The following is a 57,240-nucleotide window of genomic DNA, read 5'->3' as shown; positions in this document are numbered from 1 at the left end:
ATGCCGAAGAACAGGATCAGCGTCAGCGGATTGAAGCCCTTGTCGAGATTTGGCCGCGACGCCTGCTGGACGGGCGCGCGATCTGTTACGGCGCGGTCGAATGCTACATCGGTCATCTCTGGACGCCCCTTAACCTTCAGGTAAGGGTATTGTCCGCGATGGATTTGAAGGCTGGATGACAACCAAGGCGTGAAAGCCGCCTTCCTGCCAGTATTTAAGCAGCCCGTGCAGCCTTCTTCTGCAAGCCGGCCGCGATCTTCAAATCTTCGACAAAGCGCTGATATTCCAGCACCTTGGCCTCGGGATCGGGCAGCCGCAGCAGATAAGACGGATGCACCGTCACCAAAGCCTTGCGCCCGTCGGGAAGGTCGATCAACCGGCCTCGGTTTTTGCCGATGGGCGTGATCTTGCCGAACACGCTTTGCGCGGCGGTGGCGCCCATCGCGACGACGAGATCGGGCTGAACGGCCGCCAGCTCCCGCTCATACCATTGCCGGCACGCCCGGATCTCCGGCGTATTCGGCTTCTGGTGCAGGCGGATCTTGCCGCGCGGCACGAATTTGAAGTGCTTGACGGCATTGGTGACATAGACCTTCTTGCGATCGACGCCGGCTTCCTCGAGCGCGCGATCGAGCATCTGGCCGGCCGGGCCGACAAAGGGATGGCCGGCGAGGTCTTCCTTGTCGCCGGGCTGCTCGCCGACCAGCATGATGTTGGCGGACTTCGGGCCCTCGCCGAACACCGTCTGGGTCGCGTCCTTGTAGAGATGGCAGGCGCGGCAATGCGCGGCCTCCTCGCGAAGCGCGTCGAGATCGTCGGTTGTGGTTTTGCGTTTCATCGGAGCCTCCGGCCGCTTCTGAGGCTTGTGCGGATCGGTTGCGGCATTGGCGATCATGGCGCCGGTCATGCGCTCGGCGTCCTCGATCAAGGGCTTAATGATCGAAGCCTCGGGCAGGTTCCTCCAGTATTTTTTCGGCATCTCGGCCTGCATCGGCTTCACCTTGAGCCGGGCCGGATTGAAGATGCTGGCATAATAGCGCCGCCAGGTTTCCTCCAGACGGTCTTCGCCGGGCGCCTCGCTCTTGCTGACGCCCGGCGTGAACGAGAGTGCGTGGCCATCCCAATGCGCGCAGAGGTCGGGCGTCAGGATCGACCAGGGCATGTCGGCAAAGCGCTTGGCGAAAAATGGCGCGGCGAGCTCGACGATGTGATGTTCCGGCTCGAACCAGGCGACGTAATGCGCCTGGCGTTCCCTGCCGATTTCGCGGAAGCGCACGAAGGCATGCATCTTGTGCTCGTCGCGGTAGACTGCCTTCGCCATGGCCGTGACTTGCGCGACATCGGGATCGGTTGCGACCTCGATGAGATCGTGATTGTCCTTCAGCCGAAATAGCAGGCGATAGAGGATCGCAAAGCGTTCGCGGTCGCGGTGCAGGATTGCCGCTTTGGCGAGCTCGACGAATTTCGCGGAGACGTTGAAGGTGCTATCGCTGCCCTCCGGCAGCAGAGACGGCGAGGGCGGCGCGAACAGCTCCGCTTCGCCTCCCTGCACGGCCCAGGTGACATCGGCTGGCCTGACGCGGTGAAGCACGAGGCTACGTGCGGCTTTGCGCCAGCCTTCGAAATCGGTTTCATGATCGAGAGTGATGAATTGCATCAGAAGCCAAATCCCAGTTGCGTCGCCTTTGGCTTGAACCGCTCGATCAGCCGCGCCTCGTCGAGACAATGCGGTGAGGGGCGGTGATCGCTGAGGACGATGAACGGCAGCGCCTTGTGCCGGGGCACGTGCAGCCGCGCGAGATCGGCGAGGCGGATCATTGTCGTGCGCCGCGTCGCGATGATGCGTTCGACTGCTTTGGTGCCGAAGCCCGGCACGCGCAGCAATTCCTCGCGGCTGGCGCGGTTGACATCGAGCGGAAAGCGGTCGCGGTGGCGCAGTGCCCAGGCGAGCTTTGGATCGATGTCGAGCGGCAGCATCGCGCTGTCGTCGACGATCTCGCCGACGTCGAAGCCGTAGAACCGCATCAGCCAGTCGGCCTGATAGAGGCGGTGCTCGCGCAGCAAGGGCGGCGCGCGCAAGGGCAGGGCGCGGCTGGCGTCGGGGATCGGGCTGAACGCGGAATAATAGACGCGGCGCAGGCGGTAGGCGCCGTAGAGATTGGCGCTGGTGTGGAGAATGGTGTGATCGGAGGCCGTGTCGGCGCCGACGATCATCTGCGTGCTTTGCCCAGCCGGCGCAAAGCGCTGCGGCTTGGCCTTCGTTTTCGCGCTGCGGCCTTCCTCGGCTTCATCGAGCTTGAGCCGCAGCCGGCCCATGGTGCGGCGGATCGCGCGCACGTCCTTCTCCGGCGCGAATTGCTTGAGGCTCGTCTCCTGCGGCATCTCGATGTTGATGGAGAGACGGTCGGCATATTGGCCGGCTGCTGCGATCAGCGCATCGTCGGCTTCGGGAATCGTCTTGAGGTGGATGTAGCCGCGGAAGTGATGCTCCTCGCGCAGTTTTCGCGCGACGCTGACCACTTGCTCCATGGTGTAATCGGGACTGCGGATGATGCCGGAGGAGAGAAACAGGCCCTCGATGTAATTGCGCCGGTAGAAGTCGAGCGTCAGCTTGACGACCTCGTCGATGGTGAAGCGGGCGCGCGGCACGTTGGAGGAGGCGCGGTTGACGCAATAGAGGCAATCGTAATTGCAGGCATTGGTCAGCAGCACCTTGAGCAGGGAGATGCAGCGTCCATCCGGCGCGTAAGAATGGCAGATGCCCATGCCCGGCGCGGTCGAGCCCATGCCCTTGCCGTCGCTGGAATCCCGCTTCTCGGTGCCGCTGGAGGCGCAGGATGCGTCGTACTTGGCAGCATCCGCCAGGATTTCCAGCTTGCGTTGTACGTCCATGTTTGAATCTCTTTGATTCCACTCATGAATCCTAAAGCGCGCCAATTCGATTGACTCCCAGGGCGGCGTTAGCTTTATATTAGAACATATCATGAACAAATGAGCCAGCCGCTGGTTCTCTTTTTGAGAGCCACCGGCAATCACCCCTGAAGGAGCGGCGAGCATGAGCGGCGCACGCAGAAGCGCGCTTGCGACCTTGCGCAGCCAGATCGAGCGCATCGAGACGGCGGAGGTCGTGCATCAGCGCGATCGCGTCGCGCTCGGCCACAGCGAGGCGGACAGCGCGCTGAAGGGCGGGCTCGCACGTGCGGCGATCCATGAGGTGTTTTGTGAGGGCCGGCAGGGGACGGCCGCAACGGGCTTTGTCATGGGGCTTGCGGGCCGCGTTTCGGCGCGCCGGCCGCTGCTGTGGGTGCGGCAGGATTTTTCGGAAATCGAAACCGGCGCGCTGTCGATGAGCGGGCTCGCCGAGTTCGGTCTCGATCCGCGCCGCGTGGTGATGGTGCGCGCCGCTGATGTCGAGAGCGCACTGCGCAGCTCAGCCGACGCGCTTGCCTGCGATGCGCTGGGGGCCTTGGTGCTCGAGCTCTGGGGCGAGACCAGGCAGTTCGATCTCGTGGCGAGCCGCAAGCTGACGCTGGCCGCGCAAGCTTCCGGTGTCACCGGGCTCTTGCTGCGCATGGCGGCGCAGCCGCTGCCCTCGACCGCGGAAACACGATGGATGCTGCGCGCAGCGCATTCACCGCCGGGCCCGGTGTCGAGTGCCTGGGGCGCGCCGCGCTTCGATGCCGAGCTCTTGCGCAATCGTCATGGCCCATGTGGCCGGTGGACCATGGAATGGAAATGTGATGAGTGCCAGTTCAGTGAGCCGTCGACGTATTCTCAGCCTGTGGCTGCCACGCCTGCCCATCGACCGGATTCAGCGGTTCTTTGGGAACGTCGGACTGCATAAGAGCAATGATCCAAGCATCGTCGTCATCAAGGACAACAATGCGCTGGTGATCCATGCGCTCGACGAGGCCGCCGAGCGCCTCGGCCTGTATATAGGTCAGCCCTTGGCCAATGCGCGGGCGATGTGTCCGGACCTGAAAGTGTTCGACGCCGATATTGTGGCCGATGCGAAGACGCTGAGCGATGTCGCGGACTGGTGCGACCGCTTCACGCCGCTGGTGGCGCTCGATCCGCCGCACGGCCTGTTTCTGGACATCACCGGCTGCGCGCATCTATTCGGTGGTGAGGCCGCGTTGTTACGGACGTTGGTTCGCGCATTGGCCCGGCAGGGGTTTGCCATCAGCGCGGCGATCGCCGGCACCTCGATCTGCGCACGCACGCTGACGCGGCAGGCCACGGGCACCATCGTGGCCGATGGCGAGGAGGCGGAGGCGATCAGCCGATTTCCGATTTCCGCGCTCGGTGCAGGTGAAGTCATCACCACAGGCTTGCGTCGCGCCGGTTTGAAGACCATCGGCGACGTCGCCTCGCGCTCGCCGAGCGAGATCACGGCGCGGTTCGGCGCCCGGTTCTCCACGCTGCTGGCGCATGCGCTGGGGCAGGGCGATGCGCCGATCAACCCGCGAAAACCGCTGCCCGACTACATCGTGGAAAAACGTTTCGCCGAGCCGATCGCGACCGACACCATGATCGCGATGACGCTGTCGCGGCTTGCCGACACGTTGATCGCATCCATGGAGAAGCAGGGCAAGGGCGCGCGACGCCTGGAAGCCGCGTTCTTCCGCACCGACGGCGTGGTGCGCGCGATTACGGTCGAGACCGGGCGTCCGGTGACGCGCAGCGCGGTCATCGACCGGCTGTTTCGCGAGCGTCTCGATGCGCTCGCCGATCCGCTCGATCCTGGCTTCGGCTTCGACATGGTGCGGCTGTCGGCGAACCGTACAGAAATCGTGGTGCAGGAGCAGCGCGATCTCGATGCCCATGCCCACGACAATGACGAAATCGCCGCACTGATCGACCGCATTGCCGCGCGCATCGGCGGCAAGCGTGTCGTCGTGCACCTGCCGCAGGACACCCATATCCCTGAATGCGCGGTTGTAGCCGCGCCGGCGCAGCATCATCTCGCCGCCGCCATGCAGGCGGAATGGCCTGCGCGGGCCGAGAACGAGCCGCCGCTGCGTCCCTTGCGGCTGTTCGACAAGCCGGAGCCGATCAAGGTGCCATTTGCGACCGTGCCGGACGGCCCGCCGCATCAATTCACCTGGCGCCGCGCGCTGCATGCGGTGGTGCGGGTGGAAGGGCCCGAGCGCATCGCGATGGAATGGTGGCGGCAGGACGGCAAGCAGCTCACGCGGGACTATTTCCGCATCGAGGATGCCGAAGGCCTGCGCTTCTGGATCTTTCGCGACGGTCTTTATGAGGGGGAGGTGTTCGACGACGACGGCAAACCCGCTTCTCCCGGCTGGTATGTGCACGGTCTCTTCGCATGAATACGCCTGCCTATGCCGAGATCGGCATCACCACCAATTTTTCCTTCCTGCGCGGCGGCTCGGATCCGCGCGCCTATGTGCATCAGGCCAGCATCCTCGGCATTCCCGCGATCGGCATCGCCGATCACAACACGCTGGCCGGCGTGGTGCGCGCCTACAAGGAGCTCGACAATGCCGAGGTGCTGCACAAGCCGAAACTCCTGATCGGTGCGCGCATCGTCTTCATCGACGGCACGCCGGACATTCTGGTCTATCCGCGTGACCGCGGGGCCTATGGTCGGCTGTGCCAGCTTCTCACCAAGGGCAAGCGCGGCGACGACATCACGCGGATCGAGAAGGGCGAGTGTCGTCTCACCTTCGCCGACCTCATCGAGTTTTCAGAAGGCCAGCTCCTGGTCCTGACGCTGCCGCATCGTTTCGAACCCGCACAGGCGCTGGATGTTCTTGCAAAACTCAAGGACAGCCGCGCCGAGGGCGTGTGGCTGGCGGCGAGCCTGATCTATCGCGGCGACGACCGGCGCCGGCTGGCGCGGCTCGATGATCTCGCGGCAAAAGCAAGAGTGCCGTTGCTCGCGACCAACGAGGTGCTCTATCATCATCCCGCGCGCCGTCCTCTCCAGGACGTGCTGACCTGCATCCGGGAAAAGACCACGATCGAAGCGGTCGGACGGAAGCTGGAAGCCAATGCCGAGCGGTTCTTGAAGGCGCCGCAGGAGATGTCGCGGCTGTTCCGCGATTTCCCCGAGGCGATCGCGGAGACCATGCGCTTTGCCGATGCAATCGACTTCTCGCTCGATCAGCTCAAATACCAATATCCGGACGAGCCGGTGCCGCCGGGCAAGACCGCGCAAGGTCATCTTGAGGATCTGACCTGGGCCGGTGTCGACAAATATTTCGGCGGCATCACCAAAATCGACGAGAAACTGTACGCTACGCTGAAGAAAGAGCTCACGCTGATTGCCGAGCTGAGATACGCGCATTACTTCCTCACCGTGCACGACATCGTGCGCTACGCGCGCAGCCAGAATATCCTGTGCCAGGGGCGGGGATCGGCGGCGAACTCGGCCGTGTGCTACGTGCTTGGCATCACCTCGGTCGATCCGACCAAGGTCGATCTGTTGTTCGAGCGCTTCATCTCCAAGGAGCGGCTGGAGCCGCCCGATATCGATGTCGATTTCGAGCATTCGCGGCGCGAGGAGGTGATGCAATATGTCTATCGTCGCTACGGCCGCCACCGCGCCGCGATCATCGCCACCGTCATCCATTATCGCCCGCGCAGTGCCATTCGCGACGTGGGCAAGGCGCTGGGCCTGACCGAAGATGTCACTGCCGCGCTCGCCGACACCGTCTGGGGAAGCTGGGGCAAGGGTCTTAACGACATGCAAGTCAGGCAGGCCGGGCTCGATCCCAACAATCCCATGATCAACCTCGCGGTCGAGCTCGCAACCGAACTGATCGAATTCCCGCGCCATCTCTCCCAGCATGTGGGCGGTTATGTGCTGACGCAGGACCGGCTCGACACCTATGTGCCGATCGGCAACGCCGCGATGGACGATCGCACCTTCATCGAATGGGACAAGGACGACGTCGACGCGCTCAGCATGATGAAGGTCGACGTGCTGGCGCTGGGCATGCTGACCTGTATCCGCAAGTGTTTTGATTTGATCGCGGAGCATAAGGGCGAGCGCTGGGTGCTGGCGAGCGTCCCGCAGGACGACCCCAAAGTCTATGACATGCTTTGCGACGGGGAATCGCTCGGCGTGTTCCAGGTCGAAAGCCGCGCACAGATGAACATGCTGCCGCGGTTGAAGCCGCGGACGTTCTATGATCTCGTCATCGAAGTCGCGATCGTACGTCCGGGCCCGATCCAGGGCGATATGGTGCATCCTTACTTACGGCGGCGGAACGGCCTGGAAAAAGTGAGCTATCCCTCGCCATCGCCCGAGCATGGTCCCGCGGACGAGCTCTACAAGGTTCTGCATAAGACCAAGGGCGTCCCGCTGTTCCAAGAACAGGCGATGCGCATCGCGATCGAGGCGGCAAAATTCACCTCCGAGGAGGCCAATGGCCTGCGCCGCTCGATGGCGACCTTCCGCAATATCGGCACCATCGGCAAATACGAGGACAAGCTGATCGGCAACATGGTCGCGCGCGGCTACGATCCCGACTTTGCCCGAAGCTGCTTTGATCAGATCAAGGGTTTTGGCTCTTACGGCTTTCCGGAGAGCCATGCCGCGAGCTTTGCGCAGCTCGTCTACATTTCTTCATGGCTGAAGCATTACCACCCCGACGCCTTCTGCTGCGGCCTCTTGAACTCGCAGCCGATGGGCTTTTATGCCCCGGCGCAGATCGTCGGGGATGCTCGCAAGAACGGCGTCGAGGTGCGCGACATCGACGTGTCCTACAGTTTTGCGCAGAACACGTTGGAGCAGGGGAGAGGCAAATACTGCGCCGTGCGCCTCGGCTTCCGCCAGATCGACGGCTTTCACTGGTTGGACGAGGATGAGGAGAGGCTAAAGTGCTCTCAGTCGTCATTCCCCATTGCGCAATTGCGCAATGGGGACGCGCCACTTGGCGCGAGCCCGGAAGCCGTCGGGCCGCATACGCCTGACGTAATGGATTCCGGGCTCGACGCCGCCGCATCGCGCCGGAATGACAGGAGAGAGGACTGGGCCGACCGCATCGTCGCCGCCCGCAACCGCCGTCCCTTCACCTCGCTCGAAGATTTTGCGCGCGACACCGGCCTGCCCAAGCGCGCGCTGATCCTGCTGGCGGATGCCGATGCGTTCCGCTCGCTCGGGCTCGACCGCCGCGAGGCGCTATGGCAGGTGCGGCGGCTGCCCGACGACGTGCCGCTGCCGCTGTTCGAGGCGGCCACCGCGCGCGAGCAGCCGGACGAGCACGCAAGGCCGCTGCCAGTGATGCCGCGCGCCGAGCAAGTGGTCGCCGACTATCAGACCATCCGCCTGTCGCTGAAGGGCCACCCGATGGAATTCCTCCGCGAGATGTTCTCGCGCGAGCGCGTCATCGCCTGCAAGGATGTCAGCCATGAGAACGAGCGGCGCCGCGTCCGCTGCGCCGGCGTGGTCTTGGTGCGGCAGCGGCCGGGCAGCGCCAGCGGCGTCGTGTTCATGACGCTAGAGGACGAAACCGGCATCGCCAATGTCGTGGTGTGGCCCAAGATCATGGAGCAATACCGCAAGGAGGTGATGGGCGCGCGCCTCATCCTGGTTGAAGGCTACATCCAGAGCAGCCCTGAAAAGGTGACGCATCTCATCGCTCAGCGCATGATCGACCGCTCGCACGATCTGATAGGTCTCGCCAACGATGCCTTAAGCCGCAAGCATCCGGTGCCGGCAGGCACCGCCCTGGTCGAGCCGCTCAACGACGATCCCCGTGCTCACGCGGATAGCCCGGCGCAGAAAATCCGCCACCCCCGCAACGTCCGCACCCTGCCGCCATCGCGGGATTTTCATTGAGATGTGACGCGAGATGCCGCCACACGCTTACTGCCGTCGGGTGGCAAAGGCGCGTAAGCGCCGTGCCCACCTTCCAGCGGCTGTCGCGAAAGCGGTGGGCACGCTTCGCTTTGCCCTCCCTACGAGTTCTTCGATGATGATGCCGTGCCCTAAAAATTCACTCGGTTCGAAATCGCGCCGTCCACGACGAGATTGGACCCAGTGGTGAACCCTGACACCGGGCTTGCCAGAAACACCGCGGCGCTCGCGATCTCCTGCGGCGTCGCCATGCGGCCGGTCGGGTTGCGGCTCATCGCATCCTTGTAGCGCTCCGGCATGTTCTGCTCGATCATCTCCCAGACGCCGCCCTTGAAATAGACCGTGCCGGGCGAGACCACGTTGACCCGGATCTTCTTCTTGGCATATTGCCGCGCTAGTCCCTTGGCCATGTGGATCAGCGCCGCCTTGATCGGGCCGTAGGAGCTGGCGGTGTCCGCTTGCGCCGCGGAGATCGACGAGATGATGACGAAGGCGGCGTCGCCACTGCTGGCGCCGCCTGTCTCCAGGAACGGTCGCGCGGCATCGAAGGCATGCACCGCACCGAGCACGTCGAGCCGGAAATTCTGCTCCCAGGACGCGGGGTCGTGCCCTTGCGCCATCGCGCCGGCATTGGAGAACAGCATGTCGATGCCGCCGAGCTCCTTTGCGGCATTCTCGATCCAGGCTTTCAGCGCCGCGCCGTCGGTGACATCGACTGGACTGCCGGTCGCACGGATTCCGCTCGCCTTCAGCTCGGCCACGGTGGCCGCAACCTGATCGGCGTTGCGCGCGCAGATAGCGACATTGGCGCCTTCACCGGCAAGTGTCGCCGCGATCGCCCGCCCGATGCCGCGCGTGCCGCCGAGCACGATGGAGTTCTTTCCTTTGAGACCGAGATCCATTGTCTGGTTTTCCTTGTTGTTGGTGCCGGGAGTGTAGCTCTTTTGGGAGATATGCTGAACTCTCCAATTCGTCACTGCGAGCGCAGCGAAGCAATCCAAAAATGCATCCGCGGAAGCACTCTGGATTGCTTCGTCGCAAGGGCTCCTCGCAATGACGCGGAGAGAGGCGGGGCCCATTCACTCCAGCGCCGCTCCCACCGGCGGGCCGCCGGGCGGGCGGTGCAGGAAGGTCAGCGAGACGTAGGCGCCGACCCAGGAGCCGATCGCGGCGAACGCGACGTAGAAGGCGTTCTCGGTGTAGCTGATCACGGCGTAAGACGAGAGCAGGTACCAGATCGCGCTCCAGGTCGCGGCGGGCACGCGCTTGCGCGCGACCACGGCCGAGGTGAACATCACGTAGACCGCGTCCGTCGCCGCCGTCGCGACGAACACGGCACCCGCGGTGAGGGGATCGACGGCGGCCATTGCAATCCTTTCTGTGATCATGACATGGTCGCGAAAAGTACAGCAAACGAGCAGGGAGAGAAGCGGCCATGCAAAGCCCGGCCGATATTCTCAAGAGCATCTGGACCTCCGCAGGCGGCGAGGCCGCCGCGCTCGACCGCGTGCAGCTGACCGGTGAGGAGCCGCAGATCCCATCCTCCTTTCGCGTCGCCGTCGCCGGCCAGACGACGATCGCCGCCGCCGGCCTCGCCGCCGCGGAGATCTGGCGACTGCGCAGCGGTGAGGCGCAGGACGTCTCCGTCGACATGCGTCATGCGGTCGTCGAATGCCGATCCGAGCGCTATTTGCGCGTGGACGACAAGCCGCCGCCCCCGGCCTGGGACGCCATCGCCGGCGTCTACAGAACCGGCGACGGCCGCTTCGTCCGCTGCCACACCAATTTCCCGCATCACCGCGAGGCCGTCTGCAAGGTACTCGGCTGCGTGCCCGAGCGCGAGAAGGTGCAGGCGGCGCTCATGCAATGGAAAGGCGAGGATTTCGAGGCTGCGGCTTACGCCGCGGGCGGCGTCGTTGCCCTGATGCGCAGCTACGACGAATGGTCGGCGCTGCCGCAAGCGTGGGCGCTCGCCGAACTACCGCTGGTCTCGATCGAGAAGATCGGCGAGGCCCCGGCGAAACCGTGGCCCCTGGGATTGTCGAACAGCGATCGTCCGCTCGCGGGCCTGCGCGTGCTCGATCTCTCCCGCGTCATCGCGGGCCCTGTCGCAGGCCGCACGCTCGCTGCGCACGGCGCGGACGTGCTGCTCGTCTCAGGGCCCGAACTACCCGCCATCCCCTGGCTCACCATCGACACCGGCCGCGGCAAGCTTACCACCTTCATCGAACTGAAAAGCGAGGCGGGCAGGGCGCAATTGCGCGCCCTGTTGCAAGACACCGACGTCTTCTCGCAAGGCTACCGCCCGCGCGCGCTCGCCGCCCTCGGCTTCGCGCCGGAGGACGCAGCGCAAACCAATCCCGGCATCGTCTATGTCACGCTGTCGGCCTATGGCCATGCCGGTCCGTGGGCAGAGCGGCGCGGCTTCGATTCACTGGTGCAGACCGCGACCGGCTTCAACCAGGCGGAGGGACAGGCCGCCGGCATCGACGGTCCCAAGGAATTGCCGGCTCAGATGCTCGACCACGCCACCGGTTATCTGATGGCGTTCGGCGCCATGATGGCCAAAGTGCGCCAGGCTCGCGAAGGTGGCAGCTGGCACGTCCGCGTGTCGCTGGCGCAGACCGGACGCTGGCTGTGGAATCTCGGCCGGCTTGACGGCGGACTGGACACCCCGGATCTTACGGGGGAGGCCATACATGCTGCGTTCATCGAGAGCATGCCATCTGGCTTCGGCATGTTGAAGGCGGTGCGCCATTCGGCGGTGCTATCGACGACGCCGGCACAATGGAGTCGTCCGGCGATGCCGCTCGGCAGTCATCCGGCACAGTGGCCGGCGCGAAGCTGACATGAAGCTGACACATCGCGAAATTTTAACGTCGACCAAGAGGCGCCCAGCGTTTTTTAGGTTGTTTGAAATCGGAATTCAGCACTATTAGCGCGACCGATAAGGCAGTCATTTGCCGAGATCGTCGCAAACACGACCGGGCTCAATGGTGGTTGAAAATACCAAGCGATTGCAGGTGCTTACAAAACAACGGATGATCACCTCCGTAGTTTTACTAGCGCTCGCCGGTGCCGGGGCCTACGGCTTCCTGTATTCGGGATCTAAGGAAAAGAAACACTCCGAAATCTCGAGCCAATCGCGCAGGAATGCGCAGACCTTCACACCGACGCCGTCCGAATGGGCGACGCTGACGATCGAGCCGGTCAAGGCCAAGAGCTTCCGGGCCGAGTATGTCACCGAGGGCAAAGTCGCGGTCGACGAGGACCGTTCGACGCCGGTGTTCTCGCCCTATGCGGGCCGGGTCACCAAGCTGCTCGCCAAACCGGGTGAGATGCTGAAGCAAGGCCAACCGCTGTTCACGATCGAGGCCGCCGACACTGTGCAGGCTCAGAACGATTTCGTCGCGGCCATGACCTCGCAGAACAAGGCAAGGTCGGCGCTTGAGCTCTCCGACATCCAGTTCAAGCGCGCTAAGGACCTCTATGAGGGCCATGCCATTCCGCTGAAGGACTATCAGCAGGCGGAGGCGACCCAGGTTCAGGCGCAGAACGACACGCGCTCCTCGATGACGGCGCTAGAAGCGGCGCGCAACAAGCTGCGCATCCTCGGCTTCACCGACGAGACCATCAAGGCGTTCCAGGAAAAGGGCGTCATTAATCCGGAAATCACGATCTATTCGCCGATCGCGGGCACGGTCGTGCAGCGCAAGATCGGCCCTGGCCAGTACGTCAGTTCCGGTGCCAGCGATCCGGTCTTCGTGATCGGCGACCTCTCCACGGTCTGGCTCACCGCCTTCGTGCGCGAGAGTGATGCGGCCGCGGTGTGCATCGGTCAGGACATCACCGTCAACGTGATGGCGCTGCCCGGGCGGCCGCTGACCGCCAGGATCAACTACGTCGCCGCCGCGATCGATCCCAACACCCGCCGCCTCCTGGTCCGAGCCACCATCGACAACAAGGACGGCTTGCTCAAGCCGGAGATGTTCGCCAACGTCACGATCTACTCGGCCGGCGACCGTGCCGCGCCGGCGGTGCCGAAGCAGGCTTTGATCTATGAAGCCGACAAGGTCCGCATCTGGGTCGCGCGCGAGGACAAATCGGTCGAGCTGCGCCAGATCAAGATCGGCCTCATCAACGGCAACCTCGTCGAGGTCACTAGCAATCTGAAACCTGGCGAGCAGATCGTCACCAGGGGCAGCCTGTTCATCGACCGCGCGGCGTCCGGCAGCTGATCGACGACCCAAGAAAACTGAAGACCTGATGGATCGTCTCGTTGCCCTTGCCGTCAATCGGCGCTTTCTGATGGTCGGCATGTTCGTCGCCGTCATGATCGGCGGTCTGATCGCGTTCAACCAGCTCAACATCGAAGCCTATCCCGATCCGACCCCGCCGATGGTCGACATCGTGACGCAGAGTCCGGGCCTCTCGGCAGAGGAGATCGAGCGCTACATCACGATTCCGATCGAGACACAGGTCGCGGGCCTGAAGAACCTCACGATTATCCGCACAATCTCGCTCTACGGCCTCTCCGACGTCAAACTCCAGTTCTCCTTCGCCTATACCTATGACGAGGCGCTGCAGCAGGTGCTGAACCGGCTGGCGCAACTCGCGCCGCTGCCCGGCAACGTGCAGCCGCAGATATCGCCACTCAGTCCGGTCGGCGAAATCTTCAGGTATCGTCTCGTCGGACCGCCGAACTACAGCGTGCTTGACCTAAAGACCATCCAGGACTGGATCCTGCAGCGCCGCTTCCGCGCCGTGCCGGGCGTCATCGACGTCACCGGCTGGGGCGGCAGGAGCAAGACCTACGAGCTCCAGGTCGATTTCAACAAGCTGGTCGCCAACGGCTTGACGCTGCCGCAATTGCTCCAAGCGGTCGGCAATTCCAACGTCAATGTCGGCGGCAACACCGTCAATATCGGCCAGCAATCGGCGGTGGTGCGCGGCGTCGGCCTGATCCGCTCGATCGATGATCTCGCCAACACCATGGTGGCGCAGTCCGGCGGCAATCCGGTGCTGGTCAAGGACGTCGCCACCGTAACCGTTGGCCAGAAGCCACGTCTGGGCATTGCCGGCATCGACGATTCCGATGACATCGTGCAGGGCATCGTCCTGATGCGCCGCGGCGAGCAGAGCTCGCCGACCATCAAGCGCGTCCACCAACTCGTTCAAACCATCAACAACTCCAGCATCCTGCCGCCAGGCGTGCGCATCGAGCGGATCTACGACCGCGGAGACCTGATTGAGCTCACCACCCACACCGTGCTGCACAACATGGTGGTCGGCATTCTGCTCATCGTGCTGTTGCAGTGGATGTTCCTCGGTGACTTGCGCAGCGCGCTGATCGTCGGCGCCACCATTCCGTTCGCGCTTTTCTTCGCCGTTATCATCCTGGTGCTCCGCGGAGAATCGGCGAACCTGCTGTCCGTCGGCGCCATTGATTTTGGCTTGATTGTCGATGCTACCGTCATCATGGTGGAGGCGATCTTTCGACGCCTGACCCAGACCACGCCGATGTCGGAAGCCGAGCAGATGTCGCATGAGACGCTGTTCGGCATGAAGAGCCATGCCATCCTCAGCGCTGCGGCCGACGTTTCGCGCTCGATCTTCTTTGCAGCGGCCATCATCATCGCGGCCTTCCTGCCGCTGTTCACGCTGTCAGGCGTCGAGGGCAATATCTTCGGGCCGATGGCGCGCACCTACGCATATGCGCTTGCGGGCGGGCTGCTTGCGACGTTCACCGTCACCCCGGCGCTATCGGCGATCATCCTGCCCGCCCATGTCGAGGAAACCGAGACCAGGATCATGCAGATCCTGCACAGGCTTTACTCGCCGCTGCTGCATTGGGCGGTCGCCAATCGAAACATCGTGCTCGGCGGCGCCGTCGGCCTCGTGCTGATGACGGTTGCGCTCGGCCGGCTGCTGGGTCTCGAATTTTTGCCCAAACTGGAAGAGGGCAATCTCTGGATCCGCGCCACGCTGCCGCCGACCATCTCGCTCCAGGAAGGCAATTCTTACGTCAACGAGATGCGCAAGGTGATCCGCGCCCGGCCCGAGGTCGAGTCCGTGGTGTCGCAGCACGGCCGTCCCGACGACGGCACCGACGCCGCCGGCTTCTTCAACGCCGAGTTCTTCGCGCCGCTCAAGCCCGCGAGCCAGTGGCCCGGCACGCGCGACAAGGAAGAGCTGACCGCGCAACTGTTCAAGCAGCTCGACGACCGCTTCCCCGGCGTCGAGTTCAACTTCTCGCAATATCTCCAGGACAATGTCTCCGAAGCCGTTTCCGGCGTGAAGGGCGAGAACTCGATCAAGCTGTTCGGCAGCGACCTCCAGGCGCTGACCGACACCGCCAACAAGATCAAGTCGGTGCTGGCCACCGTGCAGGGCGTCACCGATCTTGCGGTGTTCACCTCGCTCGGGCAGCCGACTATCCAGATCGACATCGATCGTGCCAAGGCTGCGCGCTATGGTCTCGCCCCCGGCGACATCAACGCCACGATCAAGGTCGCAATCGGCGGCGACACTGCGGGCGATCTCTATGAGCCTGGCAGCGACCGCCACTTCCCGATCATCGTGCGCCTCGCGCCGGAATACCGCAGAAGCGCGGAGGCGATCCAGAATTTGCGGATCGGCGCGCCGGGACCGAACGGCACCGTCACGCAGATCCCCCTGAGCGAGGTCGCCAACATCAGCCTCGTCTCCGGCGCCGCCTACATCTATCGCGAGCAGCAGGAGCGCTATCTGCCGATCAAGTTCTCGGTACGCGAACGCGACCTCGGCAGCGCGATCCGCGAGGCGCAGCAAAAGATCGCCGAGCAGGTGCAGCTGCCCCCCGGCTCGCGCATGGAGTGGGTCGGCGAGTTCGGCAACCTCCAGGATGCGATCCGGCGGCTGTCGATCGTGGTGCCGATCTCGCTGGCGCTGATCGGCGTCCTGCTCTGGTTCAATTTTGGCTCGATGACCGACACGCTGCTCGCGATGAGCGTGATCCCGATGGCGATCTTCGGCGGCGTGCTGGGCCTTTTGATTTCCGGCACGGCCTTCAGCGTCTCCGCGGCGATCGGCTTCATCGCGCTGTTCGGCATCGCCGTCATGGACGGCATCATCATCCTGTCGCAGTTCAACCAGCTCATCGAGGAAGGCATGGACCGCATGAGCGCGGTGGTGCGTACCGGCGAATTGCAGCTTCGGCCGGTGCTGATGACCTGCGTCGTCGCCGGCGTCGGCCTGTTGCCGGCGGCGCTGTCGGACGGCATCGGCTCGCAGGTGCAGAAGCCGCTCGCGGTCGTGGTCGTCACCGGCATGATGCTGGCGCCGGTCGTGATCCTCGTGACCTTGCCGGTCCTGATCTCCTTTTTCTCCCGCCCGCGCGCTGATCGTCAGAACCCGTAGAGACGCGCCGGATTGTCGACCAGGATCTTCTTGCGCACGTCCGCATCTGGCGCCCATACTGGCAGCTGATTGAGCAGACGTCCGTCGTCGATCTGATAGAGCGGCGCGATGTCGGTGGGCTTGCGTCCCTCGACGCGGCTGGAATCGGGATGCGGCCAGTCGGTGCCCCAGACGATGCGATCCGCGTTCGCCGCGATCAGCGCCTTCGCGAAGGGCACCATGTCCTGATAGTCGGGTGCGAGCTTTGATGACCGGTAGGCGGCCGAAATCTTGACATAGGCCTTGCCGGATTTCACCAGCGCGACGAGATCGGAAAAGCCCGGCTGCTCCAGGCCCCGCGAGGCTTCGAGACCGCCAAAATGGTCGAACACGACGGGCACCGGCGCCGTCTCGACGAGGTCCTTGATCGCCGAGATCATGGCGAGCGTGGTGTAGAGTTGCACGTGCCAGCCGCGCGCCTTCATCCGTTCGACGGCGGCAGTGAAGCGCGGTCGGCCGACATTGGGGTCATTGACGCCGCCGGTCGCAAGATTGAGGCGGATGCCGCGGAATCCGTCCTGATGCATCGTGTCGAGTTGGGCCTCGGTGGTCTTGTCGTCGATCACGGCCACTCCGCGCGCGGTCGCGCCGCGTGCTTTCATGCCGAACAAGGTCGATGAATTATCGGTGCCGTAGACGCTTGGTGTCACGATCACCACTCGCTCGATATGCAGCGCCTTGTGCAGCGCGGCCATTTCTTCGGGGCTCGCCGGCTCCGGCGTGTAGACGCGCCCTGCGAAGAACGGAAACTTTTCGACATCGCCATGGATGTGGGTGTGGCAGTCGCAGGCATGCGCCGGGACATCGAAATTGATCGGCGTCTCAGGCTGCGCCGCACGGGCGTTGGCTCTGTTGGTCATGGCTACTCCGGCGGCAAGCGAGGCGAACAGGACGCCGCGTCGGCTGAGCATGGTTTCTCTCCCTGTAATACGATCTTTGGCAATAGGGCTGGGACAGTATCACATCAGCCCGGAAGCCGCTCCACTTCGCTGCATAGCTGCTCAACAAGGTCCGCAAGCGGGCGTGAGCCGTCAACACGCACGACCGGGTACGTCAAGACGGGCGAGCAGGGCAGCGCGCTGGAGATCCTGCGTCGCCGGCTGCTACTGCCCCGACGGCGTGCGCAAGCCGTGCCAGGCGTCGCGGACCTGGTGGTAGTGCACCTCGGGCAGGTAATCCGGCGTGTTCAGGTTCAACGTCTTGACATCGAGATGGCCGACCGCGCTGAGCAGCGTGTAGGAGGCGATGACGCGGTCGCGGTTGGCGCTGATGAGGCGCGCCTTGGCCTGGATCAAGTCGGCTTGCGAGTTCAGCACGTCGACCGTCGTACGTTGTCCGCCGGCGGCCTCACGCTGCACGCCCTGGAGCGCGACGGTAGCCGCCTTCACTTCGGACTCCGAGGCCGAGACCGTGATCTTGGCGCCTTCATTGGCAACCCAGGCGCTGACTGCGGCCGTACGCGCCTGGTTGCGCACCTGGTCGAGCACGAGCCGGCTCTGCGCCGTGATCTCCTTGGCCTGCCGGGTCTGCGCCGCGGCCTGGCCGCCGTCGTAGATCGGGGCGGTGACGTTGGCGACAATCGAGGCCTGATCCTCGGCGAAGGTGCCGAGCGTCGGGTCGTTGTTGCGGCTCTTGCTGGCGCTGCCCTGGATGCTGGCGCTCGGCAGCAGCGTGCCTTCGGCGATGCGGATGTTGGTGGAGGCGACGTCGACGTCGAAGCTTGCGGCCGTCACCGCCGGATGCTGCCGGATCGCCATCGTCATGGCATCCTCGCGGCTCTTCGGCAGATAGCGGTCGACGGCTTCGGCGGGCCGAAGCTGCGACGGCGCGTTGCCGATCACTTGCGTATAGGTTGCCTGGCTCACGGCGAGCGCGACTTCCGCCGCGTTGAGATCGGCAAGGCCGCGGTTGAGGCGCGCCTCGGCCTGGGCGGTGTCGGTCGGTGTGACATCACCGGCATTGAGGCGGCGCTGGGTCACGGCGAGTGTTTCGCGCAGGAAGGCGACGTTGGAGCGCTGCGCTTCGACCAGCGACTGGTTGGCGAGCACGTTGGTGTAGGCGGTGACCGCGTCGAGCAGCACGCCCTGGCCGACATTACGCAGCGCCTCGCGGCCCGACTGCACCTGGAGTTCGGCGGCGCGCACGCTGTTGGCGGTGCGGAAGCCGTTGAACAGGGTCTGCGTCACGGTGACGCCGATGATCCAGGGTTTTAGATTGGCGGTCTGGATGGTGTTGTCGGGCAGCAGATTGCGCACCGATTGCAGGCCGGCGCTGAGGCTGGCCACGATCTGCGGTCGATAGCCGGCAAGTGCCTGCGGCACGTTCTCGTCGGTCGCACGCTGCCGTGCGCGCTCGGCATTGAGCTGGGGGTTGGTCTGGTAGGCCTTGGCGAGCGCCTCTGGCAGGGCCTCGGCCCACGCTGGGGAGGAAAGGACGCACGAGAGCGCCAGCATGGTCCATGTCGCAAGCACGGGAGCCACGCCCGATCGATGCCGCGTCATCACGCGACCAGCTCTGGCGGTACGCCCAATCATGTAATCCCGCAAAATCCTGGCTGTCCGCCCCCGCCGACGGGGCCCTCTTAACTGTTTAACCAGCGCAGGTCCCGCAGGCAAACTGCCGCGGGGAAAACCCCCATGAAATCCGTGCTTGTTGCAGCTTCGTCACAGGGTTTCGGCGAGAACGCGGCAGAGCCTTACACCAGCCTGATGGACTTGTCCCTCACCGGTTCTTGTTCACCGGCTTGCGCTTCTCGATGAACGCGGCCATGCCCTCGGAGCGGTCTTCCAGCGCGAAAGTCGCGTGGAACAGGTTGCGTTCGACGCTCATACCCTCGGCGAGCGTGGTCTCGAAGGCGCGGTTCACCGCTTCCTTGGCCATCGCGGCGGCAGGGCGCGACATGGCCACGATCTTCTCGGCTGCCGCCATCACCTCGTCCATCAGCTTGTCGGCCGGCACGATGCGGCTGACGAGGCCTCCGCGCTCAGCCTCCGCCGCATCCATCATGCGGCCGGTGAGGCAGAGGTCCATCGCCTTCGATTTGCCGATTGCGCGCGTCAGGCGCTGGGTGCCGCCGATGCCTGGAATGGTGCCGAGCGTGATCTCGGGCTGGCCGAACTTGGCGGTATCGGCGGCGATGATGAAGTCGCACATCATGGCGAGCTCGCAGCCGCCGCCGAGCGCATAACCCGCGACTGCCGCAATGGTCGGCTTGCGGCAGCGCGCGACGCGGTCGCCGCCGATCGCGGCAAAATCCTCGGAGAACATGTCGATGAAGCCTTTCGGCTGCATCTCCTTGATGTCTGCGCCGGCGGCAAAGGCCTTCTCGCTGCCGGTCACGACGATGCAGCCGATGGCCTCATCGGCCTCGAGATCGTCGACGGCGGCCGCAATCTCGCGGAAGACGCCGAAAGAGAGCGCGTTGAGCATCTTCGGCCGATTCAGCTTGATGATGCCGACCGCGCCTTTGCTTTCGACGATGATGTGTTCGAACGTGCTCATGGTCCACCCACGCTTCTGATTGGGTGGGCAATGTGCCCGCTGGCGCGGTGGGCTTCAAGGGGCCGGACGCAGGACTCGCGGGGCCGTGCGTCCTGGCGGAACTGACGGTCAGGCCATGAACATGCGCGCAGCTGAGGCCAGCGTCAGAAACGTGCCGACACCGATGAAGATCTTGCCGATCAGGGAGCTCTGGTCCCAGGCCGAGCTCTGCTGGCTGCTTGCCATCACCGGCGTGGGGCGCGGCTGCGCTTCGGTTGCAGCGACCACGGCCTTCTGCGCCGGCGGGTTGTCCTGTTGCACGGCGCGGTCGATGTCGTTGAGCTGATCGGGGGCCACCACCTGGGTCTCGGCCGCGGTGTTATTGGCGGTGTCATCGGCCGCCGCCGCCTGGACGTTGTCGTTGGCACGGCCCGTCATCGCAGTGGCCGCAGCAGCGGTCGGCATATCGGTGGCGGTGAGCTGCGCATGCGCGTTGGCGACTTCCGGCGGCATCTGGCTTGAGGCCCTCCCGTCGATGCCGGCCTTGGCCTCGGAGGTATTTGCCGCAGCGTCCTTCTTGTCGGTCTTTTGCGCCGTCTTGCTGCTGGCGCGGCGCGACTCATGGTGCCGCTGCTTGCTCGGCTTGGCCGCGTCGGCCTGATTGCCTGCGCTGTCGGATTTGCTGCTTTCGGCTGAGTTCGGCGCCGCCTGTGCAACGCCGCCAAACACCAAGAAAAGCCCGGCCACAAGGATCAGGGCCGCGCGCCCGCTGGCTTTGATCATGTTGACGATCTCCCCAATTCCGCCCGTCCCAAGAACGAACAGAGACCCTGGGGCGTGACGACAGCGGGGCAGAAAATGGGATTCTTCGGGCTCCACAGGGCGAAAACGGGGCAAACCGCCCCTCGCCGCCGGCCGCCGGATGCGGGCCGGATTGATAGGTGTTATGAGGCGTCGCGGGCTCTTACGGCCGCAGCGGAGAGGAGGCTCGGCGTCGATCACGAGTTCGTGATCACGCGGGCGCAGGGGTAACAAATTGAAAGAGCGGCCGAATTGCATGGTGAGGGGCGCGCGTGCGCGGACGTGAGGATGAATGGACCGGCCTGATGCGGTCGGCCATGGCGGGCGATAATGCGGCGTATCATCGCCTGTTGAAGGCGGTTACGCCGGTGCTGCGCGCTGCTGCAAGACGTGGGCTGGCGCGGGCAGGCCAGTCTCCCGACCAAGCCGAGGATATCGTGCAGGAGATTTTGTTGGCGGTGCATCTGAAGCGGCACACCTGGGATAGCGAAGCCCCCTTCGCGCCTTGGCTGTTCGCGATCGCCCGCAACAAGCTGATCGATACGCTGCGGCGGCGCGGCAGGCGCGTCTTCGTCAACATCGACGATTTCGCCGAGACGCTGCCGGGCGCGGCGCCGCAGGAGACGGCTTCGGTGGGCGAGGTCGCCGCCCAGCTGAGCACCCTGCCGCAGCGCCAGCGCGACGTTTTGCAGTCGATCGCGGTCGAGGCCGCCTCGATCAAGGATACGGCGGCAAAGTTTGCGATGAGCGAAGGTGCGGTGCGGGTTGCGCTGCATCGTGGACTTGCTGCACTGACTGCCAAACTGCGGGACCACTAGGCATGGATACCGATCAACTCATTCGCTCGCTCGCGGCCGACAACGTTCATCGCGCGCCGCGCGTCGGCACCGTCCTGACCATGGCACTGCTGGTGGCCGCGCCGCTGTCGATCCTGATCTTCGCGACGTTCCTCGGTGTGCGTCCGGACATGATGAGTGCGATGCGCAACCCGTTCTTCGACATGAAGTTCGCGGTGACGCTGTCGCTCGCGATTCCCGCCATCATCGTCAGCCTGCATCTGTCGCGTCCCGAAGCCCTGCTGCGCGGCTGGGGCTGGCTCTTGCTGCTTCCCGTCGGACTGCTTGCTGTGGCGATCGGCAGTGAGGCGATGATGGCGCCGGCCATGCCGATGACGATGCGCTTGATGGGCAAGAACTCCAGGGTGTGCCTGTTTGCGATCCCCGCGATGGCGCTGCCGCTGCTTGCGGGAGCGCTGTTCGGCCTGCGCCACGGTGCGCCGTCGCGCCCGGCGCTCGCCGGCGCGCTCGCCGGGCTGTTGTCTGCCGGGCTGGCCGCGACGCTCTACGCTTCGCACTGCACCGACGATTCTCCGCTGTTCGTCGCGACCTGGTACACGCTCGCGACCGCGGTGGTGACCGCGATCGGCGCGGCAGTGGGCTCGAAAGTCCTGCGGTACTAGCGCGCCGGGCTTCACGACGCCGGCGTCGTGCTCTGCTGCATGCGGTAAAACCGCAGTACCTGCTGCGCGGTCGATGAGCGCAGGGCCTCGTAGGTGTCGCGCCGCGTCAGCGTGTCAGTCTGCGAGCCGCCGGAGAGCTTCTCGCGCATGGCGATGATGGCGCGCACGCTCGACCATGACATGCCCGCGATCTTGGCGAGGATCATCACGCCCTCGGTCCGGCTGTCGATCATTATGGTCTCGGCGGTCTCGATCGCGACGCCCGCGAGTGCTGCGAGTCCCGCATTGGTCTCGTCGAACTTGCCCTGCTCGGCGAAAGTGCTGACCTGAAATTCGTTGAGGCGACCGTCCTCGTGCAGCGACTTCACCAGCGCGCGCGCCGTCTCGGTCTGCCTGGTCGTGGCGGCGGCGCGGACCCGCTGGGCGGCTTCCTGGACGACGCTCGACACTTCCTCCGCGAGCCCGGGGTGTGCGGCCTCTAACTTCTTGCGCACGCTCAAGGAAGCCTTTGCAATCAGCTTCAAATAGTGATGACGCGGCAGGTCGGGTCGCAGACCGATGCAGGTGGCGAGGTCATCGTCGCGTTCGGCGCGGTTGACGAGGTCGGTGAGACTTCCCTCCGACAGGCGCGCGCCCGGATTGCTGACGGTCGACTGCACCACGTCCTCGTTGCCGCGCGTCACCAACACGTCGGTCAACGCCTCCGATAGCACCCGCCGCAGCGAGATCGCCTTGAGATGCGCCTGGCCTCTGCTTCGCGCGATCTCGATCAGTGTCGCTTCGTCCAGCCGTTCCGATTTCGACAGCACGGGGCCGGAGACTTCGATCACCTCGTCGAGCGCGAGCGTACGGATGATCTTGGGCGGCGCGGACGCGATCGGTGCGAGGCGGTCAGCGAGCAGCGCCCTGGCCGAAACCTCGATCTGCTCGATCAGGCACTGGAACACGTCGTCGAACACGCGGACGTGGTCGTCGGAATAATCCACCGCGTTGCCCACGAAGAGATCGGTGACGCGGCGCAGCGTCTCGACCCGGCGCGCAACGGTGCCGTGGGAGAGCGCCGCCTGCAATTCCTCGAGCAGGTTCTCGGATGACGTTGCGGATTTCGATCTCATGGCCCTGTCCTGGAGCGTTCGGTCCGGCGCCGTCTTCTCACGCGTCGGAAAAAAATGAATTGGTCAGTCCGTTATAACGCGGTTGCGCCCTTGCGCCTTGGCGGAATAGAGCGCGCGGTCGGCGCGCACGAGAAACGTGTCGGCAGTATCGTTGTCGCGCAGCGTCACGACGCCCGCGGAAATGGTCACGCGCATGCCCGGAGAAAATGCATTCCAGTCGAGATCGGCGACGATTTGGCGCAAGCGGTCGAGCATGCGCGATGCCGCCCCGCCATCCGCTCCGGGCAGCAGCAGCAGAAATTCCTCGCCGCCGTAGCGGCCGAAGCAGTCGGCCGGGCCGATGTTGGCAAAAATGGTGATGGCGAAGGTGCGCAGCACCTCGTCGCCGATGGGATGGCCGTGGGCATCGTTGATGCGCTTGAACCAGTCGAGATCGATCAGCGCGATCGCGCAAGGCGTTGATGCCTGCCGTGACTCTTCGATCGCGGTGTCGAGAAGCCGCATGATGCAGCGGCGATTGTAGGAGCCAGTGAGTTCGTCGAGCTCGGCCAGCTCCTCGATGCGCTGATAGGCGGCCTTCAGCTCGATGCTGCGCCGGTACAGGATCTTGCGCAGCGTTGCGCCAAACAGGCCGAGGGTGGCGCACTGGCCGATCACCAGCACGAAGCACAGCATCGAGGCGGTCCGCTGCAACCGGGTCGTAACCGGCAGGCCGATCGGCAGGTCCGAGCCCAGAAAGACCACGACGAGCCCGCAGGTGGTAAGACCCCAGGTGACCATCGCCTGGCTCGACGTCATCCGCAGCGTACCAAACGCGAAGATCAGAAACAGCACGGCAAGGAAGGCGACCCCGACCGTCGGTACCGCGAGCAGGAACACCACTTGCAGCGCCGTATGCGCAGATATCTGGAAGACGGTGAGGTAATGATCTTCGAACCGATCACCGAAGCCGGCTTCCGACAGCACGGTGAACGTACCGATGATCAGGAGGCCGCCGAGCCAAAACAGCGACGGCACGCCCATGGAGATCGCGCCGTCATAGGCGTACAGCAGCAGGACCGAGGCCCCGAGCGAGTAGCTCGCGACCTGGCCGATATACATCTGGCGGCGCTGCCGGGCCCGGCGCGCCACGACTTCCGGAGCCGCCGCTTCGCGCGCGAAGACGAGATCCGCGACTTCAGCGGCATTCCTCTCCGGAAAGGACGTCGCGGCCGTGTTCATTATCCTGCCGATGGTGGATGTCAGCCCAAAAATCTACGTGGCAAGCCTTTAGGTTTGGTATCCTTCGGAACCGAATCCGTGTGGGGCGTTCCGGTCATGGAACATCGGTGGCAGGGACATCTGCCGGCGATGAGGCAGGGCGATGCGGTCGAGCCAAAACGGGGGGTCGTGAGACATATGGCGTGCAGAACTGCTATGGATCCAGACTTGGCCGCGCTGGCTGTGCTGGACCGGCTTTCTGCTGAGGACATATTTCAGTACTATGCTACCGATCTGGACCGAAATGGCCGACCGCCACGGGCGAATATGAAGAATGCACGTATGTGGGGTAGATCACACAGGCTCGCGTATGACTGCGGTAAGTTGAAGAATTTCGCCTTTTCGGTCGAACCGTCCGCCGCATCGACCCGACCAATCTTGCGAGACGGCCTTTGAGCGTGACACAGGCGGCTTCGGACGAGGTCCTCATCGCCAGGATCGCTCAAGGCGACCGGCTCGCCATGCAGGTGCTGTACGGGCGGCACCATGTCAGGGTTTACAGGTTCGGGCTCAGGCTCGTGCGGAACGAGCAGGCGGCGGAAGACCTCATCAGCGAGGTGTTTCTCGACGTCTGGCGTCAAGCCGGCAAGTTCGAGGGTCGATCCGCCGTTTCCACCTGGCTGCTGGCAATCACCCGATTCAAGGCCCTGTCTGCGCTTCGGCGCAGGAAGGATTTTGAGTTGGACGAAGAGGCCGCCAACGCGATCGAGGATACGTCCGACGATCCAGAAACGCTGGTGCAGAAGAAGGATACCAGTGAGGCGTTGCGGGAGTGTCTGACGGGTCTCTCGCCGGAACACCGGGAAATCGTCGATCTCGTCTACTACCACGAGAAGTCCGTGGAAGAAGTGGCCGAGATCGTCGGGATACCGGAGAACACTGTGAAGACGCGCTTGTTCTATGCGCGCAAGAAATTGGCCGAACTGCTGAAGGCAGCCGGCGTTGAGCGAGGCTGGCCATGATGGCGTTGAGCAAGAAGATGCTGGAGCAAGAGCCCAGTGAAATTGAACTGCTGCTGCCCTGGCACGCCGCCGGCACGCTGAACGCGCGCGATGCCCGCCGCGTCGAGGAAGCCCTGGCGCGCGATCCGGAGCTCGCGAAGCAATATGCCGCGATCCGCGGCGAGTACGAAGAGACCATCCATCTGAACGAGAGCCTGGGGGCTCCGTCCGCGCGCGCGCTGCAGAAGCTGTTCGCCGCGATCGATGCCGAGCCGGCGCGGGCGACCGGTTCGCTGCCGCTGTCGGCGCGCATTTCGACCTTCTTCGCGAGCTTGTCGCCGCGGACGCTGGCCTGGTCGGCGAGCCTCGGCGCCGTCGCGCTCGTGCTGCAAGCCGGAATCATCGGCGCCGTGCTGATCAAGAACCAGCCGGCGACCTTCCAGACGGCTTCGCTCTCGACCAGCGCGCCGATCACACGCGAGCTTGGAAGCACGGCCGCGCCGGCGCGTGCGCTGGTGCGCTTCACTCCCGAGGCGCGCATCGCCGACATCACCGCGCTGCTCGACAGCTATCAGGCGTCGATCATCGACGGAGCCAAGGGCGGCATGTTCCGCCTCCAATTCAACAAGGCGATGAGCCAGGACGAGCTCGCCTCGCTGCTCGGCAAGATGCAGCGCGAGAAGTTCGTCAATCTGGCCGTCGCGACCCCCTGACCGCGCCGCTGAACCGATGACGCGCCAGTCGGAGAGCAGGGTACACGCCGGGGCCTACGTTTCGTCGGTCGGAGCCGCGCTGCTGCTCACAGCCTGTCTCGGCGTCGAGGTTGCGCAGGCGCAGGCGATCATGCGTACGCCCACGATCAGCGTTCCCTCGCGCACGCCGACCATCTCTCCGAGCATTGCCCCGCGTGTAAGCCCCGGTGTCGCGGCGCGCGCGGTCAGCGTCGGCCGCGGCCCGCGGACGATCGCGGCCATCCCCCACACCACGTCGTCCCGCATACGGCCGACGCCGGTAATGCCCTATGCGCGCTATTCGCCGAACCTCTATCCGGCCTGCACCGCACCCTATCGCGATGCCGGGGGCGAATGCCTGGCGCAGCCGAACGCAGGCGGCGAGGGCGGTGGAAAATCAGTCAAGAAGAGCGCCGGCAAGGGGCGTGGCAACAGCACGCCGGCCGCGGTCACCTCGCGCAGCTTCGCCAAGGAGCTCATCGCCGAGATCGACGGTGCGCTCTCGCCGGCCGAGGCCGACGAACTCGCCCGTCGCCACGGCTTGACGCGCGTTGCCTCCGAGAATTTCCCGCTGATCGGCGCCACTTTCGGCCTGTTCCGCATCACCGATGGCCGGGCATACGAGACGGTGCGGCGCGAACTCGCGGCCGAGGGCAGTGTGCGCTCGCTTCAGCCGAACTTCCGTTATGTGCTCCAGGACCAGAAACCGTCGGGGCCGACCGAAGGCGATCCTGCGCAATATGCACTGACAAAGCTCCGCCTGCCGCAGGCGCATACGCTGGCGCACGGCGCCAACGTCACGGTTGCCGTGATCGATTCCGGGATCGACGCCAGCCATCCCGAACTCGCTGATTCCATCGCCGACAATTTCGATGCGCTCGGCACCACCGAGGGACCGCATGTTCACGGCACTGGCATCGCGGGTGCCATCGTCGCGCATGGCCGGCTGATGGGCAGCGCGCCCGAGGCGCGCATCATCGCGATCCGCGCCTTCGGCGGCCCTGCGGGCGGGGCCGAGAGCTCGTCCTACATCATCCTGCGCTCGCTGAACTATGCTGCCGAGCACGGCGCGCAGATCGTCAATATGAGCTTTGCGGGCCCCAAGGACGCCCTGATCGAGCGGGCCATCGCCGCGAGCGCCGCGCGTGGCCTCGTGCTGATCGCGGCCGCCGGCAATGCCGGGGCCAAATCGCCGCCGCTCTATCCCGCCGCCAATCCCAACGTGATCGCGGTCAGTGCGACCGACCAGCAGGACCGGCTGTTCACCGCCTCCAATCGCGGCAACTACATCGCGGTCGCAGCTCCCGGCGTCGACATCTTCCTGCCGGCGCCTGACGGCAAATACCAGATGACGTCCGGAACCTCCTTCTCCGCCGCCTATGTCTCCGGCGTCGCGGCGCTGCTGCTCGAGCGCAACCATGCCTTGAAGCCGGAAGCGCTGCGCACGACGCTGGCGAAGACCGCGCGCGACCTCGGTTCACCCGGCCGTGATGATCTGTTCGGCGACGGCGAGGCCGATGCGTTTGCCGCGGTCATGGCCGTTCCGGCCGACAGTGCGACGCCGGTTGCGGCGGCATCCGGTACAACAAAACGTGAAGATGCCGGGAAGCGTCCCGACGAGCCCGGCATCCGCGCCATCGAGCAACCCTCGTTGTCGAGCGCAGACGAAAAATCCGCGATTTCTCAGGCGGATAGGCCGGCGCCGCGGTAGCGGCTGCGACAAGACGCGCGCGCCCGCCGAAGGTCAAAAAAGCGAATGCCGCGTTGAACGTTCAGCCAGCTGCCACGACCAAATTATGTGGGAGCGGTCATCCCTCCCCATCGGTCATATCAGGCGCGAGCGCCCATCCACCCCAAGCGCCCATATGGCTCGACCCGTCCGGTTGTCCCCCCGGACGGGTCTTTTCTTTGTGGGCATCCATTTTAAAGCCTCGCGATCGTTCAGCTTCCGGTTGAAGGACCGCACCCGCGTCCGCCGCGTCGCTCGCGCGGCACGCCGCAAGCCGGTCATGCTTGTGCGAAGCTTGACTCGAAAACATAGCAAATCTCCGCACGATTACGGTGCTCGATGGCGGACGCGGTGTCGTTGCTGGACAAGTCAAAACTTTTCCACAAAATAATCATGTCGCGTCTAAATTGATTCGTGTGCGTTGCGTCCCCGCGTCCGTGTTTTCTCCTGACGGGCTGGTTCATGACACATCGCCAAGAAGTCGTTCGCGACGTGGCCGTTAGCCGCGACATTGCGGCACGCTGGTGCGCTCTCGCGGAGCAGCGGCTGCAACATCTCTCCGAAATGTTCGAGACCGGACGCTGGCGCCGCTACCACTCCGAGATCGCATTTCTCGAAAATATCCAGGAGGCCAAGCGTGCGGTCCAGACCTGGCGCGCCCTTGCAACGGGCGCGGACGTCGCTGCGGCAGCCGCCAGCGTGACGCCCGCCTTCGGCTGGTCGCCGGCAACGATGCCGCGCGTATTTCCGCGCGACCAACAGGCGCAGACCGTGCAGCCGAAGGCCGTCCACATCGCGCCCGAGACCGCGGTGCCGGTCAGGCTCGATCCCACGCCGGACGTTCTCGCCGACGTTACCGAAGCCCCGATCGCACCGCTCTCCGCGCCACCCGCGATGGCATCGCGCACGGCACCTGCCGTTATGGCGCCGGCCACGGCGGCAACGCTACTGCCGCAATTCTCCCCACCTCCCGCCGAAATCGTCGCCGCCCCCGAGCGCGTCGTCGAATTCACCTTCAGCCTCGATGGCCTGGAGGCCAAATACCCGCTGCTGCGCAACGCGTTCTAACGCCGCACCGCATTCCCGCCGACCACCACCTGCGCGAACCGCTGCGCACCGTCGGCTGACAGGTCGGACGTCACGGCGCGCGCGTGGTCCAGCCCGACCACGGCGCCGCGCGGGGTCTCCGAGATCATGTTGTTGTTGACGAGCGCGGTGCCGGCACCGGGCATCACGGAGACGCCGATGCCTGCCAGCGCCTTGCGGATCACGTTGCCGGTGATGGCGACGTCGCGCAGATACTTGCCCCAGCCCGCGACGATGCCGTAGGACGGCGCGTTCTCGATCACGTTGCCGGTCACCGAGGAATCCGCCTCGATATAAATGCCGACGCCGGCATCGTCGTCCGGCGCGGTGCCGATCGGCCGTTTCGGGATCAGGTTGCGGATGATGTTGCCCTGGACCACGGCGATGCGGCCACCCTCGTTGAAATTGCAGACGGAGACACCGACGGCGGCGCCATCGACAATGTTGTTGGCAATCACCGCGGCCTCGAACGCGAACTCCGAATAGAGCGCGACCTCGCGCACGTCGCTGACGCTGTTGCCGGTGATATGGATGTTCGAGGCGGAGTTGCCACGCACGGCGGAGTAATCGCAATTCCTGATGCGGTTGCCGCGCACGATCACGTTGCCGGCGCGAAAGGCATTGATGGCGTTGCCGTACTGGCCGGAGCCGCCGGGGCCGGCCTTGATGTCCTCGATGCGGTTGTCAGCGACCAGCGTGCCGTCGTCGCCGATCGCGGTGCGCAGGATCTCGATGCCGTTATCGTTGGTGCCGGTGATGGTGTTGCGGGAGACGCTGAGGCCCCGGGCATCGAACGAGACGACCGCCGTCACTGCGACATTGGAGAAGATGTTACCGGAGATGTCGCCTGAGACCTGCTCGAGCCAAATGCCGCTGCCGCCGGAGCCGATCATCATGCAATCGGTGATGCGGACGTCGCGGCCGCCGAGGACGTGGATCAGGCCGCGCCGCGTCGGCAGCGGAATGTTGCCACCATCGAACGTGATGCCGGTGAGGCCGATGGAGTCAGCGCCGTCGCTCTGGATCGCCGACGCGCCCCCAGTGAAGACGAATTTCGTCGCACCGCGCACGCCGATCAGCTGCGCGCCGCTCGGTAGCCGTAATAGTCCAGTGCGGTAGATGCCGGGCGGCAAGGCGAGCGGCATCTGCGTCCGCGCGCTCTCATCGATCGCACGTTGGAGCGCGCGGGTCTGGTCCTCGCTGGCGCCGGGCCGCACACCGTATTGCGTGGCGTCGCGGCCGAGCAGGGACGTCAGCGGCGCCGCGCGCGCAGCATCGGCCGGCACGGCGAGCGCGCCGGCGATGCCCGCGGTCGAGGCTCCGATGAGGTGACGGCGATTGAGGTCCATGACGCGTCCTCCGGCGGACGCGGGACGTGTCCGCGGGGACTAGGTAGCTCAGGACGGCCGGTGGCGTGAGGATTGTTCGCGGTAGGGTTAAATGTTTACGTAAGCAAGGTGCGGTAGGGGTTACGGCCCCAGCGTGTTCCGTTCCTTCCGCGCCAATCGCACCATCTCCATCAGCATCGCTTCGCCCGCATCCACCAGTTCCTCCAGCGTGATCCGGGGTGCGCCCTTGCGGCGCACCGCGCCGCTGCGCGCGAGCAGCGGGATGTGGATGAACGCCGCAAGCCTGGGCCCGCCCGCTCTCACATTCTCGATCGCGCGCCAGCTCAGATAGTTGCAGAGGTAGGCGCCGGCATCGCGCGAGGCGCGCGCATCGATGCCGGTGAGGCGTGCGGCGCGCAGCAGCCTTGCGGTGTGCGGACCGAACGTCATCGCGTCCGCATCGCCGGCGATGCCGCGCTTGCTCGAGCGGGTGTTGGCGGCATCCGGCCAGAGCATGGTGACCGCATTGCGGGCGCGGGTCTCGATGCGCAAGTAAGGCGTGCGTGCGGCGAGGCCGAACATCAGAAGTGCATCCGGCTTCACCTTCGCGAGCACGTCAGGCAATTGCCGGTCGACCGCAGCATAGGTGACCGGGAAGATGTGGCTTGCGATCGCAACATTATCGAGCGCCGGGCGGCGCAGCTGCGCCAGCCGCGCTATCAGCGGCTGGGTCGGGTTAAACGGCGCGCCGGGAAACGGCCCGAAGCCGGTGAGGAGAATGCGGAGCCTTTCGCTCATTGCAGCAACTCCAGCATCTGCTCCGCGGCGAGGGCCGGCGTGAGATGGCCGTCGGCGACCTCGGCCTCGATCTTCCGGACCTTGGTCCGCACCGACGCCTCGCTGCGCAGCCGCGCCAGCATGCGCTGCTCCAGCATCGACCACATCCATTTCACCTGCTGATCGCGCCGCCGCGCGGCAAACTCGCCGGATGCGCTCATCGCCTTGCGGTGATCAAGGATCCTCTGCCAAATTCTCGCGATTCCGTCGCCGGTGAGCGCCGAATAGGTCTCGACCGGTGGGTGCCAATGCTCGGACCGCGGCGCGAGGATGTGCAGCGCGCCGCGGTAGTCAGCGGCCGTGATCTTGGCGCGCTTGAGGTTGTCGCCGTCGGCCTTGTTGATGGCGATCATGTCGGCGAGCTCGACCAGGCCCTTCTTGATCCCTTGCAGTTCGTCGCCGCCGCCCGGCAGCATAAGTGCGAGGAAGAAATCGGTCATGTCGCAGACCGCCGTCTCGGATTGGCCGATGCCGACGGTCTCGACCAGCACGACGCCGAAGCCTGCGGCTTCGCAAATCAGCATTGCCTCGCGTGTCTTGGCCGCGACGCCCCCGAGCGTGCCCGAAGACGGCGAGGGGCGGATGAAGGCATCGGTGGAGGCCGACAGCCGCGCCATCCGGGTCTTGTCGCCGAGGATCGAGCCGCCGCTGCGCGCTGAGGACGGATCGACCGCGAGCACTGCGACCTTGTGGCCTTGTTCGATCAGATACGTGCCGAGCGCGTCGATCGTGGTGGACTTGCCGACGCCCGGAGAGCCGGTGATGCCGACGCGCACCGCCTTGCCGGTGTCGGGCAGCAGCATCTGCACCAGTTCGCGCGCCAGCGCCTGATGGTCGGAGCGCCGGCTCTCCACCAGCGTGATAGCCCGCGCCAGCGCCGCGCGGCTGCCGGCGCGCACGTCGCGGGCGAGGGATTGGGTGTCCGGCGAGGCCTTCTTCTCAGTCATGCCCTGCTTTACAACGGCCCGGCTGGGCAGGCGAGGGCGCTCGCCTGCAAATCACCGGGATGTTGCCGCCGCCGCCTGGGGCGGTTTCATCTTGCGCCACACCCACACCATTACCGGCCACAGCAGGGCGCCGATTGCCATCGCGGCGAGGATCGCCGCGACTGGGCGCTCGAAGAACGGCAGGATGCTTCCGTCCGACTTGATCAACGAGGTGACGAAAGCCTGCTCGACCATGGTGCCCATGACGATGCCGAGCACCATGGCTGCCACGGGATAGCCGTTCGCTTCCATGATATAGCCGATCACGCCGAAGGCGGCGACGGTGACGACGCCAAACATGTTGTTGCCGATCGCGAACGAGCCGACCGCGCAGCACAGCATGATGATCGGCATCACGGTGGAGCGTGGCGCCAGCAGGATGTAGGCCGCGACCCGGATCATGGCGATGCCGAGCGGGATCATCATGATGTTCGCGATGATGAACATCAGATAGATCGCGTACATGCTCGACGCCTTCTCGGTGAACAGCGTCGGGCCGGGATTGAGTCCCTTCATGTAGAGCACGCCGATCGCGATCGCGGCGATGGTGTCGCCGGGGATGCCGAACAGCAGCGATGGCACCCAGCCGGAGGCGATGCTGGCGTTGTTGCTGGCTCCGGCCTCGACCAGGCCTTCGACGTGACCGGTGCCGAACTTTTCAGGCTCCTTCGAGAAGCGCTTCGACATCGCGTAGGAGACCCAGGCGGCCATGTCGGCGCCGGCGCCGGGCAGCACGCCGATGATGATGCCGACGATATTCCCGCGCGTCATCTGCCAATGATACTTCTTGGTCAGCTTCCACTGGCCGGCCATGATGCTTCCGAATTTTCGTCGCGGCAGCGGTGGCGGCTCGGGCGTCAGCATCGCGCGCATCACCTGCGCCACCGCGAACACGCCGACCAGCGCCGGGATCGGTTCGATGCCGCCGAACAGATCGGTGAGGCCGAAGGTGAAGCGCGGGACGCCGCCGGGATTCTCGATGCCGATGCAGGAGACCAGCAGGCCGATGAACATGCCGGCGATCGCCTTCACGGGCGAGGAGCGCGCGACCAAAGTGGCACACATCAGGCCGAGCAGCGCCAGCCAGAAATATTCGAACGTCGAGAACGACAGCGCGATCTCGGCGAGCGGCGGCGCCAGGATCATCAGCGACAGCACGCCGGCGATGCCGCCGACCGCGGAGAACCAGACGCCGGCCCCGAGCGCGAGCTCGGCCTGGCCCTTGCGGGTCATGGCATAGGCTTCGTCGGCATAGGCGGCGGAAGCCGGCGTGCCGGGAATGCGCAGCAGCGCGCCGGGAATGTCGCCGGAGAAGATCGCCATCGAGGACGCCGCGACGATGGTCGCAATCGCCGCGATCGGCGACAGGTAAAAGGTGACGGGGACGAGCAGGGCGGTCGCCATCGTCGCCGACAGGCCCGGCAGCGAGCCGATCACGAGCCCGTACACGGAGGCCGCGAACATCGCGATGATGACCTCCCAGGTCGAGATCAGTGCGAACGCATCAATCAGGGTTTTCAGCATGGGATTACCAGGGCGTCGGCAGCAGGCCGGCAGGCAGCGGCACGCGCAACAGCTTGCCGAAAATGAGGTGAATGGCGAATGGCGAGAGCGCCGCGAGCGGCAGCGCCAGCTTCCACTTCGCCCCCAACGCGGTCGAGGTCACGTAGACCATGATCGCGGCAGCGAGGATGAAGCCGAGCCGGTCGGCGGCAAAGACGTAGAACAGCAGCAGCGCCGGCGGCAGCAAGGCGCGAAGGCCGTAGAGCTTGCCCTGCGGCGGCGGGCTGGCGGCCTGACCGTTCTCGAGCGGGACCAGCTCTTCCTCCTCCTCGAAGGAATGGCCGATGCCGAACACGATCGCGAGCCCGCACAGGGCGAGCCCGGTGCCGATCACCAGCGGAAACACGTTGGGGCCGACCGGCTGGCCCGGCACCGGCGGCAAGATCCAACCGCCATAGGCGGCGGCCGCGCCGAGTGCGACGAGAAACGATCCCGTGACGGAGTCGGGAAGACGCATGGGAGAGTCCTATGAGAAGTGCACTCCCTCTCCCCGCGTGGGTTGGGCTAGCGCATATGATGAAGCTGCTCGGCCTGCATGGTTCGAGACGCCCGCTTTCGCGGGCTCTTCACCATGAGGGTTTGATATCTCGCCGCAAAACGCGACCTCATCCTGAGGGCCCGCCGTAGGCAGGCGTCTCGAAGGATGGGCTGCAAGCGAGCTACTCGCCACGTTCTTCATATGCGACAGCCCTGCCGCTCGCGCGGAGAGGTGAAAATCACGCCTTGCTCAGGCCCGCCGCCTTCATCGCCTCGCCCATCTGGGCGTCGCCCTTGTCCATGAAGGCGGCGAAATGGGCGGCATCGCCCCACACGGTGCCGAAGCCGCGATTGCTCATGAAGTCCTTGAACTCGGCTGAGTCGTAGACCTTCTTCAGCGCTGCGGTCAGCTTCGTTGCGATCTCCGGCGGCAGGTTCTTCGGGGCGCCGATGCCGCGCCAGGCACCGGTCGCGTAGTCGATGCCCATCGCCTCCTTCAATGTCGGCACGTCCTTGAAGATCGGGTTGCGCGCCGGCGCCATGATGGCAAGGCTCCTGGCCTTGCCAGCCTCGATGATGGCGCGCGCTTCCGGCACCGAGCAGGTGGTCAGGTCGAGGCCACCGGCGGCGAGATCCTGCATCGCGGGCGCTGCGCCATTTGACGGCACCCAGGCGACCTGGTTGGCAGGCAGGCCCATCGCCTGCATCCAGCCGACCAGCGCCAGATGCCAGATGCCGCCCTGGCCGGTGCCCGAAGCCTTGAACTTGCCCGGAGGCGCCGCCTTGATCGCGTCGGCGAGCTCCTTGACCGTCTTGTAGGGCGAGGAGGAGGAGACCTGGATGCCGGGCGGATCCTCGTTCATCAGCGCCAGCGGCGTGTAGCTCTTTGGCGTCAGCTCGGTGAGGCCTTGCCAGTGCATCATCGAGATTTCGACCGTGAGCATGCCGATCGTGTAGCCGTCGGGCTGCGCGCTCGCGATCGCGCTATGGCCGACGACGCCGGAGCCGCCGGTGCGGTTGACCACGTTGAAGGGTTGGCCGAGATCCTTCTCCAGCAGCGCCGCGACGATGCGCGCGGTCGCATCGGTGCCGCCGCCCGCGCCCCAAGGCACGATCACGGTGACCGGACGCGCCGGATAGGCTTGTGCGAGTGCCGGCTTGAACCCGAAAGCGGCGGATGCCGCGACCGCGGCAGACGAGGCCGCAAAGGCGCGGCGGGTGATCTTGGACATTGAATGCCTCCCAGCGGCGCCCGCGACGTCGAGCGCTCTTGTCAACGGCGGCATTCTAGTCGGCTTTGCGGCGGCGCCGCAAGGTAGCGCTACCAGCGAGATCGCCGTTTGTGTGAAACCATCGGACGGGCAGTCGGAAATCGGGTGGGTTTTGCCGGCGCAAGTCGCCAACCTCAGCGCGCAACAAGTGCCAAAGGCAAGCCATGACCCAAGCCTATTACAGCACGGTGCTGGATCACCCGCTGGACGAAGTCTGGTCGCTAATTCGCGACTTCAACAACTATCCCGTTTATATCGACGATAATCGTCGCGGACGTGCGAGCTGAAGATGGAGAGCTTCGATACGCCCTTGCCTTTGATGGCATCCGCGTTCTTGCGTATTGCAGCAATGATTTCGTCAGGTGTCATGGACACAACCTGGCCGGGCGCACGACCAGTCCATCACTACTCCGCCGCCTCGCTATGCCCAAGCCGGACGTTCAGCTTGCGGATCAGTTCCTCCGCCGCATCGGCGATCACGGTGCCCGGCGGGAAGATGGCTTCGGCGCCGGCCGCGTACAGCGCGTCGTAATCCTGCGGCGGCACTACGCCGCCGACGATGATCATGATGTCGTCGCGGCCCTGCTTCTTCAGCGCGGCCTTCAGTTCCGGCACCGCCGTGAGGTGGGCGGCGGCGAGCGAGGAGACGCCGAGGATGTGCACGTCGTTCTCGACCGCCTGCCGCGCAGCTTCGTCGGCGGTCGCGAACAGCGGCCCGATGTCGACGTCGAAGCCGATGTCGGCGAAGGCTGACGCGATCACCTTCTGGCCGCGGTCATGGCCGTCCTGGCCGATCTTGGCCACCAGGATGCGCGGGCGGCGGCCTTCCGCCTCCTCGAAGGCGTCGATCAGCGCCTGAACCTTCTCGACCTGGTTTCCCATGCTGGAGGCCTCCCGCTTGTAGACGCCGGTGATGGACTTGATCTCGGCGCGATGCCGGCCGAACACCTTCTCCATCGCCTCCGAAATCTCGCCGACGGTCGCCTTGGCGCGCGCCGCGTCGATGGCGAGCGCGAGCAGATTGCCGTTGCCTTCTCTGGCCGAGCGCGTCAGCGCGGCGAGGGCGGCATCGACGTCCTTCTGATTGCGCTCGGATTTCAGCCGCGTCAGCTTGTCGATCTGCAAGCGGCGGACATTGCTGTTGTCGACTTTGAGGATCTCGATCGGCGCCTCATCGGTCGGCTTGTACTTGTTAACGCCGATCACGGCCTGCTTGCCGGCATCGATGCGGGCCTGTGTCTTGGCCGAGGCTTCCTCGATGCGCAGTTTCGGCACGCCCGCCTCGATCGCCTTGGCCATGCCGCCGAGCTCCTCGACCTCCTGGATGTGGCTCCAGGCCTTGGCGGCGAGGTCGCGCGTGAGCCGCTCGACATAATACGAGCCGCCCCAGGGATCGATGATGCGCGTGGTGCCGCTCTCCTGTTGGAGGAAGAGCTGGGTGTTGCGAGCGATGCGCGCCGAGAAATCGGTCGGCAGCGCCAGCGCTTCGTCGAGCGCGTTGGTGTGCAGCGACTGGGTATGGCCTTGGGTGGCCGCCATCGCCTCCACCGTGGTACGCATGACGTTGTTGAAGACGTCCTGAGCGGTCAGCGACCAGCCTGAGGTCTGGCTATGCGTGCGCAGCGACAGCGAGCGCGGGTCTTTCGGATTGAATGGCTTCAGCAGCTTCGCCCAGAGCAGGCGCGCGGCGCGCAGCTTGGCGACCTCCATGAAGAAGTTCATGCCGATCGCCCAGAAGAACGACAGGCGCGGCGCGAAGCGGTCGACGTCGAGGCCTGCAGCGAGTCCGGCACGCAGATATTCGACGCCATCGGCGAGCGTGTAGGCGAGCTCGAGGTCCTGCGTCGCACCGGCCTCCTGCATGTGATAGCCGGAGATCGAGATCGAGTTGTATTTCGGCATCCTCGTGGAGGTGTAGGCGAAGATGTCCGAAATGATCCGCATCGATGGCGCGGGCGGATAGATATAGGTGTTACGCACCATGAATTCTTTCAGAATGTCGTTCTGAATGGTGCCCGAGAGTTTTTCCGGCGGCACGCCCTGTTCCTCGGCGGCCGCGACATAGAGCGCCAGGATCGGCAGTACCGCGCCGTTCATGGTCATGGACACGCTCATCTGATCGAGCGGAATCCCTGCGAACAGCGTGCGCATGTCGTAGATGGAATCGATCGCGACGCCGGCCATGCCGACGTCGCCGCCGACGCGCGGATGATCGCTGTCATAGCCGCGATGCGTGGCGAGATCGAAGGCGACCGAGAGGCCCTTCTGTCCAGCGGCGAGATTACGGCGATAGAACGCGTTGGAATCCTCTGCCGTGGAGAAGCCGGCATATTGCCTGATGGTCCAGGGCTGGTTGACATACATGGTCGGGTAGGGACCGCGCAGAAAGGGCGCGATGCCGGGATAGGTCTCGAGGAAATCGAGGCCGGCAAGATCGGCCTCGCCATAAGCGGGTTTTACGAGAATGCCCTCGGGCGTCAGCCACGGCTCGGCGCTGCCTAATGGCGCTGTGGTTGCGGTCCGCTCGAAGGCGACATCGGCGAAATTGGGAATGCGGCTCATCTCTTGGAATCCTCAAAGCTGCGATGATGCTCGATCAGCCTTTGCACATTCTTCTTGTAGACCGGATCATCCAGCCGGCTCTCAGTCATCGCTCAAGTCCCGCTCCGCGGCAAGCGCGCGAAAAGCTCGACAAACTTCCATTCTGCGAGACCTAGCAAGCTTTGTCCGAGCAGCTGAAACACCGGACGGCCTCAATCATGATCCGGATGCTGATAGCTGACGATGGTCGCCATCTTCTCCGGTCCGTAATTCTGCTGGGTGGTCTGGCTCGGCAAATTGGAGATGCCGACTACCCAGCCGAGGCGAGATTCGGTGCCGAACTGCCGCGTTGGGACAACGTGGTCGGGGCGGTCGAACGTGCCTGTCATGATCTCGATCCGGTCGCCGTCGATGCGGCCAAAGCTCAGCGGCGTGCCGCAGGCGGCGCAAAAGCCGCGCTCGGCGATGGAGGAGGAGCGGAAGAACGACGGCCGTCCCTTGGTCCAGGCAAAGTCCGTCTTGTTGATGTCGGCGAAGGAGGCGAACGGGGCGCCAGCCGCCTTCTGGCACATCCGGCAGTGGCAGATCGAGACCTTGGTCGGTGCCGTCGTGACTCGAAAGCGCACGGCCCCGCATTGGCAGCCGCCGGTGAGAACGGTTTTGCTGGTTTCGGTCATGGCTGCTCCATCCGCCGGTAGGCGTCTTGCAGCGTCGCAAGCGCATCGCCTCCGGCGAAGACGAAACCGGTGACGCCGGCCGCACGCAGCGCCGCCTCGGCATCGGTCGGGCGGCCTGCCAGATAGATATGTCGGGCGCCGGCCGTTTGCAGGGCCCGGGCGGCGGGTTCCGCGTGACCGGCATAGACCTTGTCGCTGGAACAGAGGCAGGCAAGCTCCGCGCCGGAGGCCTTGAACGCGGTAGCAAGCTTGGACGGATCGGCAAAACCCTCGCTGTCGAGGGCCTGGATGCCGCCAGCCTCGAAGAAGCTCTTGGCAAACGTCGCCCGCGCGGTGAAATCGGCGGGCGTGCCGAGATTGGCCAGGAACACCTTTGGCCGGGCGCCACGTGCTTTCAACGCGGCATCCGACTTGTCACGCAACGCCTCGAACGGTTCCGCCAGCCGGATCGGCGACAGTGCATCGAATTTGTATTTTTGCTCACCGTAAGGCGGAAGCGCGATTGGCGTCACCTTCAGCACGGCCGTCTCGCTCTCATGCAGGTTCGGAAACTCGCTGGCGCCGGTCAGCACGTCTCGGCGTTTTGCGATGTTGGCCTCGCGCGCCTTTCGCGTAGCCGCTACTTTACTTTGAAAAATACCCTGCTGAAGCGCGGCAAAGGCGCCGCCGGCTCTCTCGCTCTCCTGGAACAGCGCCCAAGCGGCCTCGCAGAGCTGCGCGGTCAGCGTCTCGATGCCGCCGGCGCCCGCCGCGGGATCGCTGACCTTGGCGAGATTGCTTTCTTCCAGCAGCAGGGCTTGCGTGTTGCGCGCCACGCGTCGTGCGAACGGATCGGGCAGTCCGAGCGCCAGCGTATGCGGCAACACGGTGATCGCGTTGGCGCCGGCAAGCCCGGCCGCAAAGGTCGCGATGGTCGCGCGCAGCATGTTCACGTAAGGGTCGCGCTGCGTCAGCATGCGCCAGGCCGTGTCGGCAGCGATGAACAGCGGTTTCGGCGTCAGGCCACAGGCCTGCTCGATGCGCGCCCACAGCAGCCGCAGCGCGCGGAATTTGGCCATGGTCAGGAACTGGTCGGCATCGGCGGAAAGCCGCGCATAGACCATGTCCTGCGCCTGCTGCAGCGCAATGCCGGCATTTTCGATCGCGCGCAGATAGGCAACGCCGCAGGCGAGCACGAAGGCAAGCTCCTGCACTTCCGAACCGCCGGCATCGTGGATCACGCGTCCGTCGGCGGAGGCGAATGGCCCCTTGAAGCCGAGCCCAGCGAGACCCTTGATGGCGCCGGTGATGGCTGGAACGATCTCCTCCCAAGTATAGGGGCTGTGGCCCCACACCGCGCCGGCCGCGAGCGGATCAAGCCCGAAGCGGATGTTGCAGGCGGCGGGATCGAAGCCTGCGCTCTTCACATATTCCGCGACATGGATCGCGGCCATCCGCGATTGCGGACCGATCTGAAGCTCGAGGCCGATGCCGGCATCGAGATGGATGTCCTTCAAGACTCTTGCGACCGCATCGGCTGACGGTTCCAGGCCGAAGCCGTGGGCGCCGCTGCCGCCGGCGAACACCAGCGCGAGCCCCGTCGCGCCGTTCTCGAGATCGGTCAGCGCCTGCGCATTCGCGGCAGCCGCATCGGGATGGTCGATCCGCTGCATGATCTGCCAGGGCGCAGCTGGCGGCCGGCCCACCACGGGCGCAAGGCCCTTGGCGCGTGGGTAGAGCGGCTCGATCTTCAGGCCATCATAGGTCTTGCCGACCAGCTTCTCGAACGGCGCGCCCTTCAGCACGCCGTCAACCAGCTTGCGCCAGTCTTCGATCGTCGCCTTGGGGAAATCCGCCGCCAGCGGCAGGTCGTCAGTCACGGAGGTCATGCGGCGAGGGGCTCCCGAAATCTTGTTATTCGCAGGCGAAATTGCCACGGCGGACCGCCCCTGCAAACGGTTGTTTTTGGTTAACCGGTATCCGGAAGCCGCTCAATGCCTTGCGTCGAGACGCTGGCGAGCCCGTCACGCACACGAACGCCTGATATGAGGCGGTCGGGCGCGATTTCGGCCAGCGGCACCAGCACGAAGGCGCGCTCGAACAGGCGCGGATGCGGCAGGGTCAGATCGGGCTTCTGCAAGCTGACATTGTCATAGGCAATCATATCGAGATCGAGCGTGCGCGGGCCCCAGCGCCGCTCCTTGTCCCGCGTGCGGCCGAATTTCTGCTCGATCTTCTGGAGCACGAACAGCAGTGCATGCGGATCAAGGCTGGTCTCGATCTCGATGCACGCGTTGATGAAGGGCTCCTGGTCCTCATCGCCCCAGGGCGGCGTTGCATAGTCGGACGAGCGCGCGATCAGCGCGGCTTGCGCCATGCCGCAGATATGCGCGATCGCCTTGCGGAATGTCGCGCGGACATCGCCGACATTTCCGCCGAATGCGATCAAGACGCTCGCCATCTTATGGATGCCGCGAGCGCGTCAGCATGATGCCGACGTCGTCGAAGATCGCGGCGATCGGCGCATGCGGCTTGTGCACGGTGATCTTCACGGCGCGGATGCGCGGGAAATGCGACAGGATGGCATCGGCCACCGCGCCGGCGGCGCGCTCCAAGAGCTTGTAATTGGTGTTCTTGAACGCCGCCGTGGTGGTCGCCACCACTTCGGCGTAGGACACGGTATCGGCGAGCCGGTCGCTGCGCGAAGGCTCCGACAGGTCGGTATAGAGTTCGAGATCGATGACGAAGCGCTGGCCGACTTCGGTTTCGTGATCCATGACGCCGTGGCGCGCGTGGATCGACAGGCCGGTGACGAAGATCGTATCGGTCATGGCTTGCTCTCGATTGCTGCTGCTACACGCAGGGCCTGCAAGGTTTCGGCGACGTCATGGGTCCGAATGATTTTTGCGCCGCGCTGCGCGGCGATGACGTGCGCGGCGATCGATCCGGCGAGTCGCTCTTTCGGCTCCGACGGCGACACCGCGGCGATGAAGCGCTTGCGCGAGGCGCCGACCAGGATCGGCAGGCCGAACATGTCGAGTTCGCGCAGCCGCGCCAGCGCGATCATGCTCTGCTCGGCCGTCTTGCCGAAGCCGATGCCGGGATCGAGTACGATTTTGTCCCGCGCGATACCAGCCTTGGCCGCGATATCCAGCGAGCGCAGGAAGAAGGTTTTCATGTCCGTGACGATGTCGATGGTGGGGTCGGCATTGTCGCGGTTGTGCATCACGATGACCGGAACGCCTTTAGCCGCGACCAGCGGTGCCATGGCGGCGTCGCGTTGCAGGCCCCAGACGTCGTTGACGATCGCCGCGCCCTGGTCGAGCGCGAACGCCACCACCTCCGCCTTCATGCTGTCGATCGAGACGGGCGCGCCAAGCGCCACGACGCCAGCCAGCACCGGCTTCAGCCGGGCGAGCTCGCGTTCCGCTGTGACCGGCTGGGCGCCCTTGTAGGGCCGGGTGGACTCCGCGCCGATATCGATGATGTCGACGCCATCAGCGATCATCGTCCGGGCACGCTCCAAGGCCTGCTCGGGCGCGATGAACGCGCCGCCGTCAGAGAAGGAATCCGGGGTGACGTTGAGCACCCCCATCACCGCCGGAAGCGGCCGTTCCAACAGCGTCCGCAGCACGTCGGCCCCGGCCGAGCCGGCCGGCGGGACGGATGGGGAGGGCGAGGCGCTCATGCGGGTGGCTTTAGCGGTCGGGGAGGGGGAGTTCAAGACCAACCCCTCGTGTCATTGCCCGCGAAAGCGGGCAATCCAATACTCCGAGGCATTGCGACAATGTGGAGGAGGCGCGGCGTACTGGATACCCCTTCGCGGGGTACGACGGAGAGAGTGTGTGGCTAATACGTAATCTTCGGCGGCAGCTTCTTCGCCTTGGCGATGATCTCGCCGACCGACTTCTCGGAAGGCAGGATGCGGAGGAGCTTCTTCTTCTCGTTCGCGTCCCGCATGCTCTGCGCGAGCCTTGCCGGATTCCGATAAGCGAGCTCGCGCACCGTGGTGACGCCGGCAGCGCGGACCAGGCCGACCTTGGCCCGGCCCATGCCGGGGATGCGCATGTAGTCAGAGACGTTGGCCCATTCGAGCAGCAGCTGCTCGCTGATGCCGGTCTTGGCAGACAGCGCCTTGCGGCCTTTCACGGTGCCGGCAGCCTCGAGCAGCGCGTCGGTGGTGCGGATTCCCTGCGCCTTCAACTTGTTGGCGGCAAAGGCCGACAGGCCCTCAATCTCGGAGATGGGATATGTCATGATTCTCGATATGAAATGCGAAAGCTTCAGGCGAATTGGCTGAGGCCCGGCGTCCCCGCGATGATCTTGCCCATCTGATCGGCTCCGATTTTGTCTCGGCCGAAGCGAAAAAGTTCACGGGCGATGTTTTGAATCTCCGACATGCCGAGTCCGAGGCCCATCAGGCGTGAGCCGACGGCCATCAGGCCACCGCCCATCAGCCGCGACAGTCCGCCGCCGCTCCCGGACGTCTCGATCACGGCTTCCGCACCGGGAATCTGGTCGATCAGGGCCTGCACGCTGTCGGAAGGACCCTCGCTGCGGAGGAAACCCAGGATAATGCCGACAGTCTTTTCAGCGACAGCACTATCTATGCTGGCGTTTGTTGCCAGCCGCCCGATCAGCTCGTCCATATGGCCTGCCCCTCAGCCGGTTCACATGCCGGAGTATTGCTTTCGAAAATGATCTTGAGCCGGTGCGATGTGAAATACAAGCGATGAACGCGACCAACGTTTCGAACGCGCGAAAAGTGTTGCAGCGATGCAAGAGCGGAGATGGAATCAGCAAGAAAATACCGCGGTGCGAATGCACCTTTCCGACTTTCGGCTGATGTTTCCGACGATGTCGCATGTCCGGACCACGTTGAATGGTTTCAATCGGCTCGCGACATGCGTTAAACTCCGGAACTGGTGTATTCGAGTTTCGATACGCGAAACTGCAGAGATCAGAGACCATAATGACCGCACAGGACAGCAAGCTCGGTGACACCGACGAGAAGATCTTCGTCGGCAAGGGAAACGAGCAGGCATGGCTGACGCTGGCGCTCGCCAATCGCCATGGCCTCGTCACCGGTGCAACCGGAACCGGCAAGACCGTGTCGCTGCAAGTGATGGCGGAAGGATTTGCGCGCGCCGGCGTTCCGGTCTTCGCAGCCGACATCAAGGGCGACCTCTCCGGCATCTCCGAGGTCGGCGAACCAAAGGATTTCATCGTCAAGCGCGCCACCGAGATGGGGCTGACGTTCCAGCCCGACCAGTTCTCGACGGTGTTCTGGGACGTGTTCGGTGAGCAGGGCCACCCGGTGCGGGCGACGGTCACCGAGATGGGACCGCTGCTGCTCGCGCGCATGCTCGACCTCAACGACGTGCAGGAAGGCGTGCTCAACGTCGCCTTCCGCGTCGCCGACGACAACGGTCTCGTCCTGATCGACATGAAGGACCTTCGCGCGCTGCTCGACGCCATCGTGCCCGATAGCGGGAAGAAGGGGCCGGACGCGGCGGCGGATCCGCTCGCCGCCATCCGCAAGGCCGCGCAGGGCTTCGGCAACGTCACCAAGGCGACCGTCGGCACCATCCAGCGCCAGCTCCTGGTGCTGGAGAACCAGGGCGGCTCCAAATTCTTCGGCGAACCGGCGCTGACGCTGAAGGACTTCATGAAGACCGACCGCGACGGGCGCGGCATGGTCAACATCCTCGTCGCCGACAAGCTGCTCCAGAGCCCGCGGCTTTATGCGACATTCCTGTTGTGGATGCTGTCGGAGCTGTTCGAGGAGCTGCCCGAGGTCGGCGACCTGCCCAAGCCGAAGCTCGTGTTCTTCTTCGACGAGGCGCATCTGTTGTTCAACGATGCGCCCAAAACGCTGATGGACAAGATCGAGCAGGTGGTGCGTCTGATCCGCTCCAAGGGCGTTGGCGTCTACTTCGTGACGCAGAACCCGGTCGACGTGCCCGATCGCGTGCTCGGGCAGTTGGGTAACCGGGTGCAGCACGCGCTGCGCGCTTTCACCCCGCGCGACCAGAAGGCGGTCGCCGCCGCAGCCCAGACCTTCCGGCCCAACCCGAAGCTCGACACCGCCAAGGTGATCATGGAGCTCGGCAAGGGCGAGGCGCTGGTGTCCTTCCTCGAGGGCAACGGCACGCCTTCGATGGTCGAGCGGGTGATGATCCGGCCGCCGTCGGCCCGGATTGGACCGATCACGCCGGAGGAGCGCAAGGCGATCATGGCTATAAGCCCGGTCAAGGGCAAATACGACACCGCTGTCGATTCCGAGTCTGCCTACGAGATTCTTCAGAAGCGCATCGCCGGCACGGCGGCAACGGCAGATGGTTCGGCAGGTGGAAGCGGTGGCGGCATCCTCGGCCAGATCGGCTCGATCGTCGGCTCTATCTTCGGCACCAACGTCAAGCGCGGCCGTCTGTCAACCGGCCAGGTCATCGCGCGCGACGTGACGCGATCGGTGACCAACCAGGTGATCGGGGGGATGGCCGCCAATATCGGCAAGTCGGTCGGCGGCCAGCTCGGCGGCTCGATCGGCCGCACCCTGGTTCGCGGCGCGCTCGGCGGATTGCTGCGGCGCTAGAGCGTGATCCGGAAAAGTGTGAAGCGGTTTTCCGAAAAGATCATGTTCAAACAATAACCTGAAGCGCGATGACGATTCATCCCGATCTCGTCGCGCCTTAGGCAGCACGCCCGGCCATCACGCCGCCGGAGGTTTAGCGGCCATCGGGAGGCCATCACAGCGCACAAATTCCGGTGAGGGGCTCTCCAAGCATCCGCCCGTCTGCTACGTGGTAGTCCGCCGCCGACTGGACTCCACCGTGACCTCCACCGCCCCGTTAGCCAAACCTGATGCGCCGAGACGCCTGTCGCTGCGCGCGCCGCTGGACCTGCTTTTCCTGTTCTGCTGCGTCCTCCTGACCGCCGATGTGCTCATTCCCGAGATCTTCGGCCACGGCAAGACCAAGGATTACGGGCTGTGGTACTGGGCCGGGCAGCAGATCCTGGAGGGACGCTCGCTCTATCCCGGCGATATCAGCGACTACTTCGAATTCATCTATCCGCCGCTTCCGGCGATCATGTTGGCGATCCCGAGCTGGTTCGGCAAGATCCCGCTTTATAACGTCCTGTCCATCCTGAATGCAGTGGCGTGGTGGTACACCGGGATGTTCTCCCAGGTCCTGGCTGGCTCGGACCGCAAGCCCGGTCCCTGGCTGGAAGCATTGCCCGCCTTCGTCACCGTCACTTTCGTGTTCGACATGTTCGACCTCGGCCAGCCGAACCTCGTCCTGTTGGCGATGATGCTCTACGGCTTCTGGAGCTTGCGGCATCAGCGCCCCTGGCTTGCTGGCTTCATGTTTGCGCTCGCGACGGCCATCAAGGTGTTTCCGATCGCGGTGCTGCCCTACCTGATGTGGCGGCAGAAGTGGGCGGCCGCCGTCGCTACGGTCGCCTTCACCGGCATTCTTCTTTACGTCGTGCCGGCGCCGATCCGCGGCTTCGAGCGCAACGCAGCCGAACTTGCGACCTGGTACCAGGCCATGGTCGGTACCAACTCGGAACAAGGCTTTGGCCAGCGCGGCGAGCAGAATTGGTCGTGGGTCAACCAGTCCCTCATTGCTGTCACGCATCGCCTGGTCCGGCCGATCAATTACAATCTGGAAGACCCCAACAAGCCGCCGCGTACGATGAACGTCATCGACGTCGACTACAGCACGGCGAACTGGATCGTGCTCGCGCTGTCGGCGGTGCTCGGGCTCGGCTTCGTCGCGATCATGCCTCGGCAAGCGCGGCGAACGGCGCGCTCCGACGCCGAGGAGCTCGGCATCCTGTTCTGCCTGATGACGATTGCCTCGCCTCTGGCGCGGCAATACTACTTCATGTGGCTGTTCCTGCCCATGACGGTGCTGATGCATCGGGCCACCCTCGACGCGCGGGCGAATGTGCGGCTGGGAACCTGGCTCGCTTTGGGTGCCGCCGGCATCCTCATGCTGCTATCGCTGCCGTGGTTTCCCAATGTCATCCAGGCCTGGGGCAATAATCTCGTTGCGACCGCCATCCTTGCCGGCAGCCTCGCATGGCACATCTGGCATCCGCCGGCTGGTCCCGAGGCCGCGCCAGGGCTAAAAGCGCAGACACCTTGAGACCAACAATCGGGAATACGACCATGGCCAATGCGCAGCTTCAATCCGTGCTCGACCACATCGACAAGGATTTCGATAACAGCCTGGAGCGTCTGTTTTCGTTGTTGCGGATCAAGTCGATCTCCGCGGATCCGGCCTTCGCCGCCGATTGCAAGGCCGCGGCCGAGCACCTCGCCAAGGACATCGCAAGCCTCGATGTCGCCACCGAAGTGAGGCCGACCGCCGGACATCCCGCCATCGTCGGCAAGGCCAGGGCGGGCGGACGGCCGCACGTACTGTTCTACGGCCATTACGACGTGCAGCCGGTCGACCCGCTCGATCTCTGGGATCGTCCGCCGTTCGAGCCTGTCGTCACCGACCATGCCGATGGTCGCAAGATCATCGTCGCGCGCGGTGCCGAGGACGACAAGGGCCAGGTCATGACCTTCGTCGAAGCCTGCCGCGCCTGGATGAAGGTGACGGGCTCGCTGCCGGTCGACATCACCTTCCTGATCGAAGGCGAGGAGGAGGTCGGCTCGAAGAATTTCGTGCCCTTCATCGAGGCCAACAAGGACGAGTTCAAAGCCGACTACGTGCTGGTCTGCGACACCGGCATGTGGGATCACAACACGCCGGCGATCACGACATCGCTGCGCGGCCTGCTCTATGAGGAGCTGAAGATCACCGCCGCCAATCGCGACCTGCATTCCGGCGTCTTCGGCGGCAGCGCGATGAACCCCATCCGGGTCCTCACGAAAATTCTGGGCAGTCTGTTCGACGACGACAACCGCATCACCATTCCCGGCTTCTATGACGGGATCAAGGACACGCCCCCTGACATCTTGGTGCAGTGGAAAAAGCTCGAATTCACGCCGGACACGTTCCTCAAGCCGGTGGGCTTGTCGATCCCTGCCGGCGAGAAGGGGCGCTTGCTGATCGAGCAGGCCTCCTCGCGTCCGACCTGCGACGTCAATGGCATTTGGGGTGGCTATATCGGCGAGGGCTCCAAGACGGTGATCCCGTCGCACGCGTCTGCCAAGGTCTCGTTCCGTCTGGTCGAGGGGCAGGACCCCCAAAAGATCCGCAAGGCGTTCCGCGACTACGTGACCGCGCGCATTCCGGGCGACTGCAAGGTCGAGTTCGGCGACCATTCCGCCGCGCCCGCAGTCGCGCTCGACTGGAATATGAAACCGCTCGCCGCCGCCAAGAAGGCGCTGACCGAGGAATGGGGCAAGGAGACCGTGCTGATGGGATCGGGTGCCTCGATCCCGATCGTCGCCGATTTCAAGCGCACGCTCGGCCTCGATTCGCTGCTGGTCGGCTTCGGCCTCGACGACGACAACATCCATTCGCCGAACGAGAAGTACGATCTGCGCAGCTTCCAGAAGGGCATCCGCTCCTGGGCCCGCATCCTCGCCGCGCTGGCGGAGGTGAAGTGACCGCGTAGCGGTCATTCCGGGGCGCCTCGAAGAGGCGAACCCGGAATCTGGAGATTGTTGCGCGAGATTCTCAGGTGCGCAATTGCGCACCTTAGTTCGCGCTTTTCGCGCGCCCCGGAATGACGGGCGTGGGGAGTTACCCCTAAATAAAAACGCCGCCCGGAATTGGGCGGCGTTTCATTCCAAAAGGCGTAGAGGTTCGTTGCACGCTACCCTACACCAAATCCCGAAAATCTCAAGTCCGATAGCCCGGATTGACGCGGTCGAGCTTGCGTAGCAGCGGGGGCCACACGAGATTGGTGGCGCGCAGCTCGGCGCGGTCGCGGTTCGACAGTAGCTCGGTATTCTTGTCGATCGCGACGTCGTCGACTGGATAGATCGGCGTACCCAGCGCGCGCGTGCGCACCTGCATCGAGCAAGCGCGCTCGAGGTGGTACATGCGCTCGAAGGCGGAAGCGACCGAGCGGCCGACCGTCAGCGTGCCGTGATTGCGCAAAAGCATGTGGTTGTGGTCGCCGAGGTCCTTCTGCAGCCGCGGCCGCTCGTCATGGTCGAGCGCGATGCCTTCATAGTCGTGATAGGCGAGGTCGTGGGTGACGAGCTGGGCGGTCTGGTTCAGCGGCAACAGGCCTTCGGCGCTGCTCGACACCGCGGTGCCGTCGAGCGTGTGGAGATGCAGCACGCAGATCGCGTCCTCGCGCACCTCGTGGATCGCCGAATGGATGGTGAAGCCGGCGGGGTTGATGCTGTATTCGCTCTCGGAGAGCTGATTGCCATGCAAATCGACCTTGACGAGGCTCGACGCCGTGATCTCGTCGAACATCAGCCCGTATGGGTTGATGAGGAAGTGATGGTCGGGGCCGGGCACGCGCGCGGAGATGTGCGTGTCGACCAGATCGTCCCAGCCGTACAACGCGACGAGGCGATAGCAGGCGGCGAGATTGACGCGTTGCTGCCACTCGGCTTCCGTCATGTTCGACGGCACTTCCTTCAGGCGCGCTTCCGCTGGCGACATGGCTGATCTCTCCGAACATCGTTGTTGCGGAGAAGGAGCCTAGTCTTGGGTGAGGCGGGCAGCAAGGCGCGGCCAGCGCGCGGCAGTTCAGCGTTGCCCGCATGAGCGAAGCGATATGCGGGCAGCTCCAAGGTGGCCCCGGATGTCGCTTCGCTCATCCGGGCTTCGAGTTGGGAGAAGATTATTACGGAGCCGGGATCGACAGCAGGCTGGAAATGCTGCGGCCGCGGATATCGTAGACGCGGGCGAACACCACGTCGTCGCGCTTGATCTCGACCATGACGGGTGCGGTGAGGCCCTTGCAGTAGAATTCGCCCAGCGTCATCGCGAAATCGGCCGCGTTGGAATCCCAGCCGATGGTGAAGTCGGGGCCGAGCGCGACCTGGGCCGGTCGCTGCGGCCCGCACACCGCGACCTTCCATTTGCGATTGCTGGGCGGCACTTCCTGGCGCTCGACCAGCTGCTCGCGCAGCTCGTCCGAGGCCTGCTTCAGCGCCAGGCCCCAATAGTCGAGCATAAAGCGGTCGTCGGCGCCGCGCACGGTGCCGGCGATGTGGTTGAAGTGCGTGTATTGATAGGGATGCAGCCGGATCATCTCGGCGAGCGACAGCGCAAGACCGAAGCAGAAGGTGGCGAGCACGACCGGCTGCCAGGTGCGGTGATTGGAGCGCAGGCGTTCCATAGTCCAGCCGAAGGCGACGCCGCCGAGCACCGCCATTGGCGGGATCACGAAGACGAAATGGCGGATGCCGTTGTACAGTGCGGGACGCTTCACCATCGCGATCGCGAGCGGCAGGGTCGCGGCCAGCGTCAGCATCAAGAGGATGGTTTTGCGGCGCGCGGGAACCTCGCGGCGCGGCAGCATGGCGAAGGTGCTGACTACGGCGCCGCCCATCAGCACCAGCATCACCTCGGGCAGCTGCAGCGCGAACAGCGTCGGCAGATAGGACCAGGGCATGTCGGGCACGGACACGATCGCGCCATCGAACATCTCCTTCCACGGCTTCTCGAAGAAATGCGAGAAGTAGGTCAGCGCCTCGAAAGGATTGCCCGGCTCCATGATCGACCACGGCCAGATCAGGCCCATCACGAGATAGCCGAACGCAAGGCCAGGCAGCAGCACATAGACGACATGGGCGAAGCGGCGGACCGCCTCGCGCAAGCCCTCGCTGCGCAATTCCTCCAGGAACAGCGGGACGAAGCCAAGCATGGCGTAGACCAGCGCGAGACCGCCGAGAACGCGGCAGCCCAACGAAAGGCCGGCACCTAGGCCGACGATCAGGACCGTGCGCGGCGAAGGCTGCGGATATTCCTCCGCGAGGCGGACGAGGCCCAGCATCAGGATGATCATGGCCACCGCGAAGGGCGCATCCTTCGGGTTCATGAACATGTGGCCGTAGAAGATCGGGCAGAGCGCGAGGAGCAAAAGTGAGGCAAGACCGGCGAGGGCCCCGCCGATGCGGCGCCCGAGCCGCCACGTCACCGCAAGCCCGATCACGCCGACGATGGCACCGACCAGACGTCGTGTCTCGAACAGTTCGAGCGGAATGATCTTGTGCAGGAGAGCGGCGATCATGTCGAAGCCGCCGCCATACATGTACAGATTGGCGAACGAGAGCGCCGCGGTATCCCTGAAGCCGGAACCGAACATGCGCAGCAACAGATCGGCATATTCAGCGTGGGTGTAATCGTCCCAGCCGAGCCCGTAGTCGCGGAAGGTCAAACCTGCAATGACGGCGACCGCAGCCAGCACCAGCATGGCGAGATCGTCGCAAGTCCGTTCGACCGAGCGCCGCAGAGGCGTATCGATCGCCGAAGTCGTGATGGATGTCATGGCTATTGGTGACCCGGAATCCCCTCTCGACCCTGCTGGCGCGCGCGGGCCTGCTCCCCGGGATCCCTATAGCGCAGTTCCATTACCAAGTAATTGGGCATTATGGCTAAATTCCTGATGCGGCGCAGCAAATGCGGAAACTTGGAGTACCGGTAGCAGTAGTGAGCCGCAGCTGAAGGGAATGTGAATAAGTCCCTGATTTCCTTCCCTTTGGGAACACCGCCCATAATTGGCCGTTGGCGTGGAACACCGGATGACGGTATCGTGGCGTGACGAGTGTCGCATGTGGATGCGCGGTCGGGGGTGAGTTCGATGACCTTGGCATTGCTGATCGTGGGGATTTTCGCCGTTCTGGCGGGCCTCCTTGCGATCCTGTTCGGCTACACCGTCAGGGAATTCAGCGTCGGCAGCACTCTCATAATCTCCGGAACCATCGGCGTCTGCACCGGAATGTTACTGGTCGGCCTGCATCTTCTGCTCCTTGAGCTGAGGGGCATCGCCCGCCGGTTGGCGGCCGGATCTGCCGCATCGTCCGAGGTTCGCGTCAGGCCCGTGCTCCCGGGCCTCGCAATGCCGGGTGCGCCTGCGCCCGAGCCGGCGCTTGCCTCGCCTGCGAAGACCGAGCCCGGGCCACCACCGCCACCACCAGGCCCTCCGCCGTGGCAGAGCGAAGCCGCCGTGCGCGAGCGTCCGCGCGCCGAGGCGCCCGAACCACTAGCGCCTCCTGCGGCTCCGGAAGCGCCGCGCCGCCGCAACCTGTTGTTCGCCTCGACCTCGCGCAAGGAGCGTGAGCGCGCGGAGGCAAAGCCCACGGAGGGCCCGCAGCCGTCTCATGAAGAACCCGCAGCCCCGGACGTTCCGCCTGCCAGTTTCGACGATGCCTGGCCGAAGCCGGAACGCATGCGCCCGCCGGAGCCGCCGATCACCTCCCGCCGCCCGCCGCCGCGCTCGCCCTCGACCTTTGCGGAAGCCGCTCCCCCGCCGCCGCCGCCTGCACCTGAGCCGGCGCCTTCACTTGAGCCGGCGGCTGCGGCCGAGCAGGCGCCCGTGACCGTGCTCAAATCCGGCGTTGTCGATGGCATGGCCTATTCGCTCTATTCCGACGGTTCGATCGAAGCGCAGATGCCGGAGGGCATGATGCGCTTTGCCTCCATCGACGAGCTCCGCGCGCATCTCGACCAGCGGGGCTGAGGCCGCTGTTTGGAAGTAAAGCGCCGCCCTTCGCCAGTAATTAGCTCTTCGTCCTCAGTCGTCGTGGTTCAGCCCAACGTATTGTTGACACGGAATACTCTGACGTCGTCAATCCCATGAGACGCAAGGTGGAGAAGGGGCGGGCGCATGTCGGATGCTGGGAATAAGAATTTCATCGAGCTGACGGCGAGCATCGTGTCGGCCTATCTCAGCAACAATCCGACACCCGCGGCCGAGATCCCGAGCCTGATCAGCCAGGTGCATGGCGCCTTGGTGCGGGTCTCGTCAGGCCGCACCGAGACCGCGCCGCTCGAGCCGGCCAAGCCGGCGGTGTCGCTGAAGAAGTCGATCGCGCCGGATTATCTGGTGTGCCTGGAAGATGGCAAGCGCTTCAAGTCGCTGAAGCGCCATCTGCGCACCCAGTACAACATGACGCCGGAACAATATCGCGAAAAATGGGGACTACCGGCCGACTATCCCATGGTCGCGCCGAACTATGCGGTGGCCCGCTCGCAGCTGGCGAAACAGATGGGGCTAGGACAGCAGCAGCGGAAACGGAAGTAAAATTCTTACGAAGCTTCCGCGAGCGCCTCTTTGGCGTCGGTCTTGATGCGCTCGACCATCGAGCGCAGTCCGTTGGACCGCTGCGGCGTCAGATGATCGCGAAAGCCGAACTCGTTGAACACCGCGATCGCATCGGTATCCAGGATCTCCCGCGGTGTGCGGCCTGAATAGAGCGCGAGCACGATCGCGACCAGACCACGCACGATATGCGCGTCACTGTCGCCGCGATATTTCAGGACCGGCGCGCCATTGCTGCGCTCTACCAGCTTCTGGAGCCAGACCTGGCTGACGCAGCCTTGCACCTTGTTCTCGGCAGAGTGCTCCGCCTCCGGCATCGGTTCCAGGGTGCGGCCGAGCTCGATGACGTACCGATAGCGGTCGTCCCACTCGTCGAGAAGCTCGAAATTGTCCCTGATTTCGTCGATCGTCGTCATGCTGGCCCATGGTTCCCGTTCAGGCCAATATAGGGACGCGAAGCCGTGAAATCGATAGGGTTTGGGCGCTAATTGACGGGGCGGGCCTAATTCGCCGTGGCAGGTCCGCGCCATTCCAGCGCGAGGTCGTCCTGGGTCAGGGTGTCGCGCGGCGCCTCGCTCGCGGCAATGTCGCCTTCGCCGGCCAGCGCGATCGAGCCGGTGTGGTCGGGCGCCTTCTTGTCGGTCTTGTCGTTCTTCTCGTTGGTGTTCTGCTCTTTCTTGTCGTTGATGATCTGGTAGATCTTGCGCGCGCCGTCCTGGGCGCGCTGGCCGATGATGGTTGCGGCCTGTCCGCCGACCTCGCAGGCCGCCGGCTGACGCTTGCAGAACTGGGTCACGTCGGAGACGGCCGCGGTCGCAGCCTGCACTGCGTCGGCGGCGCCGATCTGCGGCAGCTTCTCCGATTCGGGCGTCTTGTCCCGCGGCAGGAGAACCAGCACCAGTCCGAGCCAGAATGTGATGCGGAGCAGAAAGCGCATCTTGCGACCTGTACGTTCGATCCTGCCGCGGCGATTTCCGCGGATATCGGACCTAGCAACGCTCGATAAATCGCAAGTGATTGCCTTGAGCTTAATTCGCGAAAAAATTGCGCAAAAATCTTCGCGCGATCGACGATCTCGTAAATTTTCAATTGACGCCCGCGCCCATGATTCTGCTGGACCCCGCATCCACCAATTCGAAACCATGCCGAGGGATGTGAAACCCCGTGTTCACCATCCGCAGCGAAGACGCCGCCAAATCATCTAAAAAGCCGCGCGATGACGCGGTGTCCGGCCGCATGCCACGCCGCCTTAGCACTCGTTTAAGGTCGCTCTGACACGGTGGCTCAACGACAAGGAGGCGTTCCGGCACGTCTTCTCAGACGATTGAGCCGAAGCGCGAGACCCGTGACAGTTTTGAGTACCATCCGCGATTGTCTCGATGCACTGCTGCATCCCTCCGCGCGTTACGATGCGCTGACGGGAGCGCGCCATCGTGCCTTCATGGCGCCGCGGCTGCTCGGCAGCCTGGCCGCCTTCGCCGCATTCCCGATCTATCTCGTCCTGCGCGGCGCGCCGAGCGCGATCGAGGTCACCGCCTTTGCCTGGCTGATCGCGCCGATCCTGTTGTCGTGGTTCCTGTCGCGCACCGGCCGCTATGAGGGCGCACACGTGCTGTCGTCGCTGGCGCTTGCCGGCCTGATTATGGCAGTGGCGGCCACCACCGGCGGCATCGAATCTTTCGCCGCGATCTGGCTGGTCGTGGTTCCGCTCGAAGCCGCGCTGTCGGCCTCGCGCCGCGTTGCGGCCTTCGCGTCGCTGCTCGCGCTGTCCTGTGCCGGGATCCTGATCCTCGTCAGCCAGTTCGGCTGGCTGACGGTCGAGGAGCCGGGCGCTGCAGCGCGCGGCGTGCTGATGGCGCTCGGCGTCGCTTCGGCGACGCTCTACGCCGCCGGCCTCGCCTTCGGCGCGGAATCGCTCGCGCGCACCAGCGTTGCGCTGCTATTGCGCGAGGAAGAGCGCTATCGTCTGCTCGCGCGCAACATGAGCGACGTCATCTCGCGGCACCAGCGCAACGGCGCGGTCGAGTTCATCTCGCCGGCGGCGGAGGCCATGCTCGGCATGCCCGTCACGCAACTGCTCGGCCACGGCCTGTTCGACCGCGTACACGTCGCCGACCGTCCGGCCTATCTCACTGCGTTATCGGATGCGGCGCGCGGTGACGTGTGCAGCGTCGAGTTCCGGTTGCGGCGGGAGCCTGCTGGCTCCGAGCGCGGCCAGATCGATTTCATTTGGGTCGAGATGCGCTGCCGCCCGCTCGAACAGGACAGGGCCCATGACGTCACGGGCGAGGCCGAAGTCGTTACCGTGATGCGCGACGTCACCGATCGCAAGCTTTCCGAGCAGGCGCTAGATCAGGCCCGCAGCGCCGCCGAGGCGGCCGATGCTGCCAAGACGCGCTTCCTCGCCACCATGAGCCACGAATTGCGCACGCCGCTCAACGCCATCATCGGCTTCTCCGAGATGATCGCGCAGGAGCAGACCTTGATGCTGGGTGCGGCCCAGCGCAAGGAATACGCCCAGCTCATCAACGATTCCGGCCAGCATCTGCTGTCGGTCGTCAACGGCATCCTGGACATGTCCAAGATGGAATCGGGCAATTTCGAGATTGCGTCGGAGCCGTTCGCGCCGCGCGCCGCGCTGCTGCATTGCTGCAATTTGCTGGCGCTGAAGGCGCGGGAGAACGGCATCGACCTTATCACCGATGCGCCGCAGGATCTGCCCGTCATGACCGGTGATCCCAGGGCCTTCAAGCAGATCGTGCTCAACCTCGTCGCCAACGCCATCAAGTTCACCGAGCGCGGCGGTCAGGTCACCGTGACGGCGGCAGTGTCGGGCGCGCAGCTTGCGCTGCGCATCAGTGACACTGGCGTCGGCATTGCGCCCGACGATCTCAAGCGCATCGGCGCGCCGTTCTTCCAGGCCGGCAAGACCTATCAGCGCCGCCACGAAGGCACCGGCCTCGGACTTTCGATCGTGAAGAGCCTCATAGCGTTGCATCTCGGCGAATTGACGGTACAAAGCAGGTTAGGCGAGGGCACCACCGTCACCGTCAAGCTGCCGCTCGTTTACACGCCGCCGCAGGTCAAGCCGGCGGAGAGCAAGGTCGCGACGCTGACGCCGATGTTGCGCCAGGAACCTCACGACCAACTTCACGAAGAATCTCACGACCAACCTGCGCTGGTGAAGAAAAGTGCCTAAGAAGTCTGCAAAGGACGAAGCTGCTCCGCGCCGTCGTGGTGCCAAGGCCGCGGTCATCGATGTCGAGACCGAGCGCAACCTCGTCATGCGCGTGCTGCTGCACAGCCCCAAGGATACGCTGGCCGGCCTCGTCGCCGCCGCCGCCATCGGTGCGATCGTCGCCAATGCGCTGTTCCTCCAGACCGGCCGGCACCCCGCGCCGATGTTCGGCACGGTGATCAATCTTCCTGCGCCGTCATCCGTGTCACTGTCGAACCCCTTGCCGCGTCCGCGCCCCGTTGGCGCCGACACTTCGCCGCTCGAGCCGCGTGCGACGGAGTTTCGCACCGAGCCCAAACCTGTCGAGCGCGTCGCCGAGAAGACGCCCGAAAAGCCCGTCGAGGCGACCGCCTCGACGCGCCCGAACGATCCGATGACCAATCTGGTCAAGGCCACGACCTCGACGTCGCCCTCGGTCGTGCGCCCGCCGGCGCCGATCCCGGTGCAGAGCCCGGCCGTGCGACGTATCGCCGGCGTGCAGCGCGCGCTGTCCGAATATGGCTACGGCAATTTGAAGATCACGGGCACGATGAGCGGCGAGACCCAGTCCGCGATCCAGAAATTCGAGCGCGAGCACAAGATGCAGGTCACCGGTCAGGTGTCGGACCGGCTGCTGCGCGAGCTCGCGGCCGCTATCGGCCATCCCGTCGAATAGTCTTGGCGCCTGCACGGAGGCTGGTGCTGATTGCAGCACTGGCCTATCGTTCGGCTCATGCGTTTGAAATCCAACATATGGGTGGCCGCCTATTTGCGTCGCTGCCAGACCGAGGGCGTGTTCGGCGCGGTGCGCCGCCGCGGCGCCGAGGAGGCGGGCGCGGTGTTCGTGAAAGTATCGCTACTCGACGGCCATGCGATGCTGTACGCCCCGGCGCCGCAGACCGTCTATGACGACGGCCGCCCCGTCGATCGCTTCTTCGTACCGGTCGCGCCGCAGCCTTTGCCGGAACAAACCATCGAGGAACGGCTGGCGAAGGAAATCCGCTTCGACCCGGACGCCTGGATCGTCGAGACCGAGGACCGCGCGGGCCGGCATTTTCTGGAATTGGCGAAGACGTAAGCCGGCGTCATTGCGAGGAGCGAAGCGACGAAGCAATCCATAATCCGTCCGCGGAGAGACTCTGGATTGCTTCACGGAGCCTGTCACGGGCCGCGCTTTGCGCGGACCCGTTGGCTCGCAATTGTCGATGTTCAATAATTCGCTGATTGGATCGCGGTGGTCTTGGTAGCGGCGAAGGCCTTGGGAGTTTGTCCTGCCAAGGCCTGATGGGGTCTGTGGTT

The 57,240-nt window shown here is 64.7% G+C and carries 50 protein-coding genes (1 of these 50 only partly in view); 21 read left to right on the top strand and 29 right to left on the bottom strand.

What is annotated here, in order from left to right; translation table 11 throughout:
• The 3 genes from IVA92_RS00245 to IVA92_RS00235 form a co-directional block, all read right to left on the bottom strand.
• Positions 1-116, bottom strand: partial view of an inorganic phosphate transporter gene (locus IVA92_RS00245; RefSeq protein ID WP_247276682.1) — the beginning only. The gene continues 1,513 nt to the left of window position 1, outside the view; the window shows 116 of its 1,629 coding nt (coding positions 1-116); it begins with the start codon at positions 114-116; its stop codon lies off the left edge, out of view.
• A gap of 98 nt (positions 117-214) precedes the next feature.
• Positions 215-1,657 carry a UdgX family uracil-DNA binding protein gene (locus IVA92_RS00240; RefSeq protein WP_247276681.1) on the bottom strand — a complete coding sequence of 481 codons (1,443 nt, stop codon included), beginning with the start codon at positions 1,655-1,657 and terminating at the stop codon, positions 215-217.
• Positions 1,657-2,892 (bottom strand): putative DNA modification/repair radical SAM protein, encoded by a 1,236-nt coding sequence (locus tag IVA92_RS00235; protein ID WP_247276680.1) that lies wholly within the window; start codon positions 2,890-2,892, stop codon positions 1,657-1,659. Before IVA92_RS00235 ends, IVA92_RS00240 begins: the two co-directional genes overlap by 1 nt.
• A gap of 163 nt (positions 2,893-3,055) precedes the next feature.
• On the opposite strand from IVA92_RS00235, the gene IVA92_RS00230 reads away from it, so the two are divergent.
• The 3 genes from IVA92_RS00230 to IVA92_RS00220 are packed head-to-tail and all read left to right on the top strand — an operon-like array spanning position 3,056 to position 8,812.
• Positions 3,056-3,844 (top strand): DNA repair protein, encoded by a 789-nt coding sequence (locus IVA92_RS00230; protein WP_247276679.1) that lies wholly within the window; start codon positions 3,056-3,058, stop codon positions 3,842-3,844.
• Positions 3,741-5,333 (top strand): DNA polymerase Y family protein, encoded by a 1,593-nt coding sequence (locus tag IVA92_RS00225; RefSeq protein ID WP_247276678.1) that lies wholly within the window; start codon positions 3,741-3,743, stop codon positions 5,331-5,333. Before IVA92_RS00230 ends, IVA92_RS00225 begins: the two co-directional genes overlap by 104 nt.
• On the top strand, positions 5,330-8,812 hold the full coding sequence (locus tag IVA92_RS00220) for an error-prone DNA polymerase (RefSeq protein WP_247276677.1): 3,483 nt from the start codon (positions 5,330-5,332) through the stop codon (positions 8,810-8,812). The genes IVA92_RS00225 and IVA92_RS00220 overlap by 4 nt, the downstream gene beginning before the upstream one ends.
• A gap of 149 nt (positions 8,813-8,961) precedes the next feature.
• On the opposite strand, the gene IVA92_RS00215 is transcribed toward IVA92_RS00220, so the two are convergent.
• Entirely contained in the window at positions 8,962-9,732 is a 771-nt protein-coding gene (locus IVA92_RS00215; RefSeq protein WP_247276676.1) for an SDR family oxidoreductase, read from the bottom strand.
• Positions 9,733-9,909: 177 nt separating this feature from the next.
• The gene (locus IVA92_RS00210; RefSeq protein ID WP_247276692.1) at positions 9,910-10,197 is read right to left on the bottom strand and encodes a hypothetical protein; all 288 of its coding nucleotides are present in this window, start codon (positions 10,195-10,197) and stop codon (positions 9,910-9,912) included.
• A 68-nt stretch (positions 10,198-10,265) separates the two neighbouring features.
• On the opposite strand from IVA92_RS00210, the gene IVA92_RS00205 reads away from it, so the two are divergent.
• The 3 genes from IVA92_RS00205 to IVA92_RS00195 all read left to right on the top strand — a co-directional run bounded on the left by IVA92_RS00205 (position 10,266) and on the right by IVA92_RS00195 (position 16,228).
• Positions 10,266-11,678: a CoA transferase gene (locus IVA92_RS00205; RefSeq protein WP_247276675.1), complete on the top strand. Its 1,413-nt coding sequence runs from the start codon at positions 10,266-10,268 to the stop codon at positions 11,676-11,678.
• 145 nt (positions 11,679-11,823) lie between these two features.
• The gene (locus IVA92_RS00200; protein ID WP_247276674.1) at positions 11,824-13,068 is read left to right on the top strand and encodes an efflux RND transporter periplasmic adaptor subunit; all 1,245 of its coding nucleotides are present in this window, start codon (positions 11,824-11,826) and stop codon (positions 13,066-13,068) included.
• Positions 13,069-13,096: 28 nt separating this feature from the next.
• The gene (locus IVA92_RS00195) at positions 13,097-16,228 is read left to right on the top strand and encodes a CusA/CzcA family heavy metal efflux RND transporter (protein ID WP_247276673.1); all 3,132 of its coding nucleotides are present in this window, start codon (positions 13,097-13,099) and stop codon (positions 16,226-16,228) included.
• Here the strand turns inward: IVA92_RS00195 and IVA92_RS00190 are convergent.
• From IVA92_RS00190 to IVA92_RS00175, 4 genes are all read right to left on the bottom strand, one after another.
• Positions 16,216-17,178, bottom strand: coding sequence for an amidohydrolase family protein (locus IVA92_RS00190; RefSeq protein ID WP_247276672.1), 963 nt, complete (start codon positions 17,176-17,178; stop codon positions 16,216-16,218). The genes IVA92_RS00195 and IVA92_RS00190 overlap by 13 nt on opposite strands.
• Positions 17,179-17,370: 192 nt before the next feature.
• Positions 17,371-18,720: a TolC family outer membrane protein gene (locus IVA92_RS00185; RefSeq protein ID WP_346015545.1), complete on the bottom strand. Its 1,350-nt coding sequence runs from the start codon at positions 18,718-18,720 to the stop codon at positions 17,371-17,373.
• A gap of 268 nt (positions 18,721-18,988) precedes the next feature.
• Positions 18,989-19,768 (bottom strand): enoyl-CoA hydratase, encoded by a 780-nt coding sequence (locus IVA92_RS00180; protein ID WP_247276671.1) that lies wholly within the window; start codon positions 19,766-19,768, stop codon positions 18,989-18,991.
• A gap of 108 nt (positions 19,769-19,876) precedes the next feature.
• Positions 19,877-20,530, bottom strand: a complete 654-nt coding sequence (locus IVA92_RS00175; protein WP_247276670.1) for a hypothetical protein — start codon at positions 20,528-20,530, stop codon at positions 19,877-19,879.
• Positions 20,531-20,820: 290 nt separating this feature from the next.
• Between IVA92_RS00175 and IVA92_RS00170 the strand changes: the two genes are divergently transcribed.
• Both IVA92_RS00170 and IVA92_RS00165 read left to right on the top strand, forming a co-directional pair.
• Complete coding sequence (locus IVA92_RS00170; protein ID WP_247276669.1) at positions 20,821-21,366, top strand: sigma-70 family RNA polymerase sigma factor; 546 nt, start codon at positions 20,821-20,823, stop codon at positions 21,364-21,366.
• A gap of 2 nt (positions 21,367-21,368) precedes the next feature.
• Positions 21,369-22,007, top strand: coding sequence for a DUF1109 domain-containing protein (locus IVA92_RS00165; protein WP_247276668.1), 639 nt, complete (start codon positions 21,369-21,371; stop codon positions 22,005-22,007).
• An 11-nt stretch (positions 22,008-22,018) separates the two neighbouring features.
• Here IVA92_RS00165 and IVA92_RS00160 read toward each other — a convergent pair whose 3' ends face one another.
• Positions 22,019-23,122, bottom strand: coding sequence for a DUF2336 domain-containing protein (locus IVA92_RS00160; RefSeq protein WP_247276667.1), 1,104 nt, complete (start codon positions 23,120-23,122; stop codon positions 22,019-22,021).
• A gap of 63 nt (positions 23,123-23,185) precedes the next feature.
• Positions 23,186-24,343 carry a GGDEF domain-containing protein gene (locus tag IVA92_RS00155; protein WP_247276666.1) on the bottom strand — a complete coding sequence of 386 codons (1,158 nt, stop codon included), beginning with the start codon at positions 24,341-24,343 and terminating at the stop codon, positions 23,186-23,188.
• A gap of 431 nt (positions 24,344-24,774) precedes the next feature.
• On the opposite strand from IVA92_RS00155, the gene IVA92_RS00150 reads away from it, so the two are divergent.
• The 4 genes from IVA92_RS00150 to IVA92_RS00135 all read left to right on the top strand — a co-directional run bounded on the left by IVA92_RS00150 (position 24,775) and on the right by IVA92_RS00135 (position 28,851).
• On the top strand, positions 24,775-25,344 hold the full coding sequence (locus IVA92_RS00150; protein WP_247276665.1) for a sigma-70 family RNA polymerase sigma factor: 570 nt from the start codon (positions 24,775-24,777) through the stop codon (positions 25,342-25,344).
• Positions 25,341-26,036 carry a hypothetical protein gene (locus IVA92_RS00145; RefSeq protein WP_247276664.1) on the top strand — a complete coding sequence of 232 codons (696 nt, stop codon included), beginning with the start codon at positions 25,341-25,343 and terminating at the stop codon, positions 26,034-26,036. The genes IVA92_RS00150 and IVA92_RS00145 overlap by 4 nt, the downstream gene beginning before the upstream one ends.
• Before the next feature lie 16 nt (positions 26,037-26,052).
• Positions 26,053-27,765, top strand: coding sequence for a S8 family serine peptidase (locus tag IVA92_RS00140; protein WP_247276663.1), 1,713 nt, complete (start codon positions 26,053-26,055; stop codon positions 27,763-27,765).
• Positions 27,766-28,275: 510 nt separating this feature from the next.
• Positions 28,276-28,851, top strand: coding sequence for a TIGR03809 family protein (locus IVA92_RS00135; protein WP_247276690.1), 576 nt, complete (start codon positions 28,276-28,278; stop codon positions 28,849-28,851).
• Here IVA92_RS00135 and IVA92_RS00130 read toward each other — a convergent pair.
• From IVA92_RS00130 to IVA92_RS00105, 6 genes are all read right to left on the bottom strand, one after another.
• Positions 28,848-30,218 (bottom strand): TIGR03808 family TAT-translocated repetitive protein, encoded by a 1,371-nt coding sequence (locus tag IVA92_RS00130; protein ID WP_247276662.1) that lies wholly within the window; start codon positions 30,216-30,218, stop codon positions 28,848-28,850. The two genes, IVA92_RS00135 and IVA92_RS00130, sit on opposite strands and share 4 nt — an antisense overlap.
• Before the next feature lie 120 nt (positions 30,219-30,338).
• The gene (locus IVA92_RS00125) at positions 30,339-30,995 is read right to left on the bottom strand and encodes a pyroglutamyl-peptidase I (protein ID WP_247276661.1); all 657 of its coding nucleotides are present in this window, start codon (positions 30,993-30,995) and stop codon (positions 30,339-30,341) included.
• Positions 30,992-31,981 (bottom strand): methylmalonyl Co-A mutase-associated GTPase MeaB, encoded by a 990-nt coding sequence (gene meaB / locus IVA92_RS00120; protein ID WP_247276660.1) that lies wholly within the window; start codon positions 31,979-31,981, stop codon positions 30,992-30,994. Before meaB ends, IVA92_RS00125 begins: the two co-directional genes overlap by 4 nt.
• Before the next feature lie 51 nt (positions 31,982-32,032).
• A complete protein-coding gene (locus tag IVA92_RS00115) occupies positions 32,033-33,544 on the bottom strand; it encodes a tripartite tricarboxylate transporter permease (RefSeq protein ID WP_247276659.1) in 1,512 nt (503 codons plus the stop codon).
• A gap of 4 nt (positions 33,545-33,548) precedes the next feature.
• On the bottom strand, positions 33,549-34,040 hold the full coding sequence (locus IVA92_RS00110; protein WP_247276658.1) for a tripartite tricarboxylate transporter TctB family protein: 492 nt from the start codon (positions 34,038-34,040) through the stop codon (positions 33,549-33,551).
• 259 nt (positions 34,041-34,299) lie between these two features.
• Positions 34,300-35,292 (bottom strand): tripartite tricarboxylate transporter substrate binding protein, encoded by a 993-nt coding sequence (locus IVA92_RS00105; RefSeq protein ID WP_247276657.1) that lies wholly within the window; start codon positions 35,290-35,292, stop codon positions 34,300-34,302.
• A 203-nt stretch (positions 35,293-35,495) separates the two neighbouring features.
• Here IVA92_RS00105 and IVA92_RS35710 point away from each other — a divergent pair, with 203 nt between their 5' ends.
• Positions 35,496-35,618, top strand: coding sequence for a hypothetical protein (locus IVA92_RS35710; protein ID WP_256464535.1), 123 nt, complete (start codon positions 35,496-35,498; stop codon positions 35,616-35,618).
• A gap of 118 nt (positions 35,619-35,736) precedes the next feature.
• On the opposite strand, the gene scpA is transcribed toward IVA92_RS35710, so the two are convergent.
• From scpA to IVA92_RS00065, 8 genes are all read right to left on the bottom strand, one after another.
• Entirely contained in the window at positions 35,737-37,893 is a 2,157-nt protein-coding gene (gene scpA / locus IVA92_RS00100) for a methylmalonyl-CoA mutase (RefSeq protein ID WP_247276656.1), read from the bottom strand.
• 191 nt (positions 37,894-38,084) lie between these two features.
• A complete protein-coding gene (locus tag IVA92_RS00095) occupies positions 38,085-38,549 on the bottom strand; it encodes a GFA family protein (RefSeq protein ID WP_247276655.1) in 465 nt (154 codons plus the stop codon).
• Positions 38,546-40,417, bottom strand: coding sequence for a methylmalonyl-CoA mutase family protein (locus IVA92_RS00090; RefSeq protein WP_247276654.1), 1,872 nt, complete (start codon positions 40,415-40,417; stop codon positions 38,546-38,548). The genes IVA92_RS00095 and IVA92_RS00090 overlap by 4 nt, the downstream gene beginning before the upstream one ends.
• Before the next feature lie 80 nt (positions 40,418-40,497).
• Positions 40,498-40,989, bottom strand: a complete 492-nt coding sequence (gene folK, locus IVA92_RS00085) for a 2-amino-4-hydroxy-6-hydroxymethyldihydropteridine diphosphokinase (RefSeq protein ID WP_247276653.1) — start codon at positions 40,987-40,989, stop codon at positions 40,498-40,500.
• A gap of 1 nt (position 40,990) precedes the next feature.
• Entirely contained in the window at positions 40,991-41,359 is a 369-nt protein-coding gene (gene folB / locus IVA92_RS00080) for a dihydroneopterin aldolase (protein ID WP_008553485.1), read from the bottom strand.
• Positions 41,356-42,216, bottom strand: a complete 861-nt coding sequence (folP, locus tag IVA92_RS00075; RefSeq protein ID WP_247276689.1) for a dihydropteroate synthase — start codon at positions 42,214-42,216, stop codon at positions 41,356-41,358. Before folP ends, folB begins: the two co-directional genes overlap by 4 nt.
• 161 nt (positions 42,217-42,377) lie before the next feature.
• Complete coding sequence (locus IVA92_RS00070; protein WP_247276652.1) at positions 42,378-42,785, bottom strand: DUF4332 domain-containing protein; 408 nt, start codon at positions 42,783-42,785, stop codon at positions 42,378-42,380.
• Positions 42,786-42,811: 26 nt separating this feature from the next.
• Positions 42,812-43,177 carry a DUF2267 domain-containing protein gene (locus tag IVA92_RS00065; protein WP_247276651.1) on the bottom strand — a complete coding sequence of 122 codons (366 nt, stop codon included), beginning with the start codon at positions 43,175-43,177 and terminating at the stop codon, positions 42,812-42,814.
• Positions 43,178-43,500: 323 nt separating this feature from the next.
• On the opposite strand from IVA92_RS00065, the gene IVA92_RS00060 reads away from it, so the two are divergent.
• The 3 genes from IVA92_RS00060 to IVA92_RS00050 all read left to right on the top strand — a co-directional run bounded on the left by IVA92_RS00060 (position 43,501) and on the right by IVA92_RS00050 (position 48,102).
• Entirely contained in the window at positions 43,501-45,123 is a 1,623-nt protein-coding gene (locus IVA92_RS00060; RefSeq protein ID WP_247276650.1) for a helicase HerA-like domain-containing protein, read from the top strand.
• A gap of 238 nt (positions 45,124-45,361) precedes the next feature.
• Positions 45,362-46,684 carry a glycosyltransferase family 87 protein gene (locus IVA92_RS00055; RefSeq protein WP_247276649.1) on the top strand — a complete coding sequence of 441 codons (1,323 nt, stop codon included), beginning with the start codon at positions 45,362-45,364 and terminating at the stop codon, positions 46,682-46,684.
• A gap of 23 nt (positions 46,685-46,707) precedes the next feature.
• Positions 46,708-48,102 carry a M20/M25/M40 family metallo-hydrolase gene (locus IVA92_RS00050; RefSeq protein ID WP_247276648.1) on the top strand — a complete coding sequence of 465 codons (1,395 nt, stop codon included), beginning with the start codon at positions 46,708-46,710 and terminating at the stop codon, positions 48,100-48,102.
• Positions 48,103-48,337: 235 nt separating this feature from the next.
• Here the strand turns inward: IVA92_RS00050 and IVA92_RS00045 are convergent, their stop codons facing one another.
• The gene (locus tag IVA92_RS00045; protein ID WP_247276647.1) at positions 48,338-49,117 is read right to left on the bottom strand and encodes a class II aldolase/adducin family protein; all 780 of its coding nucleotides are present in this window, start codon (positions 49,115-49,117) and stop codon (positions 48,338-48,340) included.
• Positions 49,118-49,301: 184 nt separating this feature from the next.
• Positions 49,302-50,951: a glycosyltransferase family 39 protein gene (locus tag IVA92_RS00040; protein WP_247276646.1), complete on the bottom strand. Its 1,650-nt coding sequence runs from the start codon at positions 50,949-50,951 to the stop codon at positions 49,302-49,304.
• Between the two features lie 312 nt (positions 50,952-51,263).
• Between IVA92_RS00040 and IVA92_RS00035 the strand changes: the two genes are divergently transcribed.
• A complete protein-coding gene (locus IVA92_RS00035; RefSeq protein WP_247276645.1) occupies positions 51,264-52,142 on the top strand; it encodes a DUF308 domain-containing protein in 879 nt (292 codons plus the stop codon).
• A 147-nt stretch (positions 52,143-52,289) separates the two neighbouring features.
• The gene (locus IVA92_RS00030; RefSeq protein WP_247276644.1) at positions 52,290-52,706 is read left to right on the top strand and encodes a MucR family transcriptional regulator; all 417 of its coding nucleotides are present in this window, start codon (positions 52,290-52,292) and stop codon (positions 52,704-52,706) included.
• Between the two features lie 5 nt (positions 52,707-52,711).
• On the opposite strand, the gene IVA92_RS00025 is transcribed toward IVA92_RS00030, so the two are convergent.
• Both IVA92_RS00025 and IVA92_RS00020 read right to left on the bottom strand, forming a co-directional pair.
• A complete protein-coding gene (locus tag IVA92_RS00025) occupies positions 52,712-53,140 on the bottom strand; it encodes a SufE family protein (protein ID WP_247276643.1) in 429 nt (142 codons plus the stop codon).
• Between the two features lie 86 nt (positions 53,141-53,226).
• The gene (locus IVA92_RS00020; protein WP_247276642.1) at positions 53,227-53,661 is read right to left on the bottom strand and encodes a DUF5330 domain-containing protein; all 435 of its coding nucleotides are present in this window, start codon (positions 53,659-53,661) and stop codon (positions 53,227-53,229) included.
• 408 nt (positions 53,662-54,069) lie between these two features.
• Here IVA92_RS00020 and IVA92_RS00015 point away from each other — a divergent pair, with 408 nt between their 5' ends.
• From IVA92_RS00015 to IVA92_RS00005, 3 genes are read left to right on the top strand one after another with little or no spacing between them, the layout of a single operon-like run.
• On the top strand, positions 54,070-55,923 hold the full coding sequence (locus IVA92_RS00015; protein ID WP_247276641.1) for a PAS domain-containing sensor histidine kinase: 1,854 nt from the start codon (positions 54,070-54,072) through the stop codon (positions 55,921-55,923).
• Complete coding sequence (locus IVA92_RS00010) at positions 55,916-56,617, top strand: peptidoglycan-binding domain-containing protein (RefSeq protein WP_247276640.1); 702 nt, start codon at positions 55,916-55,918, stop codon at positions 56,615-56,617. The genes IVA92_RS00015 and IVA92_RS00010 overlap by 8 nt, the downstream gene beginning before the upstream one ends.
• A 57-nt stretch (positions 56,618-56,674) precedes the next feature.
• Positions 56,675-57,019 carry a DUF1491 family protein gene (locus IVA92_RS00005; RefSeq protein ID WP_247276639.1) on the top strand — a complete coding sequence of 115 codons (345 nt, stop codon included), beginning with the start codon at positions 56,675-56,677 and terminating at the stop codon, positions 57,017-57,019.
• Positions 57,020-57,240 lie beyond the last annotated feature (221 nt).

Source organism: Bradyrhizobium sp. 154 (assembly GCF_023073875.1).
Taxonomy (GTDB): Bacteria; Pseudomonadota; Alphaproteobacteria; order Rhizobiales; family Xanthobacteraceae; genus Bradyrhizobium.
Note: the sequence above shows the minus strand (reverse complement) of the source record. Positions and strands in the feature narration are given on the sequence as shown.

Coding starts and splice junctions, on each gene's coding strand:
- IVA92_RS00240 (WP_247276681.1), bottom strand. CDS start 1,657: ATGCAATTCATCACTCTCGATCATGAAACCGATTTCGAAGGCTGGCGC.
- IVA92_RS00235 (WP_247276680.1), bottom strand. CDS start 2,892: ATGGACGTACAACGCAAGCTGGAAATCCTGGCGGATGCTGCCAAGTAC.
- IVA92_RS00230 (WP_247276679.1), top strand. CDS start 3,056: ATGAGCGGCGCACGCAGAAGCGCGCTTGCGACCTTGCGCAGCCAGATC.
- IVA92_RS00225 (WP_247276678.1), top strand. CDS start 3,741: ATGAGTGCCAGTTCAGTGAGCCGTCGACGTATTCTCAGCCTGTGGCTG.
- IVA92_RS00220 (WP_247276677.1), top strand. CDS start 5,330: ATGAATACGCCTGCCTATGCCGAGATCGGCATCACCACCAATTTTTCC.
- IVA92_RS00215 (WP_247276676.1), bottom strand. CDS start 9,732: ATGGATCTCGGTCTCAAAGGAAAGAACTCCATCGTGCTCGGCGGCACG.
- IVA92_RS00210 (WP_247276692.1), bottom strand. CDS start 10,197: ATGGCCGCCGTCGATCCCCTCACCGCGGGTGCCGTGTTCGTCGCGACG.
- IVA92_RS00205 (WP_247276675.1), top strand. CDS start 10,266: ATGCAAAGCCCGGCCGATATTCTCAAGAGCATCTGGACCTCCGCAGGC.
- IVA92_RS00200 (WP_247276674.1), top strand. CDS start 11,824: ATGGTGGTTGAAAATACCAAGCGATTGCAGGTGCTTACAAAACAACGG.
- IVA92_RS00195 (WP_247276673.1), top strand. CDS start 13,097: ATGGATCGTCTCGTTGCCCTTGCCGTCAATCGGCGCTTTCTGATGGTC.
- IVA92_RS00190 (WP_247276672.1), bottom strand. CDS start 17,178: ATGCTCAGCCGACGCGGCGTCCTGTTCGCCTCGCTTGCCGCCGGAGTA.
- IVA92_RS00185 (WP_346015545.1), bottom strand. CDS start 18,720: ATGCTGGCGCTCTCGTGCGTCCTTTCCTCCCCAGCGTGGGCCGAGGCC.
- IVA92_RS00180 (WP_247276671.1), bottom strand. CDS start 19,768: ATGAGCACGTTCGAACACATCATCGTCGAAAGCAAAGGCGCGGTCGGC.
- IVA92_RS00175 (WP_247276670.1), bottom strand. CDS start 20,530: ATGATCAAAGCCAGCGGGCGCGCGGCCCTGATCCTTGTGGCCGGGCTT.
- IVA92_RS00165 (WP_247276668.1), top strand. CDS start 21,369: ATGGATACCGATCAACTCATTCGCTCGCTCGCGGCCGACAACGTTCAT.
- IVA92_RS00160 (WP_247276667.1), bottom strand. CDS start 23,122: ATGAGATCGAAATCCGCAACGTCATCCGAGAACCTGCTCGAGGAATTG.
- IVA92_RS00155 (WP_247276666.1), bottom strand. CDS start 24,343: ATGAACACGGCCGCGACGTCCTTTCCGGAGAGGAATGCCGCTGAAGTC.
- IVA92_RS00145 (WP_247276664.1), top strand. CDS start 25,341: ATGATGGCGTTGAGCAAGAAGATGCTGGAGCAAGAGCCCAGTGAAATT.
- IVA92_RS00140 (WP_247276663.1), top strand. CDS start 26,053: ATGACGCGCCAGTCGGAGAGCAGGGTACACGCCGGGGCCTACGTTTCG.
- IVA92_RS00130 (WP_247276662.1), bottom strand. CDS start 30,218: ATGGACCTCAATCGCCGTCACCTCATCGGAGCCTCGACCGCGGGCATC.
- IVA92_RS00125 (WP_247276661.1), bottom strand. CDS start 30,995: ATGAGCGAAAGGCTCCGCATTCTCCTCACCGGCTTCGGGCCGTTTCCC.
- meaB (WP_247276660.1), bottom strand. CDS start 31,981: ATGACTGAGAAGAAGGCCTCGCCGGACACCCAATCCCTCGCCCGCGAC.
- IVA92_RS00115 (WP_247276659.1), bottom strand. CDS start 33,544: ATGCTGAAAACCCTGATTGATGCGTTCGCACTGATCTCGACCTGGGAG.
- IVA92_RS00110 (WP_247276658.1), bottom strand. CDS start 34,040: ATGCGTCTTCCCGACTCCGTCACGGGATCGTTTCTCGTCGCACTCGGC.
- IVA92_RS00105 (WP_247276657.1), bottom strand. CDS start 35,292: ATGTCCAAGATCACCCGCCGCGCCTTTGCGGCCTCGTCTGCCGCGGTC.
- IVA92_RS35710 (WP_256464535.1), top strand. CDS start 35,496: ATGACCCAAGCCTATTACAGCACGGTGCTGGATCACCCGCTGGACGAA.
- scpA (WP_247276656.1), bottom strand. CDS start 37,893: ATGAGCCGCATTCCCAATTTCGCCGATGTCGCCTTCGAGCGGACCGCA.
- IVA92_RS00095 (WP_247276655.1), bottom strand. CDS start 38,549: ATGACCGAAACCAGCAAAACCGTTCTCACCGGCGGCTGCCAATGCGGG.
- IVA92_RS00090 (WP_247276654.1), bottom strand. CDS start 40,417: ATGACCTCCGTGACTGACGACCTGCCGCTGGCGGCGGATTTCCCCAAG.
- folK (WP_247276653.1), bottom strand. CDS start 40,989: ATGGCGAGCGTCTTGATCGCATTCGGCGGAAATGTCGGCGATGTCCGC.
- folB (WP_008553485.1), bottom strand. CDS start 41,359: ATGACCGATACGATCTTCGTCACCGGCCTGTCGATCCACGCGCGCCAC.
- folP (WP_247276689.1), bottom strand. CDS start 42,216: ATGAGCGCCTCGCCCTCCCCATCCGTCCCGCCGGCCGGCTCGGCCGGG.
- IVA92_RS00070 (WP_247276652.1), bottom strand. CDS start 42,785: ATGACATATCCCATCTCCGAGATTGAGGGCCTGTCGGCCTTTGCCGCC.
- IVA92_RS00065 (WP_247276651.1), bottom strand. CDS start 43,177: ATGGACGAGCTGATCGGGCGGCTGGCAACAAACGCCAGCATAGATAGT.
- IVA92_RS00060 (WP_247276650.1), top strand. CDS start 43,501: ATGACCGCACAGGACAGCAAGCTCGGTGACACCGACGAGAAGATCTTC.
- IVA92_RS00050 (WP_247276648.1), top strand. CDS start 46,708: ATGGCCAATGCGCAGCTTCAATCCGTGCTCGACCACATCGACAAGGAT.
- IVA92_RS00045 (WP_247276647.1), bottom strand. CDS start 49,117: ATGTCGCCAGCGGAAGCGCGCCTGAAGGAAGTGCCGTCGAACATGACG.
- IVA92_RS00040 (WP_247276646.1), bottom strand. CDS start 50,951: ATGACATCCATCACGACTTCGGCGATCGATACGCCTCTGCGGCGCTCG.
- IVA92_RS00035 (WP_247276645.1), top strand. CDS start 51,264: ATGACCTTGGCATTGCTGATCGTGGGGATTTTCGCCGTTCTGGCGGGC.
- IVA92_RS00030 (WP_247276644.1), top strand. CDS start 52,290: ATGTCGGATGCTGGGAATAAGAATTTCATCGAGCTGACGGCGAGCATC.
- IVA92_RS00025 (WP_247276643.1), bottom strand. CDS start 53,140: ATGACGACGATCGACGAAATCAGGGACAATTTCGAGCTTCTCGACGAG.
- IVA92_RS00020 (WP_247276642.1), bottom strand. CDS start 53,661: ATGCGCTTTCTGCTCCGCATCACATTCTGGCTCGGACTGGTGCTGGTT.
- IVA92_RS00005 (WP_247276639.1), top strand. CDS start 56,675: ATGCGTTTGAAATCCAACATATGGGTGGCCGCCTATTTGCGTCGCTGC.